Origin of the sequence: Actinomadura rudentiformis, assembly GCF_008923185.1 — a bacterium.
Classification (GTDB): domain Bacteria; phylum Actinomycetota; class Actinomycetes; order Streptosporangiales; family Streptosporangiaceae; genus Spirillospora; species Spirillospora rudentiformis.
The window spans coordinates 1-54,628 of record NZ_WBMT01000004.1 but is presented as its reverse complement, the minus strand read 5'-3'; the positions used below and the strand labels follow the sequence as shown (position 1 = coordinate 54,628).

The 54,628-nt window shown below is 68.9% G+C and carries 60 protein-coding genes (1 of these 60 cut by a window edge); 29 read left to right on the top strand and 31 right to left on the bottom strand.

What is annotated here, in order from left to right:
• Positions 1-123, top strand: partial view of an SDR family NAD(P)-dependent oxidoreductase gene (locus tag F8566_RS09370; RefSeq protein WP_151559590.1) — the final stretch only. It extends 687 nt beyond the left edge of the window; only the last 123 of its 810 coding nucleotides appear in the window; its start codon lies off the left edge, out of view; it ends in the stop codon at positions 121-123.
• 101 nt (positions 124-224) lie between these two features.
• Here F8566_RS09370 and F8566_RS09365 read toward each other — a convergent pair whose 3' ends face one another.
• From F8566_RS09365 to F8566_RS09350, 4 genes are all read right to left on the bottom strand, one after another.
• A complete protein-coding gene (locus F8566_RS09365; RefSeq protein WP_151559589.1) occupies positions 225-1,193 on the bottom strand; it encodes a bacteriocin fulvocin C-related protein in 969 nt (322 codons plus the stop codon).
• A gap of 429 nt (positions 1,194-1,622) precedes the next feature.
• A complete protein-coding gene (locus F8566_RS09360) occupies positions 1,623-2,192 on the bottom strand; it encodes an MmyB family transcriptional regulator (RefSeq protein WP_225993054.1) in 570 nt (189 codons plus the stop codon).
• 24 nt (positions 2,193-2,216) lie between these two features.
• Entirely contained in the window at positions 2,217-3,335 is a 1,119-nt protein-coding gene (locus F8566_RS09355; RefSeq protein WP_151559587.1) for a sensor histidine kinase, read from the bottom strand.
• Positions 3,332-3,994 (bottom strand): response regulator transcription factor, encoded by a 663-nt coding sequence (locus F8566_RS09350; protein ID WP_151560130.1) that lies wholly within the window; start codon positions 3,992-3,994, stop codon positions 3,332-3,334. Before F8566_RS09350 ends, F8566_RS09355 begins: the two co-directional genes overlap by 4 nt.
• Positions 3,995-4,177: 183 nt before the next feature.
• On the opposite strand from F8566_RS09350, the gene F8566_RS09345 reads away from it, so the two are divergent.
• The 4 genes from F8566_RS09345 (at position 4,178) to F8566_RS09330 (ending at position 8,053) form a co-directional block, all read left to right on the top strand.
• Complete coding sequence (locus F8566_RS09345) at positions 4,178-5,113, top strand: ATP-binding cassette domain-containing protein (protein WP_151559586.1); 936 nt, start codon at positions 4,178-4,180, stop codon at positions 5,111-5,113.
• A complete protein-coding gene (locus F8566_RS09340; protein WP_151559585.1) occupies positions 5,110-6,639 on the top strand; it encodes an ABC transporter permease subunit in 1,530 nt (509 codons plus the stop codon). Before F8566_RS09345 ends, F8566_RS09340 begins: the two co-directional genes overlap by 4 nt.
• Complete coding sequence (locus F8566_RS09335) at positions 6,636-7,394, top strand: ABC transporter permease (protein ID WP_151559584.1); 759 nt, start codon at positions 6,636-6,638, stop codon at positions 7,392-7,394. The genes F8566_RS09340 and F8566_RS09335 overlap by 4 nt, the downstream gene beginning before the upstream one ends.
• A 251-nt stretch (positions 7,395-7,645) precedes the next feature.
• The gene (locus F8566_RS09330; protein WP_151559583.1) at positions 7,646-8,053 is read left to right on the top strand and encodes a hypothetical protein; all 408 of its coding nucleotides are present in this window, start codon (positions 7,646-7,648) and stop codon (positions 8,051-8,053) included.
• Between the two features lie 149 nt (positions 8,054-8,202).
• Here the strand turns inward: F8566_RS09330 and F8566_RS09325 are convergent, their stop codons facing one another.
• Positions 8,203-8,958 (bottom strand): TioE family transcriptional regulator, encoded by a 756-nt coding sequence (locus F8566_RS09325; RefSeq protein ID WP_151559582.1) that lies wholly within the window; start codon positions 8,956-8,958, stop codon positions 8,203-8,205.
• A gap of 58 nt (positions 8,959-9,016) precedes the next feature.
• On the opposite strand from F8566_RS09325, the gene F8566_RS09320 reads away from it, so the two are divergent.
• A complete protein-coding gene (locus F8566_RS09320; RefSeq protein ID WP_151559581.1) occupies positions 9,017-10,240 on the top strand; it encodes an erythromycin esterase family protein in 1,224 nt (407 codons plus the stop codon).
• 198 nt (positions 10,241-10,438) lie between these two features.
• Here the strand turns inward: F8566_RS09320 and F8566_RS52860 are convergent, their stop codons facing one another.
• Positions 10,439-10,591: a hypothetical protein gene (locus F8566_RS52860; RefSeq protein WP_404800283.1), complete on the bottom strand. Its 153-nt coding sequence runs from the start codon at positions 10,589-10,591 to the stop codon at positions 10,439-10,441.
• Positions 10,592-10,714: 123 nt separating this feature from the next.
• Here F8566_RS52860 and F8566_RS09310 point away from each other — a divergent pair, with 123 nt between their 5' ends.
• From F8566_RS09310 to F8566_RS09300, 3 genes are read left to right on the top strand one after another with little or no spacing between them, the layout of a single operon-like run.
• Positions 10,715-10,921, top strand: coding sequence for a hypothetical protein (locus F8566_RS09310; protein WP_151559580.1), 207 nt, complete (start codon positions 10,715-10,717; stop codon positions 10,919-10,921).
• Positions 10,918-11,544: a transcriptional regulator gene (locus F8566_RS09305; protein ID WP_151559579.1), complete on the top strand. Its 627-nt coding sequence runs from the start codon at positions 10,918-10,920 to the stop codon at positions 11,542-11,544. The genes F8566_RS09310 and F8566_RS09305 overlap by 4 nt, the downstream gene beginning before the upstream one ends.
• Positions 11,541-13,181: a pyruvate, phosphate dikinase gene (locus tag F8566_RS09300; protein ID WP_151559578.1), complete on the top strand. Its 1,641-nt coding sequence runs from the start codon at positions 11,541-11,543 to the stop codon at positions 13,179-13,181. The genes F8566_RS09305 and F8566_RS09300 overlap by 4 nt, the downstream gene beginning before the upstream one ends.
• Positions 13,182-13,207: 26 nt before the next feature.
• Here the strand turns inward: F8566_RS09300 and F8566_RS09295 are convergent, their stop codons facing one another.
• Positions 13,208-13,795: a histidine phosphatase family protein gene (locus tag F8566_RS09295; protein WP_151559577.1), complete on the bottom strand. Its 588-nt coding sequence runs from the start codon at positions 13,793-13,795 to the stop codon at positions 13,208-13,210.
• Between the two features lie 269 nt (positions 13,796-14,064).
• On the opposite strand from F8566_RS09295, the gene F8566_RS09290 reads away from it, so the two are divergent.
• A complete protein-coding gene (locus F8566_RS09290; RefSeq protein ID WP_151559576.1) occupies positions 14,065-14,604 on the top strand; it encodes a calcium-binding protein in 540 nt (179 codons plus the stop codon).
• A gap of 64 nt (positions 14,605-14,668) precedes the next feature.
• Here the strand turns inward: F8566_RS09290 and F8566_RS09285 are convergent, their stop codons facing one another.
• The 3 genes from F8566_RS09285 to F8566_RS09275 form a co-directional block, all read right to left on the bottom strand.
• Positions 14,669-15,289 (bottom strand): hypothetical protein, encoded by a 621-nt coding sequence (locus tag F8566_RS09285; RefSeq protein WP_151559575.1) that lies wholly within the window; start codon positions 15,287-15,289, stop codon positions 14,669-14,671.
• Between the two features lie 428 nt (positions 15,290-15,717).
• On the bottom strand, positions 15,718-16,467 hold the full coding sequence (locus F8566_RS09280) for a methyltransferase domain-containing protein (protein ID WP_151559574.1): 750 nt from the start codon (positions 16,465-16,467) through the stop codon (positions 15,718-15,720).
• On the bottom strand, positions 16,464-16,820 hold the full coding sequence (locus F8566_RS09275; RefSeq protein ID WP_151559573.1) for an ArsR/SmtB family transcription factor: 357 nt from the start codon (positions 16,818-16,820) through the stop codon (positions 16,464-16,466). Before F8566_RS09275 ends, F8566_RS09280 begins: the two co-directional genes overlap by 4 nt.
• 114 nt (positions 16,821-16,934) lie before the next feature.
• Between F8566_RS09275 and F8566_RS52620 the strand changes: the two genes are divergently transcribed.
• Positions 16,935-17,402, top strand: coding sequence for a DUF4158 domain-containing protein (locus F8566_RS52620; RefSeq protein WP_225993002.1), 468 nt, complete (start codon positions 16,935-16,937; stop codon positions 17,400-17,402).
• Positions 17,403-17,641: 239 nt separating this feature from the next.
• On the opposite strand, the gene F8566_RS50985 is transcribed toward F8566_RS52620, so the two are convergent.
• On the bottom strand, positions 17,642-17,953 hold the full coding sequence (locus tag F8566_RS50985) for a hypothetical protein (protein ID WP_225993001.1): 312 nt from the start codon (positions 17,951-17,953) through the stop codon (positions 17,642-17,644).
• A gap of 305 nt (positions 17,954-18,258) precedes the next feature.
• Here F8566_RS50985 and F8566_RS53255 point away from each other — a divergent pair, with 305 nt between their 5' ends.
• Positions 18,259-19,974, top strand: coding sequence for a transposase (locus F8566_RS53255; RefSeq protein ID WP_264159296.1), 1,716 nt, complete (start codon positions 18,259-18,261; stop codon positions 19,972-19,974).
• Positions 19,975-20,094: 120 nt separating this feature from the next.
• Here the strand turns inward: F8566_RS53255 and F8566_RS09265 are convergent, their stop codons facing one another.
• The 5 genes from F8566_RS09265 to F8566_RS49720 form a co-directional block, all read right to left on the bottom strand.
• Positions 20,095-20,886, bottom strand: coding sequence for a DUF1963 domain-containing protein (locus tag F8566_RS09265; protein WP_151559572.1), 792 nt, complete (start codon positions 20,884-20,886; stop codon positions 20,095-20,097).
• Between the two features lie 169 nt (positions 20,887-21,055).
• Positions 21,056-21,769: a hypothetical protein gene (locus F8566_RS09260; protein ID WP_151559571.1), complete on the bottom strand. Its 714-nt coding sequence runs from the start codon at positions 21,767-21,769 to the stop codon at positions 21,056-21,058.
• Between the two features lie 236 nt (positions 21,770-22,005).
• Positions 22,006-22,623, bottom strand: a complete 618-nt coding sequence (locus F8566_RS09255) for a TetR/AcrR family transcriptional regulator (RefSeq protein ID WP_151559570.1) — start codon at positions 22,621-22,623, stop codon at positions 22,006-22,008.
• A 328-nt stretch (positions 22,624-22,951) separates the two neighbouring features.
• Positions 22,952-23,353, bottom strand: coding sequence for a helix-turn-helix domain-containing protein (locus F8566_RS50975; RefSeq protein ID WP_225993000.1), 402 nt, complete (start codon positions 23,351-23,353; stop codon positions 22,952-22,954).
• A gap of 345 nt (positions 23,354-23,698) precedes the next feature.
• Complete coding sequence (locus F8566_RS49720) at positions 23,699-23,863, bottom strand: hypothetical protein (protein WP_192809600.1); 165 nt, start codon at positions 23,861-23,863, stop codon at positions 23,699-23,701.
• Positions 23,864-24,154: 291 nt separating this feature from the next.
• On the opposite strand from F8566_RS49720, the gene F8566_RS09245 reads away from it, so the two are divergent.
• Positions 24,155-24,649, top strand: coding sequence for a hypothetical protein (locus F8566_RS09245; protein WP_225992999.1), 495 nt, complete (start codon positions 24,155-24,157; stop codon positions 24,647-24,649).
• 132 nt (positions 24,650-24,781) lie between these two features.
• On the opposite strand, the gene F8566_RS09240 is transcribed toward F8566_RS09245, so the two are convergent.
• Positions 24,782-25,609, bottom strand: coding sequence for a tyrosine-type recombinase/integrase (locus F8566_RS09240; RefSeq protein ID WP_192809599.1), 828 nt, complete (start codon positions 25,607-25,609; stop codon positions 24,782-24,784).
• Between the two features lie 358 nt (positions 25,610-25,967).
• Here F8566_RS09240 and F8566_RS09235 point away from each other — a divergent pair, with 358 nt between their 5' ends.
• The 4 genes from F8566_RS09235 (at position 25,968) to F8566_RS09220 (ending at position 30,127) form a co-directional block, all read left to right on the top strand.
• A complete protein-coding gene (locus F8566_RS09235; protein ID WP_225992998.1) occupies positions 25,968-26,663 on the top strand; it encodes an arsenate reductase/protein-tyrosine-phosphatase family protein in 696 nt (231 codons plus the stop codon).
• A gap of 14 nt (positions 26,664-26,677) precedes the next feature.
• Positions 26,678-27,328: an arsenate reductase ArsC gene (locus tag F8566_RS52615; RefSeq protein ID WP_151559567.1), complete on the top strand. Its 651-nt coding sequence runs from the start codon at positions 26,678-26,680 to the stop codon at positions 27,326-27,328.
• Between the two features lie 79 nt (positions 27,329-27,407).
• A complete protein-coding gene (locus tag F8566_RS09225; RefSeq protein WP_151559566.1) occupies positions 27,408-28,169 on the top strand; it encodes an aquaporin in 762 nt (253 codons plus the stop codon).
• A gap of 1,193 nt (positions 28,170-29,362) precedes the next feature.
• Complete coding sequence (locus F8566_RS09220) at positions 29,363-30,127, top strand: hypothetical protein (RefSeq protein ID WP_151559565.1); 765 nt, start codon at positions 29,363-29,365, stop codon at positions 30,125-30,127.
• A 55-nt stretch (positions 30,128-30,182) separates the two neighbouring features.
• On the opposite strand, the gene F8566_RS09215 is transcribed toward F8566_RS09220, so the two are convergent.
• The 8 genes from F8566_RS09215 to F8566_RS52200 all read right to left on the bottom strand — a co-directional run bounded on the left by F8566_RS09215 (position 30,183) and on the right by F8566_RS52200 (position 36,620).
• Positions 30,183-31,121, bottom strand: coding sequence for a tyrosine-type recombinase/integrase (locus F8566_RS09215; RefSeq protein WP_151559564.1), 939 nt, complete (start codon positions 31,119-31,121; stop codon positions 30,183-30,185).
• Complete coding sequence (locus tag F8566_RS49715; RefSeq protein ID WP_192809597.1) at positions 31,121-31,903, bottom strand: DUF6292 family protein; 783 nt, start codon at positions 31,901-31,903, stop codon at positions 31,121-31,123. The genes F8566_RS09215 and F8566_RS49715 overlap by 1 nt, the downstream gene beginning before the upstream one ends.
• The gene (locus tag F8566_RS09205) at positions 31,900-32,373 is read right to left on the bottom strand and encodes a hypothetical protein (RefSeq protein ID WP_151559562.1); all 474 of its coding nucleotides are present in this window, start codon (positions 32,371-32,373) and stop codon (positions 31,900-31,902) included. Before F8566_RS09205 ends, F8566_RS49715 begins: the two co-directional genes overlap by 4 nt.
• Positions 32,374-32,446: 73 nt before the next feature.
• Entirely contained in the window at positions 32,447-32,557 is a 111-nt protein-coding gene (locus F8566_RS09200; RefSeq protein ID WP_151559561.1) for a helix-turn-helix domain-containing protein, read from the bottom strand.
• 42 nt (positions 32,558-32,599) lie between these two features.
• Positions 32,600-33,802 (bottom strand): DUF4158 domain-containing protein, encoded by a 1,203-nt coding sequence (locus tag F8566_RS50965; protein ID WP_225993052.1) that lies wholly within the window; start codon positions 33,800-33,802, stop codon positions 32,600-32,602.
• Between the two features lie 180 nt (positions 33,803-33,982).
• Positions 33,983-35,953: a transposase gene (locus F8566_RS09185; protein WP_225992997.1), complete on the bottom strand. Its 1,971-nt coding sequence runs from the start codon at positions 35,951-35,953 to the stop codon at positions 33,983-33,985.
• A 55-nt stretch (positions 35,954-36,008) separates the two neighbouring features.
• Entirely contained in the window at positions 36,009-36,383 is a 375-nt protein-coding gene (locus F8566_RS09180) for a VOC family protein (RefSeq protein WP_151559560.1), read from the bottom strand.
• Between the two features lie 108 nt (positions 36,384-36,491).
• The gene (locus tag F8566_RS52200) at positions 36,492-36,620 is read right to left on the bottom strand and encodes a hypothetical protein (protein WP_264159295.1); all 129 of its coding nucleotides are present in this window, start codon (positions 36,618-36,620) and stop codon (positions 36,492-36,494) included.
• A gap of 157 nt (positions 36,621-36,777) precedes the next feature.
• Between F8566_RS52200 and F8566_RS09175 the strand changes: the two genes are divergently transcribed.
• Genes F8566_RS09175 through crcB form a run of 3 tightly spaced genes read left to right on the top strand, consistent with a single transcriptional unit; the run spans position 36,778 to position 37,978 of the window.
• Positions 36,778-37,260, top strand: a complete 483-nt coding sequence (locus F8566_RS09175; RefSeq protein ID WP_151559559.1) for a fluoride efflux transporter FluC — start codon at positions 36,778-36,780, stop codon at positions 37,258-37,260.
• The gene (locus tag F8566_RS09170; protein WP_151559558.1) at positions 37,257-37,607 is read left to right on the top strand and encodes a DUF190 domain-containing protein; all 351 of its coding nucleotides are present in this window, start codon (positions 37,257-37,259) and stop codon (positions 37,605-37,607) included. The genes F8566_RS09175 and F8566_RS09170 overlap by 4 nt, the downstream gene beginning before the upstream one ends.
• A complete protein-coding gene (gene crcB, locus F8566_RS09165; RefSeq protein WP_151559557.1) occupies positions 37,604-37,978 on the top strand; it encodes a fluoride efflux transporter CrcB in 375 nt (124 codons plus the stop codon). The genes F8566_RS09170 and crcB overlap by 4 nt, the downstream gene beginning before the upstream one ends.
• Before the next feature lie 267 nt (positions 37,979-38,245).
• Here the strand turns inward: crcB and F8566_RS09160 are convergent, their stop codons facing one another.
• The gene (locus F8566_RS09160) at positions 38,246-38,629 is read right to left on the bottom strand and encodes an ArsR/SmtB family transcription factor (RefSeq protein ID WP_225992996.1); all 384 of its coding nucleotides are present in this window, start codon (positions 38,627-38,629) and stop codon (positions 38,246-38,248) included.
• 91 nt (positions 38,630-38,720) lie between these two features.
• On the opposite strand from F8566_RS09160, the gene F8566_RS09155 reads away from it, so the two are divergent.
• The 4 genes from F8566_RS09155 (at position 38,721) to F8566_RS50960 (ending at position 41,931) form a co-directional block, all read left to right on the top strand.
• Positions 38,721-39,203, top strand: coding sequence for an ArsI/CadI family heavy metal resistance metalloenzyme (locus F8566_RS09155; protein WP_151559556.1), 483 nt, complete (start codon positions 38,721-38,723; stop codon positions 39,201-39,203).
• Between the two features lie 288 nt (positions 39,204-39,491).
• Positions 39,492-39,794, top strand: a complete 303-nt coding sequence (locus tag F8566_RS09150; RefSeq protein ID WP_151559555.1) for an SbtR family transcriptional regulator — start codon at positions 39,492-39,494, stop codon at positions 39,792-39,794.
• A gap of 194 nt (positions 39,795-39,988) precedes the next feature.
• The gene (locus F8566_RS09145) at positions 39,989-41,293 is read left to right on the top strand and encodes an APC family permease (RefSeq protein WP_151559554.1); all 1,305 of its coding nucleotides are present in this window, start codon (positions 39,989-39,991) and stop codon (positions 41,291-41,293) included.
• Between the two features lie 194 nt (positions 41,294-41,487).
• A complete protein-coding gene (locus F8566_RS50960) occupies positions 41,488-41,931 on the top strand; it encodes a hypothetical protein (protein ID WP_225992995.1) in 444 nt (147 codons plus the stop codon).
• 92 nt (positions 41,932-42,023) lie between these two features.
• On the opposite strand, the gene F8566_RS09135 is transcribed toward F8566_RS50960, so the two are convergent.
• Together F8566_RS09135 and F8566_RS09130 are read right to left on the bottom strand one after the other, a co-directional pair.
• Complete coding sequence (locus F8566_RS09135; protein WP_151559553.1) at positions 42,024-43,505, bottom strand: alpha/beta hydrolase; 1,482 nt, start codon at positions 43,503-43,505, stop codon at positions 42,024-42,026.
• The gene (locus tag F8566_RS09130) at positions 43,505-44,644 is read right to left on the bottom strand and encodes a serine hydrolase domain-containing protein (RefSeq protein WP_225992994.1); all 1,140 of its coding nucleotides are present in this window, start codon (positions 44,642-44,644) and stop codon (positions 43,505-43,507) included. The genes F8566_RS09135 and F8566_RS09130 overlap by 1 nt, the downstream gene beginning before the upstream one ends.
• A 148-nt stretch (positions 44,645-44,792) precedes the next feature.
• Between F8566_RS09130 and F8566_RS09125 the strand changes: the two genes are divergently transcribed.
• The 3 genes from F8566_RS09125 (at position 44,793) to F8566_RS09115 (ending at position 47,053) form a co-directional block, all read left to right on the top strand.
• Positions 44,793-45,926 carry a sensor histidine kinase gene (locus tag F8566_RS09125; protein ID WP_192809596.1) on the top strand — a complete coding sequence of 378 codons (1,134 nt, stop codon included), beginning with the start codon at positions 44,793-44,795 and terminating at the stop codon, positions 45,924-45,926.
• Positions 45,923-46,585: a response regulator gene (locus tag F8566_RS09120; protein WP_151559551.1), complete on the top strand. Its 663-nt coding sequence runs from the start codon at positions 45,923-45,925 to the stop codon at positions 46,583-46,585. The genes F8566_RS09125 and F8566_RS09120 overlap by 4 nt, the downstream gene beginning before the upstream one ends.
• 123 nt (positions 46,586-46,708) lie before the next feature.
• Positions 46,709-47,053, top strand: a complete 345-nt coding sequence (locus tag F8566_RS09115; RefSeq protein ID WP_151559550.1) for a VOC family protein — start codon at positions 46,709-46,711, stop codon at positions 47,051-47,053.
• Between the two features lie 67 nt (positions 47,054-47,120).
• On the opposite strand, the gene F8566_RS09110 is transcribed toward F8566_RS09115, so the two are convergent.
• Complete coding sequence (locus F8566_RS09110) at positions 47,121-49,289, bottom strand: MMPL family transporter (protein ID WP_192809595.1); 2,169 nt, start codon at positions 49,287-49,289, stop codon at positions 47,121-47,123.
• A 286-nt stretch (positions 49,290-49,575) separates the two neighbouring features.
• Here F8566_RS09110 and sigJ point away from each other — a divergent pair, with 286 nt between their 5' ends.
• Complete coding sequence (gene sigJ, locus F8566_RS09105; RefSeq protein WP_151559549.1) at positions 49,576-50,466, top strand: RNA polymerase sigma factor SigJ; 891 nt, start codon at positions 49,576-49,578, stop codon at positions 50,464-50,466.
• Positions 50,467-50,596: 130 nt separating this feature from the next.
• Here sigJ and F8566_RS09100 read toward each other — a convergent pair whose 3' ends face one another.
• A complete protein-coding gene (locus F8566_RS09100) occupies positions 50,597-51,565 on the bottom strand; it encodes a LysR family transcriptional regulator (RefSeq protein ID WP_151559548.1) in 969 nt (322 codons plus the stop codon).
• A gap of 183 nt (positions 51,566-51,748) precedes the next feature.
• Here F8566_RS09100 and F8566_RS09095 point away from each other — a divergent pair, with 183 nt between their 5' ends.
• Entirely contained in the window at positions 51,749-52,291 is a 543-nt protein-coding gene (locus F8566_RS09095) for a DapH/DapD/GlmU-related protein (RefSeq protein ID WP_151559547.1), read from the top strand.
• 232 nt (positions 52,292-52,523) lie between these two features.
• Here F8566_RS09095 and rpoB read toward each other — a convergent pair.
• On the bottom strand, positions 52,524-54,628 hold a 2,105-nt coding region (rpoB, locus tag F8566_RS09090), incomplete at its 5' end, for a DNA-directed RNA polymerase subunit beta (RefSeq protein ID WP_151559546.1).

Below are 54,628 nucleotides of genomic sequence, written 5' to 3'. Positions count from 1 at the left end.
CTCCTGAAAAGGCTGCCTACACTCTCTGAGATAGCCGAGACGGCCGCGTTCCTGGCTTCAGATCGCGCTGGAGCCATGACCGGAACAGTAGCCAACCTGTCCGGCGGCGCACTTGTAGACTGAGTTCCAGTTCTTGAGATGTAAGCCCCGTCGCGGGACGAGTCACCGGCGGCTGGACGGGCTGGTGGCCCACGCCACCAGCCCGTCCACCTACCCAGCCGCCATTACCCGCAGTATCCGTTACATGGCTTAAGCCAAAACGAACCGCAGCCTCTTTCTGAGTATGCGCAGCCCGTCCAGTTTTTGCATCGGTACGGAAATTCGCAATAGTCATCTGTCATGTTGCAGTGGCAATCAGCAGCCGAACTCTTTGGGCCGGAGAGTTTGGCGTTCGGTCCCAGGTCGTCCAGCAGGAGTGCCGCCTCAGTCTCATTGAAGGCGTCGGTGACGGTCTTGCGCAGGGCCGAGGTGTCCGGTTCGGGGCCGGTCAGCTCGAAGACGGAGTCGTCGGCGATGAAGCGCTCGACGTGCTTGAGCGCCTTGTCCTGGGCACCCGTCAGTGACCTGTGCGTGTCGCGGTAGTACTTGATGTGTTCGCGCCACAGGCGGGCCCGAGTGGGTGCCGGCAGGGCACGGAAAATCTCGCGCCGGAAATGGATCTGGTACTCCCCGAACGCTTGGTATGTCTGCGGCAGGCGGCCCCTGTTGGCCGTGACCCATGCCTTGGCGGAGGTCTGGCCTTCCTGTGCGAACGCGGGCGTCTTCCCGAGCAGTACACCACCGGCGACCGCTACGCCCAGACCGAGAAACTGCTTACGGTTCATTCCCGGACGTGGCGACTGCGCGCTGGCGGCCTTGGGCTGGCTGGCTTGTGCTCGCAGGCGGCCCAGCGCGGTGAGCACGCGCACGGTCGTCCGCAGACCCAGGTGGCGCATCAGCGGGACGGCCATGCGGTGTGCGGTCCATGCCCGCACGTCGCGCGCCTCGTCGCGGACCCGCAGAAGGGTCGGAGCGTGCGCCGGGTCGTCACCGAGGACGCTCGTGCGCCATTGATGCACGTCCTGGTGTGTCAGGGGGAGGATTTCCAGCCGACCGGCGCAGGCTTCACTCACAGTGTGGGAGATGTCCCGACACGTGCCGCACGACGCGTCGAAAGCGAGCACCCACCGTTCCGTACCGTCCTTTTTCGACATGCTTCACCTTTCCCGATGAATGGAATACAGCTTCCATGGGGACGTGCTGCCGCACCACCGTGCACGGCATAGTTCGGCCATATAGGACGTTAGAACTGCCTCTGTGCCGCGGCTAATCTGGCACCGAACAATGGACTGTGACGTCTGTTAGGCGTTCGGATTCGTTTCGGTTGCGCGCGCGGGCAGACGGGCATGCACACTGGTCACCGTTGATGATCACGAGGTCGACGCTCACCCTGTCTCCTCCGGTCTGCGGTTCGCCCAGTATTGAGGCCAGCGCTTTGAGAGAGCTCCGGCCGCAGCGGCGGGGGGCACAGCCAGGACCATGGCAGTTGGCCATCGCCGCACCGGGCGACCCGAACGGACTGTCCTGATCATCACGGATCCGGCACAGCGATACCATCCGATTGACCGCCACATTTCATCTGATTACTGCCAACGCCGATGCTGAATTCCATGCACCATGAAGGCTGATGATGTAGGCCTCATAGTGTGATTAGTTTGACTAAATGACGGCGACCGGCCGGTCGCGTCCTGCGGGTAGGTCAGCTCGATGCGCAGCTCGTCCAGGGTGACCTCGACGGCCGCGTCGAAGCGGGCGACCATCCCGATCGTGCGCACCACCTGCTCGCCCGCCCGGAACCAGGGGCACACCACCAGCTCGGAAGGTGGTGCCGCCGGGCGGGCAAGACCGGAGACCGCCGATTCGGCGAGGTCGGCGAGCTCGCGCAGTTCTTCATCGAAGGGTGCCTGGGCGAGCTGGTGATGGAGCCGGGCCAGTCCGGCCCAGGCGACCTCTGGCCAGTTCACGATCATCGTCGCGGCGGCCTCGGGGTGGGCGAAGTAGCGGCGGGCCAGGTTGGTGCCGACCAGTTGGCCGAACAGCGCCTCACTCGCTCGGTTCGCGGAGATCACGTTCCAGTGTCCGTCGACCACCAGCGCCGGGTACGGCAGATGGGCGCGGACCCGAACAGGCGCGGAACCCGTACAGGCACGCACCCACGCGAACGCCGCCACCCCGGTCTACCGGTTGCCCTTTTGGGGTTGGAGGTTTGGACGGGATGCGTGCGCGAACTGTACGGCTATGGACAGGCCGCCTTCGGGGGGTGCGTTCGTGGTGAGGGTGGCGTGGTGAGCTTGGGTGACGGCGTTGACGATGGCGAGGCCAAGACCGTAGCCGTCGTGGCGGCCGTGACGATCAGGTGCCAGTTTTTGGAAGGGTTGAAAGAGGCGCTGGATCTGGTGGTCGGGGATGGCCGGCCCGCTGTTGGTGACCGTGAGGGTCGCCTGCGTGCCGGAGGTCTGAGTGGCGATCTTGACGTGCCCGTTTGCGTGGTTGTGGCGGATGGCGTTGTCGATGAGGTTGGCGACGAGGCTTTCGAGCAGTCTCGGGTCCCCGGCCGTCACCGCGGGAGACAGGTGTTCGGCGAGGTTGATGCCTCTTTCCGCTGCTTGGTCGCGGCGGGAGGCGAGCACTCCTTCGACGACTTGAGCGAGGTCGAGGGTGTCCCGGCGAGAGATCCCGCGCTCGCTGGTGGCGAGGACGAGCAGTGCCCTGACGAGCCGTTCCTGGTGTTCGCCCAGGGCGAGGGCCTCCTGGCAGGCCGAGCGCAGGGTGTCGGCGTCGGCGTCGGGGTCGGCAAGGGCGACTTCGAGGAGGGTGCGCAGGCCGGCGAGGGGGGTGCGCAGCTCATGGGAGGCGTTGGCGACGAAGTGGCGTTGGGCGTCGAACGAGGCTTGAAGGCGGGCGAACAGGTCGTCGAGCGTGTGGCCGAGCTCGGTCAGCTCGTCCGTGGGCTCGCCCAGGTCGAGGCGGCGGTGGAGGTCTCCGGCGGAGATGATTTTGGCGGTGGTGGTGATGGCGCGCAGCGGGTGCAGGAACCGGCCGGCGACGAACCAGCCGAGAGCCAGGGCGACGGGGATCAGCACGACCAGGGCGACGGCGGATCCAGTGAGGAGCTGGGTCAGGCTGATACCGGGCCCGGTTCCGCTGCTCACGGTTGAAGGGTGGCCTTTGGGCGTGGCCGCATCGACGCTGAGGAGCGAGACGCCCACGAAGACGAGCACGAAGACCCCGGCGGCGTAGATGCCCGCCGCGTAGGCGAGCGCGAGCCGCGCCTGCAGCGACCTCCTGGCGGTCATGACGATCCGATGCGGTAGCCGCCTTCGCGGATGGTCTCGATCACGGGCGGGTCGCCGAGCTTGGCCCGCAACCGGTGCATGGTGTGCTTGACGGCGCTGCTGAACGGGTCGGCGGCCTCGTCCCAGACGCGTTCGAGCAGCTCCTCAGCGGAAATGACCAGGCCGGGCGCGGCGAGCAGGCATTCGAGCAGGGAGAACTCCTTGGGGCTCAGCTCCAGGCGCCGGCCGGCCCGGAACGCGGTGCGGCGGGCCGGATCGAGGGTGATGTCCCCGCAGGCCAGGGTGGGCGGGACCGGCGGGGTGGCGCGGCGGGCCAGAGCACGGACGCGGGCGACGAGTTCGGCGAACGCGAACGGCTTGGACAGGTAGTCGTCGGCGCCGAGGCTGAGCCCGTCGACGCGGTCCTCGATCGTGTCGGAGGCGGTGAGCATCAGTACACGGGTCTCGCAGCGGCCGTGGGCGAGCTGCCGGCAGATCTCGTCCCCGTGGACGCCGGGCAGGTCGCGGTCGAGGATCACCACCTCGTAGCGGGTGACGGCCAGGCGGTCGAGGGCGGCGATTCCGTCCAGGACGACGTCGACGGCCATGCCCTCGTGGCGCAGCCCCGTTCCGATGGAGCGGGCGAGGACCTCGAAGTCCTCGACGACGAGGACCCTCAACGCCGCCCACCACCGGTTGTCGTACGGGCGAGGCGTGCGGAGCGGCCGCCGGGTTGAGATGCCATGATCCGACGATGCCAGACCCAGGGTCGCAACCGGGTCGCAGCCGCTGCGACCGGGCTGGAACCGGGCGCCGCGTACAACCGTCGGCATGATTCCATTTCGAACCGTGAGCTCGCCGCGATGAGCGCGCCAGGGATCGTCGTCGCCGGACTGCGCAAGCGGTATGGGCCGACCCTCGCCCTCGACGGCATGTCCTTTTCCGTCCGGCCGGGCCTGGTGACCGGCTTTCTGGGGCCGAACGGGGCCGGGAAGTCCACCACGATGCGGGTGATCCTCGGCCTCGACGCGGTGGAGGAGGGCACCGCGCTGATCGATGGCCGGCCGTACCGCAGTCTCCGGCACCCGCTGACCCATGTCGGGTCACTGCTGGACGCGGCGGCGCTGCACCCCGGCCGCAGCGGGCGGAACCACCTGCTGTGGCTGGCGCATTCGCAGGGCTTGGCCGCGCGGCGGGTGGACCAGGTGATCGAGGAGGTCGGCCTGGCCTCGGCGGCCCGGCGCAAGGCGGGCGGCTACTCGCTCGGCATGCGGCAGCGGCTCGGGATCGCCGCGGCCCTGCTGGGCGACCCGCCGATCATCATGCTCGATGAGCCGTTCAACGGCATGGACCCCGACGGCATCATCTGGATGCGCGGCTTCCTGCGGTCGCTGGCGGCTCAGGGCCGCGCCGTGCTGGTCTCCAGCCACCTGATGAGCGAGGTGCAGGACACAGCCGATCATCTCGTCGTGGTGGGGCGTGGCAAGGCCATCGCCGACGCCGGCGTGGCCGAGCTGATCGCCGCCGCGTCCGGGAACCGGGTGGCCCTGCGTACCACGGCCGGGGCGCACGCGATGAAGGTGCTCGCGCGTGCCGGCGCCACCGTGGCGGCCACCGGCCGCGACACCATTGCCGTTTCCGGCCTGCCTGCGGATCGGATCGTGACGGTGCTCAACGAGAGCGCGGTGCCGTTCTCTGAGGTATCAGCGCACCGCGCCACCCTGGAAGACGTCTACTTGGACCTCACCCGCGAGGCGGTCGAGTTCCGCGCCGCGACCCCCACGGAGGTACGACGGTGACCTCTACCGTTACGCGTCACCGACCCAGCCCAAAGGCCGGGCGGTACGGCTTCCTCCAGGTGCTGCACGCGGAATGGACCAAGTTCCGGACGGCCCTCGGCTGGGTGATCGGCATGATGGTGGCGGCGTTGATGGTGGTGCTGTTCGCCGTGCTCGCCGGGGTCAGTAGCAATCAGAAGGGCTCATCCCCCGTGCCGATCGGACCGGGCGGTGGGCCGGTCACCGACAGCTTCTACTTCGTGCACCAGCCGCTCGCCGGAAACGGCAGCATCTCGGTCTCCGTCTCCGCGCTCAAGAGCAGCATCCCCAAGGGCCCCGGGGATCTCCGGCCCGGCATCGTGCCGTGGGCAAAGGCCGGGCTCATCATCAAGCAGAGCACCCGCCAGGGATCGCCCTACGCAGCGATCATGGCCACCGGCAGCCACGGCGTACGGATGCAGGACAACTACGTCAACGACACGGCCGGTCTCCCCGATCCTGTCTCCACCGCGTCTGTCCGCTGGCTGCGGCTGGACCGCTCGGGCGACACGATCACCGGCCATGCCTCCGCCGACGGCACGCACTGGACCAAGGTGGGCACCACGCGCGTGAGCGGGCTCGGACCGACCGCGCAGGTCGGGCTGTTCGTCGCCTCTCCGGCTGCCGTGGGCGGCGGGGGTACGGCCGGCAGCGTGTCCACGGCCACCTTCGGCGATCTTCGTATCCAGGGCGGCTTGGCCGGGAGCACCTGGACAGGCGGTCAGGTAGGGGCCGAATCCCCCAGCTTCGCCGGCTACCCGGAGAGCACGTCGGGCTCGTTCACCGAATCCAACGGCCGGTTCACGGTGACCGGCGCCGGCGATATGGCACCCGCTGTCCGCGACAGCTTGCCAACCGGCGCCCACCTCCGGGAGATCCTCACCGGCACGTTCGCCGCGCTGATCGCAGTGATCGTCGTGGGTGCGCTGTTCATCACTGCGGAGTACCGGAACAAGATGATCCACCTCACCCTGGCTGCGAGTCCGAGGCGGAGCCGGGTGCTGGTGGCCAAGGCGATCGTGTTGTGGGCCGTCACCTTCGTCGCCGGGTCGGTGGGTGCGATCTGCGCGACTCCGCTCGGTGAACGGCTCGCCCGGCGCAACGGCGTCTACATCTTCCCGGTGTCGTCCTTGACCGAACTGCGGGTGGCGCTCGGGACCGCGGCACTGCTCGCGACCGCCTCGGTCCTGGCCCTGTCCGTCGGCGCCATCTTCCGGCACAGTGCGGGCGCCGTCACCACCGTCATCGTGGCCATCGTGCTGCCCTACATCCTGATCGCCATCCCGTTCATACCCGCGGGCGTGTCGAAGGGACTGGCCACGGTGACACCGGTCGCAGCCTTCGCCGTCCAGCAGACGCTCGTGCCGTATGACCACGTCGCGAGCAACTACACGCCGTACTACGGCTACTATCCGCTGGCGCCATGGGCCGGGTTCGCCGTGCTGGCCGGCTATGCGCTGGTAAGCCTGGCCGTGGCCACCGTCCTTCTCAACAGGAGGGACGCATGAGGGTGGCATTGCACGCGGAATGGACGAAGATACGGACCGTCCCCAGCCCTCTGTGGCTCCTGGTCGGTACCGTCGCGGCGACAGTGGCCCTGAGCGCCGGGGCGACCTCGGTGGTGAACTGCACGGCCAGTGGCTGCGGCGGTGACACGACCAAGCTCAGCCTCATGGGCGTCTACATCGGCCAGGCGCTGGTCGCCATCCTCGCAGTGCTGATCGTCAGCGGCGAGTACGGCTCGGGCATGATCCGCACCACCCTGGCGGCGGTGCCGCGGCGAGCCATCGCCTTCGCGGCCAAGGCCATCACTCTCACCGGCGTCGTGGCCGTCGGTGGAACGGTCGCCGTCCTCGGGTCGGTGCTCGCCGGGCGACTCGTCCTGCCCGACCTCGGTGACCAGGCCCTGTCTCTGACCAACGGGCCGGCAATGCGCGCGGTCGTCGGAACGGTCCTCTACCTGATCCTGATCGCCCTTCTCAGCCTCGGTATCGCGACCGCCATGCGGGACTCCGCCACCAGCATCGGGATCGTCCTCGGCCTGCTCTACATCGTCCCCATCCTCGTCCAGACCATCAGCGACCCGTACTGGCAGCGCCTGCTCCAGAAGATCGCGCCGATGAGCGCCGGGCTCGCCGTCCAAGCCACCACCGATCTCCACAGCCTGCCCATCAGCCCCTGGGCAGGTCTCGGCGTGACCGCCGCGTGGGCCATCGCGGCCCTGTCAGTCGGCGGCCTGCTGCTGCGCATGCGCGACGCCTAGGGATGCCGGCGAAACCAAGCTGACCCGCGTCCCATCCACTTCTCAACTTGATTCCAACCGCTCTCCGCAACTCTTGTGACTACCCGATCGGGGAGGCGGGCGGGCGCGGCGACCGCGACGGTGCCGGATGCCTGGTCAAGGCCACCACGCGCTGTCAATCAGGGGCCAGAGCACATGCGGTCGGCACTGGTCCGAGGCGTTGACACGCAACCGGTCGCGGTCACCGACCGAACACATCAGAAGGGGACACCATGCGCATCAAGAGGTTGGTCAACCGGTCACTTCTCGTCGGCGCGATCGCTGCCGGCAGCGCGGTGGCATTGCCGGCTGCCGCCGAGGCCTACACCTGCAAGTGGACGTATGTGAAGACCATCGGCGCGGGTACGGGTGCCGCCGCCAACATCTATGCCAAGGACTGCAAGGACGGCCACTACGTGAAGGGCAAGATCTACGACAACAAGGCGGACGGGCGCAACGCCGTGGTCACCATCGGCTACAACGACTGGGGTACGTGGGACGGCAAGGGCGACACTGCCAACTACTCCTACAAGGCCAAGACCTCCAAGAAGTCGCTCAAGGTCAAGGTCAAGGCGTGCAAGTGGGATGCCGCTTATGGGCCGCTCTGCAAGACCACGGGGACCAGGACCGTTAAGTTCTAGCAGCGAGTGCCGTGCAGACGTGATGGAGGAGCGGGCCCCGCTCCTCCATCGCCCTTTTCACAAGCAGGAGACTTTCACAAGCAGGAGACGAGTGCCGCCGATGAGCGACCTCGATGAGATGGATCGCAAGATCGCGCGGTTGCGGGAGCTCACAGAGGACACGACCCGCCCTTCCGTTCACGAGAAGTGGGCGGTTCCTGTCGGCAGTCGAGGTAGGCGTCCAGTGCGGCGGCGCCGGTGAGCATGGCGCGGCTGAGGGCCGAGAGGCGGGCATGCCAGTCGCGCAGCGTCGACTCAAGGGGCGCGATGCCTCCGGCGGAGCGGACTTGGGCGATGAGCGGGGAGATCTGCTCCAGCAGGTAGCCGCCTCGTCTGAGCTGGTGGATGAGCAGGACGTCGCGCACGTCGGCCGCGCTGTAGACCCGGTAGCCCGTTTGCGGGTCGCGGCGCGGGTGGACCAGGCCGGCGCGTTCCCATTTGCGCAGGGTGGCCGGGCGGATACCGAGCCTCTTCGCCAAAGGGCCGACGAACGTGTCGCCACGTTCTTGCGGTACGGGACTGAGGTCGTGAAGCGCGGCTTCGACGGCCTGCAAGGTGCGGCGGTCGTCGAGAAGCTGGGCGTGACTTTCGTCGATGAGCCGGAGTGCGTCCTCGGTCGCGTCGCGGTTGACCGCCTGCATGATCGACGCGGCCGTCTGGTGGCCGTGCCCGGGCACGAGGGCGAGGAATGCGCGCAGGGCTTGCGCGTGCAGCGGCGTGTAGGTGCGGTAGCCATGCGGAGTGCGGTCGGCGGCCGGAAGGATCCCGTCCGCCTCGTAGTTCCTGATCGCTTGCGTGGACAACCCGTGCCGACGCGCCAGGTCAACCGGCCTTAGGTGTTCACCGTTTTGAAGGTTTCGCCGCACTGTCCTGCCAATATCGCGAATAAGTTTCAATCGTTGGTTCAACGATAGCGTTGAGGGCATGACTGCTGCGATCAAAGACGCCGCCCATGTCGTCGACGTTGCCTCGGTTATGGGGCTGCTCCCGGCTCGGCCGCGGTTGCTTGCATTGGGTGAGCCCACTCACGGCGAGGACGTTCTGCTTGAGCTGCGGAACGAGCTCTTCCGGCAGCTCGTCGAGCGAGAGGGCTACCGGACGATCGCGATCGAGAGCGATTGCATGATGGGCCTGGTCGTGGACGACTACGTCACATCGGGCACGGGCACCCTCGACGAGGCCATGGAACGCGGCTTCAGCCACGGGTTCGGCGCGTCCGCGGCCAACCGCGAGCTTGTGCGGTGGATGCGCGCGTACAACAACGGCCGGCCCGCATCAGAGCGGCTTCGCTTCGCCGGTTTCGACGGCCCGCTGGAGATCACCGCCGCCGCCAGCCCTCGGCAGGCTCTCACTGCACTCCATGCCTACCTCACCGCCAGGGTTGACGCGGACCTGCTTCCCTGCACCGCGGAAACGCTCGACCGCCTGCTCGGCGCCGACGACCGGTGGGCCAATCCCGCCGCGATGATGGACCCGTCCGAATCTGTGGGACAGACCCCCGAGGCCGAACAGCTGAGGCTGCTCGCCGACGATCTGGTAGCCCTGCTTGACACGCAAACGCCACACCTGATCGCGGCGTCCTCACGCGACGGTTGGGACCGGGCACGCCTGTACGGTCGTACCGCCATAGGGCTGCTGCGTTACCACTTCTGGATGGCTGACACGTCACCGAGCCGCATGGCAGGGCTGCTGGGGGCGCGGGCTTCGATGATGGCCGCCAACCTGCTGGCCATCGCCGAGCGGGGTCCGGCGCTGGTGCACGCGAACAACGGGCATCTCCAGCGGGACAAGAGCTCGATGCGGATGGGCGACCTTCCGCTGGAATGGTGGAGCGCCGGGGCGATCGTCAGCGCCCAACTGGGCGAGGAGTACGCCTTCATGGCCACGGCCCTCGGCACGATCCGCCACCGCGGCGTGGAGACTCCACCCCCGGACACCATCGAAGGACTCCTCTACGCGCTCCCGGAAGACCGATACGTGGTCGACGCCCGGCAGCTAAGCGAAATCCTCCGCGACGTGACTCCCCCTCCCCGCGAGTCCCCCTGGTACGGCTACTCCCCGCTGGATCCGGCTCACCTGGCGAGCAGTGACGCGATCGTGTTCGTCAAGGACGTACCCGAGGGGCAGATGTGGTGGCCAGTGGCGTAATCGTCGTCCAGGTGGCGACCGGGCCTCGTCGAGGCGGTCCAGGTCCCTGGGGCGAGCGGCGGCGTCGCCGAGCCCGAATCGGTCGAGCAGTTCTTCCGCGCGCCGGACGGCCGCACGCTTGCAGGTCGAGCAACCGGCCGATCAGCACGAGGTTGCCCAGGCCGGTCAGCTCTTCGTCGAGCGTGGCGTATTGCCCGGTCAGCCCGATGAGCAGCCGCACCGCTGCGGCGTCCCGGACGACGTCGACCCCAGCACCGTTCCGGGACGAGCGTGCAGATCGACCCCGGCCAGCGCCGTGGTGGTGCCGAACCTTTTGACCAGCCCCTCGGTCTGGAACGCGTAGTCCTCCATGCGCCTGTCCTCCTCTCCCGATCCCGTCCTCCGGTCTCTGGAGCGACGATCACTTTCAGATGATGACATCATTCAGATGGTGAGAGTATCTTAAAGGATGTTGCCGATGGGGATGGAGTGGTGATGTCCAGGCTGACGCAGGCCCAGCGGCAGGCACGCACACGCGCATCGGTGCTGGCGTCGGCCATCGGTCTGACCGGCACCAACGACCGGACCGAGGCCGCAGCGCGGATCCAGGACGGGGTGATCGTCGCCCGAGCCCACGGGCGAGGCGCCGCCCACGCCGTCGCCACCGCGCACGCCACACGGTCACAGAGAGCAGGAACATGACCACGCCTGGATCCTTTTCGACCGACGACGACCTGCTGGTGCTGCACGCCTTGCGCTGCTGTGGCCACACGGGCGCCGCACGCCTGGCAGCCGTCACCGGCATGGACGAGTCCGCGGTCGAGTCCGAGCTGATCGATCTCGCGGTCGCCGGGCTCGTCACCTATGAGCCCGGCGAGTTCGGTGCATGGGGGCTGACGGACGCCGGCCGCGTCGCAGACGCCCAGCGCATCACTCAGCAGCTCGAAGCAGCTGGCGCCCGCGCGGCCGTGACCGCGGCGTACGAGCGGTTCATGGTGCTCAACCCGGAACTGCTCGATCTCTGCACGGCCTGGCAACTGAGGCCCGTCGACGGTGTCATGACCGCCAACGATCACAGCGACTCCTCTTACGACGCCCGCGTTCTCGGCCGGTTCACCGACCTGGACCGGCGAGCCGCAGCGGTGTGCGCCGAACTGGCGGCGGCGGTGCCCCGCTTCGGCCTCTACCGGGACCGCCTCAGCCACGCCCTCACCCGTGCCGCCTCAGGACAACTGGAGTACGTGGCCGACCACATCGCCTCGTACCACACCGTGTGGGCCGAGCTGCACGAAGACCTGCTCGCCACCCTCGGGATACCCCGATGAGATGGATCCGTCCGATCTCGGCGCAGGTCGAGGAATCCGCCGAGATCCTGGGCGCCAAGGCACACGGCCTCGTGGCACTGCACCGGCTGGAACTACCGGTGCCCGCCGCGTTCGTCATCACCACCGAGGCCTGCCGGGCCTTCCTGCGCGAAGGGAGCCTTCCCGCCGGGCTCGGCGCGGAACTCGTGACCGCGATGAGGGGCCTGGAGGCGGCGACGGGACGGCGGTTCGGTGCGACGCGGACCCCGCTGGTCGTGTCGGTCCGCTCAGGGGCGAGCGTGTCGATGCCCGGCATGATGAACACCATCCTCAACCTGGGCCTCACGTCCGAGGCGACGGCGGGCCTGGCGGCTGAGACCGGGGACGCGCGGTTCGCGCTCGACTCACGGCTGCGGATGCTGTCCGGCTTCGCCTCCGCGCTCACCGACATCTCGGACGGCGGCGTGTCCGCCGCTCTCGACCGGGCCGCCGCGCGATCGTCCGATGACGAGGAAGGTCGCCTCGCCGACGAGATCCAGGCGGCCCAGCAGCTCATCCGGCAGCGATGCGGCCAACCGCTCCCCGATGACGCGCCCCGGCAGCTGGAGCTGGCAGTCGGGGCCGTGTTCTCCTCATGGGACGCGCCACGCGCACGCACCTACCGCGAGCTCCACGACATCCCGCACGACCTCGGCACCGCCGTGATCGTCCAAGCCATGGTGTTCGGGAACCGCGACGACCGCAGCGGCACCGGAGTCGCCTTCAGCCGCGACCCCAACACCGGCGAGAACGTCCCGTTCGGCGACGTCCTGTTCGGGCACCAGGGCGAGGCCGTCGTCTCGGGCCGATCACCGACCCGCCCCCTGGACGAACTCCACGCGCGAGAACCCGCCGTGTGGGCCGCCCTGACCGACGCCCTCACCCGGGTCGAGAAGCACTACCGCGATGCCTGCTACGTCGAGTTCACCTTCCAGGCCGGCCGGCTGTGGCTGTTGCAGACCCGGCCCGGCCGGTACACCGGCGCAGCCGCGGTACGCGTCGCGACCGACCTGGCCGACGAGTGTGTGATCACGCGCCACGAAGCGCTGCGCAGGGTCTCGCCTCGGCACCTCCAGCACGCCCGGACCCCGCGCATCGCAACCTCTGCGCGGGCCGACGTCCTGGCCCGAGGAGCGGGGGCGTGCCCCGGCGTCGCGGTCGGCAGGGTCGCGACCACGACCGATGCGGCGGTGCGGATGGCCGCCGACGGCCCGGTCATCCTGGTACGTCCGGAGACCTCCCCGCACGACATGCGCGGCCTGGCCGCCGTGGCGGGAATCGTCACCGCGCGCGGAGGGCCGGCCAGCCACGCCGCAGTCGTCGCGCGGGCGATGGGAAAACCCGCCGTCGTCGGCATCACCGGCCTGTCGATCGACGCCGCCGGCGCCTCGGTGACGGCCGGCGGGCGCACCCTCGGCGAGGGCACTGTCGTCACCGTCGACGGAACCACCGGAACGCTCGCCCTCGGCAGCCCTCCGATCACCACGGATGCCGCCGACATGCATCTGCACCGGCTGCTGGCATGGGCGGACGAGGCGTCGGGCAACCGCACCGAACGCGATGAGGTCCAGCGCCTCAACGCGGCCCGCGCCGCGCTCGGTCACGCACCTCCGGAGTGATTTATCTCGCCCCTGCCGCCCCGCCCTCACGGCCGTACGCCGGGTCCGAACCCCGTCCAACGCAGGCCGGGCGGCAGGTGGCCCATGTCGTTGTACACCAGCACCGCCGGCGCCGCACCGTCGTGGTAACGGATCGCCGTGACCGCCGCGTTCCCGCAGTCCAACCCGAGCCACCGCACCGGCGGCGCGTCCAGAGCGTGCCGCACCAGCCAGGCCACCGGATAGGCATGCGTCACCAGGACCTCGTGCGTCTCGCTCTCGGCAGGACGGGCGAACCGTTCGACCAGTGAGTCCGCGAGGCGTGCGCCTGCCGCCGCCTCCGCGGCGTCGTAACCGTCGAAGAACCCGGCCCATGCCGGGGGGACCCGCTCCGGTACATGAGGCACATGATCGACCAGCTCGGCCGCCTCCCGTACGGGAACGCGCGGCAGGCGCTCGCCGATGATGCGCGCCGAGCGCACCGCGCGCGGCAGGGGCGAGTGCCACACCACGTCGATCGGCAGGCAGGCGAGCCGGTCGGCCACCAACTCCGACTGCCGCCGCCCGACCTCGGTCAACTCCCCGAATGGGTCGGCCGCGCCATGCCTCACCACGTACAGATGCCGTGTCGCCACCAGCACTTACCTCCACGAACTCAGATGATAAAAACATCCAGATGTTCATGTCATCTAACCAAAGGGTGGGGGCTGGGCAATTTCGGGGACCGCCGTCCACCTACCGCCGAGTTGGCCCTCCATGCCCTCGCGGTAGCGCCGGCGCAGCTGCCCCCGGTTGGCGAACGGTCGGCGGGCGCAGCCCGCTCCATATTGACTTGACAGCATGTCCGGTCAACCCTCATGCTCAATTTAACCGTACATAGTGTCCTATGAAAGGGTGCACCGACATGACTGGCCTGCCAGTAGTCCAACGTCTCCTCACCGCACTGGCGATCATCGTCGCCGGGCTCGCGACCGCAATCCCGGCGAACGCCGCATCGACCACGTCCGTCCATGTCAGCGGCAACACGCTGTTCATCGTCGGGACGTCCGCCGGGGAGACCGTCAACATCGGGTTCCAGTTCGGGGGGCGGCTCACGGTCGACTCCGACTCGGGGATCTCCCCGGGAGCCGGATGCTCCTCCCTTGGGGCGAACGTGGTCTCGTGCTCGACGAACGTGCAGTTCATCGACGCGGGCATGATCGGGGGCAATGACACGTTCACCAACAACACCTCGTTGCAGGCGTCCGTTCTAGGCGGCAGCGGCATCGACACCCTGAACGGCGGATCCCGCCGGGACGGGCTCAACGGCAACGGTGGGGATGACATCCTGAACGGCAACGGCGGGGATGACATCTTGAACGGCAGCAGCGGGGTGGACATCGCCAACGGGGCGAGCGGGTTCGACACCTGCACCGCCGAGACCGAAAGCGGCTGCGAAGCCTGAGAAGGTGCCGACCCGCTGCCCGTTCAGTCTCGTAGCGGTCTGCTGCCCCCGGTTCGATTCGACGTCAGGCGCCCCGGCTACGTGCAGCTGGGGCGTCCGGCGTCCGGCACACGGTTCGCTCGGCCATGTCCACCAGGATGTCGACCGCCTCATCGACAGTGAGCCCCTCACGCAGCTCACCCTCCCGCTCCAGGCGTTCTTGGTTGTCGTAGGCGATCACCAAGGGGACAGCGCCGCCGCTGCCGCGAATTCGGCGGACGATGGCGCTGAGCACGTCGGCCAGTTCTGGGGAGATGACCAGGAGCCGTTCGGTGTCGGTCTTGGACGGGGCGATGTGCAGCAGCGGGATGAGTTCCCTGGTGGTCAGGGTGTATTGGACGCAGCTGTGGTGGCTGAGTTCGGTCAGTTCTTCGATCCGGATGCCGGTGTGGCGCAGGATCTCGACTGCGGTCCAGGTCCAGAAGCCTCGGTGTTCTTCCTGCGTGAGATAGCGCCGCTCTCCTGTGGAGGGATCATCAGACCAGACCCGCGCGCCGCTGCCGCTGGTCAGGACCCGATCGGCTGAGCTGCTGGCCGGCTCCAGTGAATTCCTCGCCCGGGGCGCTGGCCTGGGCGGCCTGGAGCAGTTCGGTGTTGCCTCGCCGGGCCTGGTCGGCGCGGCCACCAGGACGGGCAGGACCGGCATCCGTTCTCGGGTCCGTTGATCGGTTCGGGCCTTGCGGTGCTGGAGGTCCTTGGTGTGGGACGCCTCCTCAATCCTGATGGGGCAGGGAGCCACCCAGGGCCCCCAGCGGGCGGGGTCGGCTGTGGCCCAGTGGGCGATGTCGAGATAGAAGTGCCCGACTCATCCCGCGCCCCCCGGACCGAAAGCGTCCGGGGCTCCGGCTCCGCCTACCCGCCGTGACCCGCGCCGACCAGGCCAGATTGGGGCGGGGCATTACCGGCGCGGGCGCGGTTCCACGGCCTGGGCACGTTCGGGAGCAGGAGGCCCAGTCAGGACGCTGATAGACCTGTCACTGGCGCCCGAACACCGGCGCAGGCACGGCGCGATAGGTGACGCACTGAACAGCGGACACATTGACGTCGCGCGGTTTCGGTGGCCGCTGCGACGGGCTATCGCGGTTTGTCGGCCTGCACGATCGCCGAGTGGAGGCCGTCGCCGGCGTCGCTGGTGGCGGTGATGGTGATGTGGGTGAAGCCGGTCGCGGTGAGCAGGTGGCGGTATTGGCCGGCGGTGAGAGTACCGCGGGCGCAGCCGACGCGCTGCTCGGCGGCCGCGCGCAGTGCGGGTTCCAGGTCGTCGTCGGCGATGACGTCGCTGATGCCGAGGCGGCCGCCAGGGCGCAGCACGCGGAAGGTCTCGGCGAACACGCGGGACTTGTCGGCCGACAGATTGATGACGCAGTTGGAGATGACGACGTCGACGCTGGCGTCGGTCAGCGGGATGTCCTCGATGCGGCCGTGCAGGAAGTGCGCGTTCTCCAGGCCGGACTGGGCGGCGTTGGCGCGGGCGAGTTCCAGCATGTCCTCACTGGCGTCCAGGCCGTAGGCGGTGCCGCCGGGGGCGACACGGCGGGCCGACAGGAGTACGTCCAGGCCACCGCCCGAGCCAAGGTCCAGCACGGTCTCGCCCGGCTTGAGCTCGGCGACGGCGAGGGGGTTGCCGCAGCCGAGGCTGGCGCGCAACGCCGCCTCAGGGACCGGATCGGTCTCGGTGTAGGCGGCGGCACCGAAGCACCCTTGTTCGAACGAGTCGGCGTCGCAGTCCAAGGGTGTGCCGCCGGCCTGGGCGAGGCGCGCCAGGCCGGAGTAGCGCTGCACCACCGGGTCGGGGACGCGATCTTGGGTGGGCCGGTCTGTCATGAGGGGTCTCCGTTCGCCGGAGGGCAGGTGGGAGTGGCGGGTGCGGGGCGGCCCATGACCAGGTCCGCGGCCGTGGGGAAACAATCCACGCAGGCGTCGTTGATCCGGTAGTAGCGGGCGGTGCCGCGGGCATCGGCGAGCACGAAGCGGACCTCGGCCAGGATCTTCAGATGGGCCGAGACGGTGGACTGGCCGACCTGGACGGCCTCGACGATCTCGCCGACGTTCATGGGGCGGGCCTGGCGGGCCAGCAGCGACACGATCTGGACCCTGGTCGGGTCGGCCAGCGCCTTGAACCAGGAGGCGTATTCGGTGGCGGTGGGCCTGTCCAGCGGCCCTTTGTGCGTATCCATCGTTCATCGACGATAAACGATAGAGCACTGGAAGGGAAGTGGCCGCCGTAGTACTCGGGAAGGATCGGGCGGATATGGCGGCGTAGGCTCCCGAACCGGGGTCTTTGGACTCCGGTGGGAGGTTGCTGGTGGTCGCTCCGGTGTTCACTGACGAGGAGTTGGAGGGGCTGCGGCGGTTCCCTGAGATCGGCAGGGAGGAGCTGTTCCGGTTTTTCACCTTGGCCCCGGCGGACGTGGCGTTCGTGGATCCGGGCCGGGGGGCGGGGCCCTGCGGATCGGCTCGGGCTGGCAGTGGCGTTGTGCACGTTGCCGTGGCTGGGGTTCGTGCCGGACGATGTGGCGTCCGCGCCGCTGGCGGCCGTTGCGCGGCTGGCCACGCAGCTTCAGGTCGATCCGAAGGTGATTGGGGCGTATGGGCGGCGGGCCAAGACTCGCACGGATCATCTGCGGCTGGCGGCGCAGTACCTGGGGTGGCGGGCGGCGACGGCGCTGGAGTTGGAGGAGCTGGATGAGTTCCTGCTGGCGCGGGCGATGGAGCATGACTCCCGACGCTGCTGTTCCCGCTTGCGTGCGAGTACCTGATCTCGGCGAAGGTGATCCGGCCGGGTCCGGTTTCGGTGGTGAAGCGGGTTGGGCAAGGGCCCGGTGGAGGCCTCGCCGGCGGCGGTGAAAGCCGAGATTGCCAAGCTGGAGTTCCTGCGCGCGATGGACGCGCACCGGCTGGATCTGTCGGTGTTGCCGGCGGAGCGGCGCCGGTTCCTGGCCACGGTGGGGCGCCGGTTGACGGCGCAAGCGCTGCAGCGGCGCGATCCCGAGCGCCGTTATCCGATCTTGTTGACGCTGCTGGCGCAGTCGGCGACCGAGGTGCTGGACGAGGTCGTGCAGTTGTTGGACCAGGCGGTTTCGGCGCGGGAGAGCAAGGCCGAGCGCAGGATGCCGGCGCGCTGGCCGAGCGAGCCAAGACCGGGGAGGATCGGCAGGCGCTGTTGGACGCGATCTTGGCGGTCGTCGCTGATCCGGCGGTGCCCGATGAGGAGGTCGGCGGCCTGCTGCGCGGTGAGCTGGTCGGGTGGAAGCGGCTGCGCGCGGCGCAGTCGGCGGCGTTGCCGCCGCTGCCCCGCGACCACGGGCATCTGGCCGCTCTGGACGCCTCGTATGGGTATCTGCGGCAGTTCACTCCGCAGGTACTGGAGGCGGTTCCGCTTGCGGGCGGCACCGCAGCCGCCGACCTGTTGGCGACGGTGGAGATCCTGCGGGACCTCAACGCCAGCGGCGCCCGCAAGGTTCCTGCGGGCGCGCCTGCGGGATTCGTGCCGGCGCGCTGGCGCGGCTATTTGCAGGACGCGGCCGAGGCCGACGACACCAGCGCCTTCCGGCACTACTGGGAGCTGTGCGTGCTGCTGGCGCTGCGCGATGGGCTGCGGTCGGGGATGTGTGGGTGCCCGGCTCGCGCCGCTACAGCGACCCGGCCGCCTACCTGCTCACCTCCGCCAAGTGGGCGGGTCAGCGAGTGGAGTTCTGCCGGTTGGTGGGCAAGCCCTACGATGCCGCGGCGGGCCTGGCCCGGGTCGAGAAGGAGTTGCACACGGCGCTGGGCGAGCTGGAGCAGACCCTAGCTGCGGGCGACGGCCTGGTCCGCCTGGATGAGGGGGGCGATCTGGTGATCTCCCCGTTGTCGGCCGAAGACGTCCCGGCCGAGGCGGTCGCGCTCAAGGCCGAGCTGACCGAGATGCTGCCGTTCGCGCCGATCGTGTCACTGCTGATCGAGATGGACAAGCGCACCGGGTTCTTGGGCTGCTTCACCCACGCCGGCGGCAAGCAGGCCCGCAGCCCGGAGCTGAAGCGGAACCTGATCGCGGTGCTGATCGCCCAGTCCACCAACCTCGGGCTGACCCGGATGGCGGACGCGTGCGGCATCTCCCACGACATCCTGGCCTGGACCGCCGAATGGTACGTGCGTGAAGAGACGCTGCGGGCGGCGAACCTGGCGCTCATCGGCTACCACGGAAAGCTGCCGCTGACGGCGGTGTTCGGGTCGGGCACGTTGTCGTCCTCGGACGGCCAGCGGTTCCCCACCCGCGGTAAGTCCGTCACCGCCCGCGCGCTCAGCAGGTATTTCGCCCATGAGGGGTTGTCGACGTACACGCATGTGACCGACCGGCACACCACCTACGGCACCAAGGTGATCGTGGCGACCCGGCGGGAGGCGCACTACATGCTGGATGAGATCCTCGGCAACGCCACTGACATCCCGATCACCGAGCACGCCACCGATACCCACGGGGTGACCCTGGCGAATTTCGCGCTGTTCGACCTGCTCGGCCTCCAATTGTCGCCGCGGATCCGGGACCTGGGCAAGATCACCCTGTACCGGACCGGCCCGAAGGCGCAGGTGTCGGCGGCGTTCCCGCTGGCGGGGCCGCTGCTGGCCCGGCGAGCCAACACCGCGTTGATCGCGGCGCACTGGGACGACTTGCTGCGGCTGGCCGGGTCGCTGAAGTTCGGGCACGCCACCGCCTCGCTGCTGGTCGGCAAGCTGTCGGCGTCGGGCCGGCAGAACGCGCTGGCCGCGGCGCTGAAGGAGTACGGGGCGCTGCGCCGCACGATCTACGCCGCCCGGTACCTGTCGGATGCGGCGTACCGGCGCAAGATCTCCCGGCAGCTCAACAAGGGCGAATCGCTGCACGCGCTGAAGCGGGACCTGCTGTACACCCACGAGGGCGCGGTGCGCGCCCGCCACCTGGAGCAGCAGACCGAACAGGCCTGGTGCCTGACGCTGGTCACCAACCCCGGATACGACCTGGACGACCGAGTACTACGGGCTGGCGGTGGCCTCGATGCGCGCGGCCGGCCGCCGCATCGACGACCAGGTCCTGGCCCACATCTCACCCGCGCACAGCGAGAACATCAACTTCTTCGGCTCAATCGACGTCGACATCGAAGGCGAACTCGCCCAGCTCGGCCCCACCGGTTACCGGCCTCTGCGCGTCCGCGACACCCTGTTTTGACCCTGGGCCAGCTGATAGGGCCGGGCCGGGCGAGGTCAGCCGCCGCCGTGGCTTCGTTGGTGAGAACGGGAGCCGGATGTCGGTCAGTGGCTTCCGAGATCGTCAGTCGGTGTGGACGGTGTTGGCGAGTGGGGGAGCCACCCTGAACGACTCAGATCTGGTTCTACGCGCCACTTCTGGCCCCACTTACCAGCGAGAAGTGGCCCCACCCCGGTGAGGCGGATTCATGTTCGGGCGGGACTTGGCCCCACGCAGAACTGGCTTCTCTACCCGTCGTCCAGAGCGACGACCGCCTCTGAGAAGTGCCCGTCGCGAAGCGCCTGCCTGGGGATGAGGAAGTGCAGTGACCCTCCCTCGGCGAACTCCCAGTCGCCGAGGTTGCTGGAGAGCCGGAGGAGGTGGGTGTACTCGCCTCTGAGGTCCGGGAGCGGATCACCCGGCTGTACCGAGGGCGGCCAGCCGAAGGCTTGGTCCATGTTCCCCGACGTCGGGTAGTGCTCGCCCGGGAAGTCTCCGGCGAACAATTCGGTCACCTGCTCACTCGGGTCGCAGATGTTCGGGAGGTCAGGGCCCGGGTCGAGGCCGAAGCCTTCGATGTAATCCTCCAGCGTTGCGCCCCACCACGGGTCGGGCAGCGTCAGGGACGGTTCGGCGCGCAGCGCAACGATCGCGAAGGAGTCATCGTCGGGTGGCCTGACCTCGACGGCTCTCGCGGGGTCCGCGGGGACGATCTGGCAGACCTGGAGATGGTCGATACCGAAGAAGTTGAGCAGACCTGGCCGGATGGGCAGTTCGTCCCCGAGCCACGGCGCGAGTTCGTCGGTGTCGAGTACCGCGAACAGGTCGAGTGGGAGGTCGTCGTCGCGCGGCCAAGGCGTGCCCGGGTTCAGGAGGGCCGGGCCGCCCAGTCGACTGCGTCCCGCCGCCGGACGGGGGCCGCCGGCCGGGCTGAGCCCGAACCCCGGTCTGGCCAGCGCGGCCAGCTGAGAACCCAGGTGTTCACCGAGGAACTCCACGCACACCCTGCGGATGAAGGTCATCTCTGACTGATGATCCATTCACGGTATCCCAGCACATTCCGCCGACAGTGTTGGACCGCTGATACCCGCCGCCGCTCGGAGAGTGGCAGGTGGGGCCAGAACACGCGCGAACGTGGGGCCACTTCTCACTCTTGAGACCACAGATCGCAGTGCTGGCGGGCCAGGCCGCACAGCCACGGTGTGGCGGCTATGGGTGGAGCGTCCAGGGACCCTTGTGACGGCGAAACACCGGCGACTGGGAACAGCGAGCTTCGTATCGTTCCTGCAGACGGCTGTAGTCGTGGCCGGGGAAGAGCACGGGGAGGGCCTCCAGCGTCCTGTCCAGCTGACTGACCGTGGACCGGAACTCCCCGTCACAGAGGTCGACCTGGGTGAACAGATACTGCCAGCCCGGGGCTCCCTTCATCAGGAGCAGGTTGTCCAGGTAGGACTGGTAGTCGAGCTCCAGCAGCTCCAGCCGCTGGTGGTTCATGTCGTAGAACCACAGCTCCCGGCTCTGGGCGCCGGCAGGCATCCGCACCGCGGTGAGGCGGCCCGATCCCGGTGCCTCCTCCAGCGTCTTCAGCTCCCACTCCATGATCTGTCGTTTGTCTGGCGGCAGCCGCTCATCGGTATCGGACAGACCCCAGCCGGACAGGCAGTTGCGGAGATCTTTGAGAGCGAACTCCCCGTAGAGGTAGTGGTCATCGGTGTGCCATGCGACGTGGATGCGTTCGGTGCTGAGCAGGTAGTCCCGGACGCCCTCGACGGCGTCGTCGCCCCAGGCGGCGCCGATCAGCACGGCGTCGTCGGCTGCGAGCTGCCGGGGCGTGCCGGATCCGATCTCACACGTGGGCATGACGACATCCGGTGTGGAACGCAGTTCCCTAACGTGTGCGCGGACGCGGTCTTGGTAGCTCATGGCGTAGATCCTTACCTGGACCACCGACAGCCAACGCGCAGCCCCCACACGCCCCACATCCCACGGCCGGCTCTAACTCGTCGATGTGCATCGGGGGGTGCGTCATAGCCGCCCAGCATCGACCAGCCAAATCACAACAAGATCAACGCCGTTTGGGGCTCATGACACGGTTCTTACCGGCACCCCATCTCTTGCCACTGCGGCTCGCGATCTGGCAGAGCGGCTGAAGCCCCTTATTACGGGGCTGTGTCGGCGTGCCGGAGGCTGCTGAACACTGCGGGGGTCGTCCAGCCGCGCAGTGTCGCTTGGATCGTCGACCGGAACGTGGTCTCGGCCGTGGCGGCGTCGAGGGCGCCAGCCAGTTCGAGAGTCACAAGCCCGTGCAGGGTCACCCAGATGGAAAGCGCGATGAACGTCACGTCGCCGGCGAGGACGGACTCCGCCAAGGCGTGATCGATCGCCGCGAGGAGCGGTCGGATGGGGTCACTGGTGCCGACTGGGCCCGACGGGTCGAAGGACTGCACACCCCCGAACAACACCGTGTAGAGGTGGCGATGTTCGCATCCCCATCGACGGTATGCGGCGGCCAGGGCGTAAAGGTCGGCGAGAGGGTCATCGGAGGTCGGCACTGCCGACACGTTCTGGAACAGGCCCGCGACGGCTCTGTTGCGCACCTCTCCGATCAGGCCGTCCTTGCCGCCGAACAAGGAGTACACCGCCGTCGTCGACGTTCCGGCGGCGGTGGCCAGGGCCCGGACCGTGAGCGATTCCCGCGGACGGATGGCGAGCATCTCGGTCGCGCACGCCACGAGCCGCTCCCTGACGGTGTCGTCGTTCGTTCTCGGCCTGCCCACGACGAGCAGCTTACCCGCTCTGATAACGTTGTTTTGAAACAGCGTTTTAAAACTCAGAGGGACCCTATGTCAACGCTCGTCCGCCTGGCCGGTCGCCTTCTGCCGGCCCTGGTCGGGGTCCCGGTAGCAATCGCCGGAAATCCAAGGGATATGGGCCTGGCCTGCGCCGATGGCCGTCCTGGTGAGCGCGACGGCGCCCACGCGGATGGCTGCCGCGCGCCGCGCCGGTCTTATCCCGCCGCGTCCGGACCGGAAACCGGCGCGCGGCCGGGCGGCGTGTACCGCTCGTGACCTCGGCGGGCCGTCCAGTTGGCGGCGTGGGCCACCTTTAGCGCAGGTCGTGGCAGGCGGTGGTGAAGGTGTCGCGGATGACCAGATAGCAGGGGCAGGCGTTGGTCTGCAGCAGGTGGTGGTCGGTGATGGTGATGCGGCCGCGGCTGTAGCGGATGCAGCCGTCGTCGGCCAGGGCGCTGGCGACTTGGCTGACCGAGGTGCGGCGTACCGCCAGCATCTGGGCCAGGAATCGCGATGTAGGTGATCGGTGACTCCAGGGTTGAAGGACGCACCGGGTCCTTCCCGAGTTTGTGGGGGCTGTCCACGCACAAGGGGTGAACGCCGGGGAGTCGGCGCTCCCTGGCGTCCGCTGCTCCCTGTGTCTAGCGAATCCAGAGCAGGTACCGGGGGTAGACGGCGGGACCCCCGTCCGTGCACTTCGCTTCCCATCCCTCACGCTGATACGTCTGCTTAGCGTCGGTGCACTTTGACATGGTGGGGTACCTGGCGACGTTCGTCCAAGCGGCGGCCTGTGCCGGGGCGCTCAGGCCGGCGACCGCCGTCACGGCGATCCCGACGGTGGCGACTGCGGTACGGATGCGCATCTGGCGTCCTTCCGATGGGGGAACTCGGACTCACGCAACGACCGTTCCGGCATCGACCGGCACGCTCGCGCGACCCGCCGGGGACACGCCGCAAGGCGCCCCAAAGGGCTGTTGAACAGCACCGATCCGCTAAACGATCATGACGTGACCAAGATCATGATGCCCCGGCCCCCTGACTCGCGCAAGGGCCCCTGGCACTATTTCGGCCCCGACGCCACCAGCCCGAGGGCGGCGGGGCGGGCTTTGCTGGTCGGGTAGCCGTGTTCGCGGAGCTGATCGCAGCGTCCGGCGGCGTTGAGTGGCTGGCCGGCGCGTTGGCCGGGGAAGAGCCATCGCGTGGCCGGGTTGGTGGCGGTGTTCATGTTCCGGCGGTTGGCGGCTTGCTGCAGGAGCAGGTTGGCGAAGGGTTCGGGGACCGGGTGGGTGGATCGCCGAGCTGGAGGAACACCTGACCGTCGCGGTTATGGACGTCGTTGAAGGTCAGCCGCGTGAGACGGCTGACGGGTTGGGCGTAGAGAAGCATGAGGAGGGCGGCGACCCTCACCTCCAGAGGTGCGTCGGTGGAGGTGGCCGCCCCCACACCACCAGATAGATCACCTCTGCCGAATCCACAGCCCATTTGTCCGCCCGGCCACCACCGGCCGCCAGCCCTCATGCGATTCGGGCTCCTCAGCCCCGGCACCGGGCTGATCGGACAGGCCGAGGGCAGCAACGCGTTCACCGCCGCCGACCTCGGCAGCGACACCGCGTCCGCCTACTGTGCGCGCGACGCGCACCGCATCCCGGTTGAGGACACGGCACAGAACTTCTCCTTCAGCCCCGCCGCCAGCCTCCGCGTCCAGGAGACGATCAAGGACTCACCCTCCATCGCCCCGCAGCTGAGGCGCTCCCGGACCCCCGCGATGCTGATGATCGCCGAGTGCTCCTCCCAGGTCCGCCAGTGGGCGACCGCCATCCTTGCCAATGACCCCGCCATCCAGCGCACGCAGTTCATGCGCGGAGTCGGACACCACATGTGGAACGGCCTCGACGACAACGACGAACGAGCCGTCGCCACCATCACCGCATTCCTTCAGGACAAGCCCGCACCCCTGCCGAACCACCCGACCCGCAGCGAGATCCCCGCCTTCCTTGGCGAGCACAAGTGACGACGGCCTGCGGCTAGTGCCCGTCGGGCTGGCCGGGGAAGAAGGCCCAGAACTCCTGAAGCTACGGCGAGCCGCAAAGTAGGTATTGATGTGGCGGTCTACCTGGGGGCTCAGGGTGGCGGGGACTGATGGTCAGCGGGTGCGGCGGCGGGCGGCGGGGTCGGTGTCGGCGGTGACGGCCGCGGAGGTGTGTTCGCCGAGGCGGACATAGGCGCCGAGGCTGGCCAGGTGGGCGTGGCGGGATTTGGCCTGGAGTTCGGCGGCGGTGCGGCCGGCGGCTGCCAGGTGCTGCAGCGCGGAGTGGCGCAGCTGGTGCAGGGTCCAGCCGCGGCCGTGCGGGTCGGGGGCAGCGGTGGCGGTCTTGAACAGGTATTCGGCGCGGGGGTAGGACAGGCGGCCGCTGCCGGTGGCCCAGTGCACGTACTCGATCGCGCCGCCCTTGGAGGTCACACGTGCGCGCCGGAACTCGGGGTCTAGGTCCTCGATGTCCAAACTCAGGATCTCTTCGGCACGCGCGGCAGTCTCGTACAGCATTCGCCACAGCACCCGCTCGCGCAGCCCGTGGGCGTCGTCGGTCAGCAGCTTGTCCAGGCGGGCACGGGGGATGGCGCGGTCGCCGAGGCGGGCGGGTCTGCGGCGCTGGAGCCGGCGGGCCGGGTTGGTTTCCAAGACCGCTTGGCGCTGTGCCCAGGTGGTGAAGGAGGTGAGCGCCGACAGGTGCCGGTTCCAGGTGGCGGCCGCCGCGGTGTTCCAGAGGTCCATCACCGCGGCGAAGTCCTCAGGCGTCAAGTCGGCGACGGGGCTGGCGCCGCCGGCGAGGTCGATCAGGCGGGCGAGGGTGTCGTCGTAGCTGGCGCGGGTGGTGGCGGTGGGGAGGGAGTCCAGGTAGCGGTCGACGGCGGCCGCGAGGGTGCGGGCGCTGGAGAGGCCGGGCCGGCCGGGGAAGGCGACGCCGGACACCGAGGACCTCCGCAGGGACGATGTGACACATAACGTTGCCGAGTCGCCTGCGCCGCAGCGGATGGCGAGCTGGGCGGACGCGGGCCGATTCGGGTCAGTGTGACAGGTAATGCAGATTCTGTGTCACAGCCACAGCGGGCCCGAACCGCACCCATCAGGACGGCCGAGCCGACTGACCGCAGGCCGACAAGTACCCGGCCCTGACTGATACCGGGTGCCGTCTTCGCGGTCAGCCATATCCGCCCGATCTTTCCCGAGTACTACGGCGACCCCGGGAAGTGGCCGCGCGGGATGGACAACCTCCACGACTTGACGGGGTCGTTTTACCTCAATCATTATTGAGTCAATTATGGTTGAGATGAGCGGTGTGGAGCGGCGGGCGGCGGTGCACGCCGCGCTGGGTGAGCCGGCGCGGCTGGCGATTGTGGACGCGTTGCTGCTGGGTGATGCCTCGCCTGGCGAGCTGAGTGCCGAGCTGGAGGTGCCGTCGAATCTGCTGGCGCACCATCTGCGGGTGCTGGCCGAGGCCGGGCTGGTACGCCGGGTGCGGTCGGAGGCCGACCGGCGCCGTTGGTATGTACGGCTCGTCCCGCAGGTGCTGGCCACGCTGTCACCGGCGGCATGGACGCCGGTGGTGGCGGCGCCGCGGGTGGTCTTCGTGTGCACTCGCAATTCAGCCCGCTCGCAGCTGGCGGCGGCGTTGTGGACGCGGCGCAGCCGCGTTCCGGCGGCCTCGGCGGGGACCCGTCCCGGCCCGGGTGTGCACCGGCGGGCGATCGCGGTGGCGCGCCGCCACGGCCTGACACTCGACCCTCAGCTGACCCGCCATGTCGGTGACGTGGTCGACGTCGATGACCTGGTCGTGGCCGTCTGCGACAACGCCTACGAAGAACTCGGCCATCAGCACCATGAGAGGCAGAGGCGGGTTCCGATGCTGCACTGGTCGGTGCCCGACCCGGTCGGTGCCGACACCGACGCCGCGTTCGAGGACGCCTTCACCGAGCTCGCCGACCGTGTCGAACGGCTCGGCGCGGCCGTCGCCTCAGACCGCTGACGTTGGGAGCATCGATGACCGAGATCTACCGCCGCGACGATGTGAGCGTCGACCAGCAGCACGCCTTGGCCAGCGCCGCCCGCAGCCTGGCTGAGGAGTTCTCCGGCACCTTCGACGCCGAGACCATCGATCGGTTCCTGCACTCCAGTTTTGAGCAGTTCGCCGGCCGCGCCAGCGTTCCTCACTCTCTGCCGCTGCTGGCCGAACGGTTCGCCCGCCAGCGCCTGCACGCCCTCGCCCGCGTGGAGGGCACCACCGGCACTCCGATCGTGCTGTTCTTGTGCGTGCACAACGCCGGGCGGTCGCAGATGGCGCTGGGCTTCTTCAACCACCTGGCCGGGGACGGCGCGATCGGCTGGTCGGGCGGGTCTGCGCCCCGCGACCAGATCAACCCAGCTGCGGTGGAGGCGATGCGCGAGCGCGGCATCGACATCACCGGCGAGTACCCCAAACCGTGGACGACCGAGATCGTCCAGGCCGCCGACGTCATCGTCACCATGGGCTGCGGCGACGCCTGCCCGGTCTTCCCCGGCAGACGCTACCTGGACTGGAGCCTGGACGACCCGGCCGACCAGGGCGTGGCCGCGGTCAGGCGCATCCGCGACGAGATCGAACAGCGCGTCCGCGGGTTGCTCGCCGATCTGGAGGTCCCCGTCCGCGCCTGACCCCTCTGCAAGCGCCGCACCAACGCGCCTGCGCATCAGCCGTTCCACCGGTACTCCTCACCAGCAAAGGCCGCAGCCCGTGACTGCTCCATCCAACCCCGCCACCTCACCGGTCGGCCCCACCCCAACCGCCACGCATGCCGCACAGCCGGCCGTGGAGGCCGGTTCGGCGTCGTTGCCGCGCCGGGCGCTGGCCGAGGCGCTGGGCACCGCGTTGCTGGTCACGGTGGTCGTCGGGTCGGGGATCATGGCGGAACGGTTGTCCCCGCATGACGTCGGGGTCCAGTTGCTGGAGAACTCCATCGCCACCGCGTTCGGGTTGGCCGCGTTGATCCTGGTGTTCGGACCGGTATCGGGAGCGCATTTCAACCCGGTCGTCACCGCTGTCGACTGCATGCTGCAGGGCCGTCCGTTGCGGGACGCGGCCGCTTACATCCCAGCACAGGTGCTCGGCGCGATCGGCGGAGCAGTGCTCGCCAATCTGATGTTCGACCTGCCGGCCGTCACCACCGCCCAGCATGACCGCGCCCAGTCGCACCTGTGGCTGGGTGAGGCGGTCGCCACCCTCGGACTGGTCATGCTGATCTTCTCGCTGGTACGCAGCGAGCGAACCGCACTGGCCGCCCCGGCGGTCGGCGCCTACATCGGCGCCGCCTACTGGTTCACCTCCTCCACCTCGTTCGCCAACCCGGCCGTCACCACCGGCCGCGCGTTCAGCGACACCTTCGCCGGGATCGCCCCCGCCTCGGTGCCCGGCTTCATCACCGCCCAACTGGTCGGCGGCGCCATCGGCGCGGCCCTGGTGCTGGCCCTGTATCCGGCCAGGCCCGTCCGCCGCTAACGGCCCACCGACCCTCATGGTCGCCCGCAGAGGGAGCAATGCCGAGCCAGCGCCCTGACCGCAGAGGCAGACGCCACCCGCTGCCCCCGCGGCCGGGTCGGCTGCCGACGCGGCCCCGGGGTCAACGACGATAAACGCGCCGCGATCCTGGCTCGCCAGCGGCGTGGAGAATCCATCCGCACCATCGCCGCCAGAGACAAACTCTCCATCGGCGTCGTCCATAAGCCTCTGGCAGAAGCCCAGCCAGAAGCTGGTCCGAAACAGTAACCGGCCCCAGCGGCCCGGTTTCACGCGTGAAAGCTGGCCCCATCTTCCGGTCGCGCATCTTCCAGTGATCGCGCTGGCTGCTGGCGGGGCCGGTGGACTGGCACTGCACGTACGCCGCGTTCCAAGTGATCGTCCCGACTGCGACTTCATAGACCAGGTGCTCAGGCGACAACCGGGCACGCCCGTCCGGGGCCTGGGGCGTTCGTCATCTCCGTCAGGGGCGCAACGATAGGCGCTCCACCGCGCCGCACGCGGTGCCTTTCGTCCACACGCCGCCAACTGCGCTCGGCCGCCAGTTCCGCGACCTCCTCTAGCTGAGGGGTGCGCCCCAACACCAGCCGTCGTGAACGAAATGGAGTCGAGTTCATGTGAGGGCAGGGTAGCCAACGCCCCGGCCGCATCAGTCTGAAATGATCACACCGACCTCGATCCCGACCACGCTCTGTACACACCCTTACGTGACTCTGCGTGGTGCCAAACTCATCGACATTCAGGGCCCGTCGATCGCCAGTCGGTGCCCGAACTCATCGACAAACGGTGCCGCTACTCAACGACAGAGCCAGCGCATGGTCTGGCCCGGCCATAGGTGCGGCTGACGGCCAGCTTCGCGTGTGTCGTCTGCTCGCCGCATTCGCCGCAGACTCGGCGCCGCAGACTCCAGGGCGGAGGGGACGTACCGCGCCCGCGTCGCACCTGTGCGTCACCTAACGACGAAACAGTCCACGCCAGGCAATCGCAAACGGGCACTTCAACGGGTTGCGTGAGGCGGGCTGGACTGAGGGTGTCTCACGCAGAACCGGCGAGCTGGCACCCATCATCGCCCGGTGTTGAAAGAGCGTCGTGAAACTCGTGAGGTCATGACGTCGCTCGCGCAGGAGCGAAAGGCCAGGCCATGCGGTTGATCGCGCGGATGGTCGGGGCATTGTGTGATCTGTGGGGAGTACGACCGGTTCCGCGCCGGGGCGGTACGGGTGCAACAGGCGCACCCGCACGTCGAGCTGTTCCTGGTGTGGACCGGCCCGGCCGCCTCGATCACTCTGGACGTGATCCGTACCCGGCCGGTGTACCGCGGCCGCGGCCTGGCCGAGGCCGCCCTGCCGACGTCATCGCCATGGCCGAGGAACTCGGGGTTCTGGAACCTGGTTCCAGGATCGGGCGTCGAAGGCGGCGAGGGTCGGCGGTGTGTGAGGGAGGGGTGGTTGGTGGACCCGCAAGGCTGGTGGGGTGTTCTGCTCCAAGGCACCATCTCGGCGGTGGTCGGCGGTCTGGTGGCGGCGTTGACCGCCTGGGCGGTGGTCTCGGCGACACGGCGGCATGAGCGCCACACCGCGCTGCGTGCTGAGGCCCGCGCGTCGGCGGTGCGCATGTATCACCTGGCGGGCGAGATGTACGGGGCGCTGTGCCGCCTCGCCGACGGAGAGGCGGTGCCGGTTCCGACCACCGAGGGTCGGGAGTGGCTGGTCAACGCCACCGGTCTGGAGATCGCGATGTTCGCCCTCGACGGTGACCTCGGCGCGCGCATGTCGCAGGACCTGGGAGAGGCCCGTCGCGCGCTGGAGCGCCTCAATGTCGCCCCTGAATCGCGAGACGAGAGCGCGCAGGTCGCCGCAGCCAGCATGTTGCGGCTCTGTGACAGCTTGGCGGACTGGCTCATGGACGGCCGCCACCGTGCAGCGACGCGGACGAGCTGAAAGGGGTGCAGCCGGAATACACCAGAAAGGGGCCGCGGCGGGACGTTTGCCGAGGTCAGCGGTGACGGCGGCCAGGGTCCTGCTTGGCGAGGGCTGCGCCGACGGCTTCGGTGCTGACGTTGGTGTAGATGGCCAGGCTGCGGATGTTCTCGTGGCCGGACAGCGCCATCAGCATCGGGGCTGACCAGCCGTCTTCGGCCAGGTGGGTGAGCCGGGAGTGGCGGAGCTGGTGGAGGGTGAAGCCGCGTCGGCGGGGGTCGTGCTGTTTGGTGTCCTGTTTGAACAGGTACTCGGCGCGCTCGTAGGAGAGCCGGCCGCGGCCGGTGTGCGGGCACAGGTCGGCGGCCGCAGGCGTGCGCGCGGGCGCGGGTCGGCGATCGGCCAGGAACAGCGGCCCTGATGTGCGGCCGCTGATGAGGCGGGGCAGCAGGCGGGCGGTGCCGGACTGCCAGTGGATCCACCGGACGGTGCCGCCTTTGCCGGTGATCCGGCCGCGTTTGTTGTCCAGGTCCAGCTCTTCGATGTTGAGCGCCAGGACTTCGTCGGCGCGGGCGGCGCTCTCGTACAGCAGCCGTCGCAGGGTCTTCTCCCTCAGCGCGACGTCCCGGCGGTCCAGGAGCGCGGTGACGATGTGCCGGTCGACGGCGCGGGTCCGGTCGCGCTGCTCGGGTCGCCGCTCGATGAGCCCGGCGAGGTCGGTGGTGACCCAGCCGCGGCCGGGTCCGGCCGCCCACGCGGTGAAGGAGCGCAGCGCCGATCGGTGCCGGTTCCAGGTCCGGGCCGCCGCGCCGTCCCACGCCGCGGCGAAGACCCCGGCGGCCTGCTCGGCGGTGACCTGGGCGAGCGGGACGGTGTCGCCGAGCTCGCGGCACAACCGCCGCAGGGTCTGGTCATAGGAACGGATGGTGTCGGCGTCCAGGTCGCGGCGGGCCAGGAACGCCTCGGCGGCTTCGCCCAGGGTGGTGCTGGCCAGCGGGACGACGTCGGCGATCATCAGGCAGGTGGCGTCGGGAGAGCGAGTCTTTCGGTCTCCGCGCGGAGGCGCTTGAGGGTGTACGGGCGGGGCTTGACATCGATCAGCTTGTTGACCTGCTTGCGTGTGATGTTGACCGCCAGGACGGTGATCGGGCCGTCTCCGGTCAACGGTCGGAGCACCAGGTTGCCGACTGTGTCGGGGTGCGCTCTCAAGCCATCGGGCGCGAAGTCGAGCCTGTGCTCGGTGCCGTCGGGGTCATCGATGGTGTTGTGAAAGATCTGGTGGATCGCGTCAGCGTGGCGGGGGAGCTGGCGGCGTGGGGCCTGCTCGTTGTAGGCGGCCACGCTGTCGTAGCTGGCCTGGAGGGGATGGTAGGAGAGAAGCTTGTTCTCGAACCCGTCGTTCTCATCGGTGAACGACCGGTTCTCTCGGTCCCGTTCGCTGGCCAGGGCAGCCAGGGCCTCGGCGTCGCCTTGGACGAGCAGCGCGATCCGCGTCGCGGCCTCGTCGGGCGCGGGCAAGATCCCCCCGCCTAGATCCTCGGTGTAGGACAGCTGGCCCGATGCGTCGTCGCCGACCTCGCCGTAGAACCAGCCGCGTTCCTCGGTCCAGCCGAGCCATAGTCCGCCCGGTTCCACCTGTGGGCCGGGGCCGACCGGTGCGGCCGGTTCCAGGTAGCCGTTGCGCGGCTCGTTGGTCTCGGCGCCCCAGTCGGCCAGCTCAACACCGGCCGCCTGCACCGCCGCGGCCACCGCCTCGATGTAGGGCTCATGCACCCGGTGGTAGGACAGTCCGCTCACGACGACGATCCCGTGGCATAGGGGTCGACGCCGAACCGGGCGGCGAACTCCTGGTGGACCAGCATGCTGAGACTGCCGCCCTTGGTGCGCTTGGCGAACCATTCCAGCGCCTCGGCCCACGCGGCTGCGGCCGGGTCAGCGCTGTCGGTCAGCGCTGCGGCGTACTCCTCGGCCCAGCCGCGGATCTGCGCCCGGGCGTCGGCACCGGGACCGTCGTCGAGGGTGTCGACGAGCAGCCGGGACGCGGCGGCGTCCAGGGTCTCACCGGGTTGCTGGTTCTTCGTCAGCTTGCCGAGGTGGTAGTCGTCGAGTTCGAGCTGTGTCTGGATGAGCCCCGTGAAGCACCTCTGATGTGACAGGGAATGTGTTGGCTTCGACCGTACGGGCCGCCTACGACGTCCGAGGTGAGAACGCCTGAGCCGGTTGCGACCGGATGTGGTCGTGACAGGGAATGGGCCATTCCCTGTCACATGATGGGGTGGGTCGCCGTAGTACTCGGGAAAGATCGGGCGGATATGGACGATCGCTGCTGGTGAGCGACTGTCACTGCGTCGCCGTTGGTTGGCCGCGTTGGAGGGTTCGGTACACGGTGGCGCGGGAGACGGTGAACACGTCGGCGAGATCGGCGATCGTGTACTCACCGGTGCCGTACATGCACACGAGCTCGCTCGACCACTCGGCCAGCTGACCGCCGGTTCAGCTCGTCATCACCGCACCGACATCGAACTCCGTGCCGAACGGGTCCGTGATGTGAGCGACCCGCCCGTAGATCATGTCGTAGGGCTCGGCCGAGGTCCCACCCGCGTCGACCGCTCGCCGCGCCGCCGCATCGGCGTCGTCCACCTGGAACAAGGTCCCCCAACGGGACTTCGTGGCCTTTGGGTCACCGGCGATGCCGCCGATCTCGTGGCCATCCGGTCTGCGCAGGAACGTGAAGTCGAGCTCAGGCATGTCCGGGTTGGCATCCAACGTGTAGCCGAAGACCGCGACGTAGAAGTCGCGCGCGGGCCCGGATTCCGCGGTGACCAGGTCGTTGCGGAGCAGGGCGTTCGGCTCGTTGACGATCTCGCAGCCGATGTGGGCACCGGCCTGCCACAGTCCACACTGCGCACCGGTGGTGTCCTTGATGATCGCCGTCCGGCCCTGGTCCAGCACGTCCATCGGACCGGTGATGATCGAGCCGCCCGCGTCCCGCGCTCGGGCGGCCGCGGCGTCACAGTCATCCGTCGCGAAGTAGACGTTCCACCAGAAGTCCGTGGCGTCGGGATCGGGGTTCGGCCTGATGGCCGCGACGGGTCTGCCCCGTAGCAAGCACTGGGTGTAGTGGCCGAACTCCGCCGGTCCCACATCGAACTCCCAACCGAACAACGCGCCGTAGAAGGTCATCGCGCGGTCGAGATCCGGGATGCCCAGGTCGATCCAGGTCGGTGTGCCAGCCGGCTGCGTGGTGGTCAGCTCGCTCATCGTCTCTCCTTGTCGTGTCCCCATCTTGTCCCACATGACCCCGGAACCTAAAGCACCGGTGCAAACCCAGCTCACACCGACGAGCGTCGGCGAGTCATGCTCCATCGCACGGGCCAGCAGGAACTCGTCCAGCTCCTTCAACTCCAGCTCGCCCGCCGGCCGCCACCGCAGATACTGCGCCGCCGACCGCACATGATCCGTCCGCGTCTTCGCGCGCCGACCGTACGAGCGGATCGCATCCGAATCGACCTGAAGTTGCTCAGCCAGCCGCGTAATCGCCGCCCGCGGCGCGGACGCCACGTCATCGGGCACAAACCCGAGCCACGGCAGAGTACACAGGGCCACCGCGAGCCCAAGCCGATCGGCCGGACCGCGGCCCCGGCCAGGATCAATGAACGCCACATCAGACGGAGTGAGGGTGAAGAACCGAGCCAGCTCGTCCCGACCGATCTACGGGAACCGCCGCAAGGCCGCCAGTTCCTCGTCCGTGAACACCGGAGCAACCATCAGGTACCTCCCGCCAAAGACCGAAGATCCCCAGCCGAGGAGCCTACCCAGCCATATCCGCCCGATCTTTCCCGGCCACTACGGCGACCCCATGATGGCGAGGGCGCCTCAGGTCTTCGGCGCGAACAGCACGCGCGGTTCGAGATCGAGTCGGGTGGCCGGGGCCTGGTCGGGCGGGGCGAGGTTGAGCGTCCAGTTCCCGAACCGGCGGACGGTGTGGGTGATGTAGGGCGAGACGGTGGCCAGGTCGTCCAGGTCGACGCTCTGCCCTTCGGCGGCGACGTCGTTGGCGGCGTCGGTGATGTCGCAGGCGGTGGAGTAGATGACGCAGTTGGCGATCAGCTCGTTGAACTTCACCACCTTCTCCTGGTGGTCGGGGTCGTTGTGGCCGATGAGCCTGCCGCCGAACATCAGCCAGTCGGCGAAGCCGTGGAATGCCTCGTTGCGGTTGGTGACCTGGGTGATCTGCTCACGCAGCTCCGGCTCGGACAGGTAGCGCAGCAGCGTGATGGTGCGGATCGCGCGGCCGAGTTCGCGGAAGGCGCGATACAGGCGGTTCTTGCGGGAGTGGTTGCCCAGCCGGCGCAGCAGCGTCACCGACGACAGCCGGTTCTCCCGGATCGAGATCGCGGTGCGCAGCAGATCGGGCCAGTGGTTCTCGATCAGTTCCCAGTCGACCACCTCGTCGCCGAACAGCGAGTCGATGTGGGCGTAGCGGGCCGCCTCGCTCGGCCGGTAGAAGATCAGGTCGTGCCAGTTGCGGATACGCGGCAGCAGGTCGAAGCCCAGCAGCGCGCCGAGACCGAAGACCGGCAGCGCCTGCCCTTGCGTGTCGGCATGGATGGTGTCGGGCTGGATGTCGGACTTGTTGGCCAGCAGCCCGTCGATGATGTACACCGCCTCCCATACCCCGCACGGGATGAACCTGCTGAACAGCGCGATGTAGGTGTTGGAGACGTGCCGGTAGGCGATCCCGCCGTACCCGCCGTACCGGATGGAAGTCTCGGCCAGCAGGTTGTTCTCCCAGGTGTCGATCTGCGAGCCGTCGGCCGCGACCGTCTTCCCGTCGCCCCACACGCTCGCGACGTCGAGCTTGTTGAAGGCGTTGATGACGTCCACCGACGCCTTGTCGATTTTGGTGGCGGTGGTGTGCTTGTTGCCCGCCAGTGACAGCTCGTGCACGCTGACCTGCCCGCGCATGTGTGCGGCGACCTGGGTCGGGCCCAGCAGGGTGCCGTGCGCGAACGCGGTCAGCACGTACCGGGCCATGGCGTTGCGGATCTTGGGGTCGGAGCCGGAGGCGGGGCCGAAGTGGCGGTGCCAGCCCAGCAGGTAGGCGGTGCGGGTGAGGATGTCCAGCAGCGCCCGCTGCGGCAGCCGGTCGTGGATGGCGGCCTCCAGCGCCAGCGCCGCGGGCCGCCGTTCGGCGCCCTTGCGGCGGCGCAGCACCGGCCGCCCGCCCTCCAGCAGCAGATCGGTGTTGCCCGGATAGCCCGCGTCGACCGCCGCGGCGGTGGTGGCGAGCTTGTCGCGGTAGTGCGCGGTCAGCGCGTCCGGCTCGGCCGGGATGCCCGCCTGGGCGCAGAACGCCGGCACCAGCGGACGGCACTCCTCCCACGACATCAGCTGGTCGTGCAGGTTGGCATAGGAGTCCGACCCAGCCACCGCAATGTCGCCCGAGCGCAGCTCGGCCGCCAGGTAGGAGAACACGCACACCTCCAGGTGGCGGCGCACCAGCATCCCGGGCCGGGTCTTGTCCCGCAGGATCTTGCGCCACTGCCCGGAGGCGAAGGCTTCCACGTTGATCCGCAGCCGCACCTTCACCGGATCGCCGGCAGGGCCGGGCCGTTCCACGGTGATCTCCTCGGGCACGAACGCGGCCTTGGCGCCGCGCAGCGCGCGCAAGAACTCCACCGCCTCCAGCACGCTGCGCTCGGCCGTGGTGGCCTCCAGCTCGATCGCGCCGGCCAGGGTGAACAGCGCGGAGCGGTGCGAGCGGTAGTGCTGGTCCAGCAGCGGAAAGTAGTTGTTGCCGTGGTGCGCCGAGACCGCCTCGTGCGCGCCGGCCAGCGCGTCCACCCCACCGGCCTGCTCCAGGGTCTTCAGCAGCGCGCGTTTGCCGGGGCGGGAGTGCTCAGCTGAGGCGGGATTGCAGGAGGCAGAATTCGTTGCCTTCGGGGTCGGCCAGGACGTGCCAGCTCTCCTCGCCGCTCTGGCCGACGTCGGCCGGGCGCGCCCCGAGTTGCAGGAGGCGTTCGAGTTCGGCGTCCTGATCGCGGTCGGTGGCGTTGACGTCGAAGTGCATCCGCAGCTTGCCCGTCTTGGGCTCTGTGTTGGGGCTGAAGATCAGAGTCGGCTGCAACCCGCCGAACCCTTCCTGCGGCCCGATCTCCACTCCCCCGTCATCCTCAGTGCCAAGCACGATGAAGCCCAGGACCTCGCACCAGAAGTCCGCCAGCCGTTGCGGATCCCGGCATTCAATTATCAGTTCGGAAATGCGACAAGCCATGATCGGCACCCTACGAGGCGTCAACCGCACGCAGCCAATCCGTACGGCCACCTGGTCGCCTTCCAGGCGCTGCGGGCGCCGGTGTACGTCGGTCGCCTGTGGGGCCGCTCACCACGCGGTGAAAAGAGGCTGACCGGCCGGTGGGTAGAGGCGGTAGTTCTCATGCTTCTTGAGCAGCGCCTCAAGCTGTTGCAGCAGCTCGCCGACGAGATGAGGTTTCTGGAAGATCAACGGCATCGGTTATTCTGGCGAGTGGCGGCAGCCGGAACGGGCGGCCGCGCGGCGGTGGGGCTCGCCGCACCCGAACCGCGGCATTGACGCCGCCAACAGTCCCTACTTGTGATCACACACGCCCGCATGGCCGGGCGGCTGCACGAGTAGGAGACGCGTATCCATGACTGCCCCCGGCGATCAGATCATCGAACCCATCGACCCCGACGTCGATCTGTCGGTCCCTGCTCAGCGGCGTGAGCTCGCCCGCGGGCAGGCGCCGGTGATCGCTGTGGTCGCGGTCGGCGGTGCCCTGGGGGCGGTGGCCCGTTATGGCGCCTCGCTGCTGTGGCCCGCCTCGGCAGGAGGTTTTCCCTGGACCACGCTGTTGGTCAACGCGGTCGGCTGCGCGTTGATCGGCGTGTTCATGGTGGTCATCACCGAGATATGGGCTGCGCACCGGCTGGTACGGCCGTTCGTCGGCACCGGCGTCCTCGGCGGCTTCACCACGTTCTCCACCTACGCCGTCGACATCCAGCAGCTGGTGGCGGGCGGCCATGCCCGAACCGGCCTGGTCTACCTGGCGGTCACGGTGCTGACCGCCCTGGCCTCGGTGTGGGTGGCGGCGGCCGCCACCCGCCGTTCGATCTCCTGGAGGCGCACGTGACCCGGCTCCACGGCACCGCCCTGCGGGTGACAATCTTCATCGGCGAGCATGACACCGTCCGCCATCGGCCCCTGTACAGCGAGATCGTCCGTCGCGCGCACCAGGCCGGTCTGGCAGGCGCCACCGTGTTCCGCGGCATCGAGGGGTTCGGCGCCTCTTCCCTGATCCACACCACCCGGCTGCTGTCGCTCAGTGAGGACCTGCCCGTGGCGATCATCATCGTCGACAGCCAGGAACGCGTCCGGGCGTTCCTGTCGCAACTCGACGAGCTGGTCACCGAGGGCCTGGTGATCCTCGACGAGGTCGAGGTCATCCGCTACGCCGGCCGGCAGGAGAGTAAGAAGTGAACTGGCTGCTGGTCATCGCCGGGGGCATGGTCGGGGCGCCGCTGCGGTATCTGACCGACCGCGCGATCCAGGACCGCCACGACACCGTGTTCCCCTGGGGCACGTTCACCGTCAACCTCGCCGGCTGTCTGGTGCTCGGCGTGCTCACCGGCGCGGTCAGCTACGGTGCCGCCTCCGGCTCGGTGCAGCTGCTGATCGGCACCGGGTTCTGCGGAGCGCTGACCACGTACTCCACCTTCTCCTACGAGACATTGCGGCTGGCCGAGACCGGTGCCGGATTCTTCGCCGCCGCCAACGTGATCGCAAGCGTGGTCGCGGGCCTGGGGGCCGCGTTCACCGGTGCCGCGCTCGCCCAGTCCATCTGGGCCTGACCCGCGTTCCACAGCAGGTTCGTCGCCGGGGGTCTGCAGCGCGCCGGCCAAGAGCCCGGCAGGGATGCAGGAGCTGCACGGACGTGAAGTGCGCGCTGCTCGCGGTCCGACATCGCGGTGGCCAGACTGTGGGCCAGCAAGTGTTTCCGGCGTCGACCGACAGGTGGGTGGTACGACGACGGCCGCCATCAGCAGCAGGCCGGTGGCGAGGATTTCGGCCAGCGTGCGCTGCGCTCGTCAACGCGCGGTGCGGGCCTGGCTGGCTGGTTATGGGACGCCGGCCGGTGCCGACTGGGCGGCGAGCAAGGTGGCCAGGCGGTCCAGGCTTGCGGGAAGCAGCCAGTAGTACACCCAGGTGCCGCGCCGCTGCGAGGCGATGAGCCCGGCCTCGCGCAGGATCTTCAGATGGTGGGAGATCGTCGGGGCGGTGACCTCGAACGCGCCGGTCAGCTCGCACACGCACACGCCCACACCGCTCTCGCGGCCGCCCGGATGGGCACCGATCAACGTCAGCAGCCGCAGCCGCACGGGGTCCGACAGCGCCTTGAACACCCGCGCCAGCTCGACCGCCTCGCCTTCGGGAAGCGGCTCGGCCACCAGCGGAGAGCAGCACCCGGCGGCGGAGATCACCAACGCCTCTTGATTCGACACGCCTCTAATTTGACAGATACCTAATCAGGGCGCAAACTCGGAGCTGTTTAGACATCCATCGAATCAGGGTGTCCTGATGAGGAGGTTCCTCATGTCCCGTGTGCAACTGGCCTTGCGAGTCCCCGACCTGCAGGCCTCGATCGAGTTCTACGGCAAGCTGTTCGGCGCAGAACCGGCCAAGGTCCGCGACGGCTACGCCAACTTCGCCATCGCCGAACCGCCGCTCAAGCTCGTCCTGATCGAGGGTCAGGACGAGGAGGCCACCCGGCTGGACCACCTGGGCGTGGAGGTCGAGGACTCCGGCCAGGTCACCGACACCGCCCAGCGACTCGAGGACTCGGGGCTGGTCACCCTGGAGGAGAACGACACCGCCTGCTGCTACGCCGTCCAGGACAAGGTGTGGGTCACCGGCCCCGGCAACGAACCCTGGGAGGTGTATGTGGTCAAGGCCGACGCCGACACCCTCGAAAAGGCCACAGACTCGGTCTGCTGCGCCGCGCCCGGCGCGGATGACCAGACCGCGGGGACCGACACGGCGGCCGTCCCGGCGGCGGTGGGCTCTGGCTGTTGCTGATCGATGCAGGATCCCGCGCACGAGCCCGGCCCCGCTGGCCGGGCTCGTGCGCGCAGGCAGCCTCGCGACTACCGGCCCACGGCTTTGAAGCAGAACGGTGGCGGGGTCGTGGATGGGCCGGTGCCGGACTCAGCACGAGTAAGGCATGGTGGCCCGCGCACGACCACGGCAATCTGGATGTCTCCTCTTGCGGTGCTGACCTCCGCAAAGCCGTTGAGCGGCCGACCTGGACACCACCGTCGATCGCGGTGAGGTGGACGCTCGCGGCCTCGTTGAGTTGATCTGGCCGTGGGCGCCATCCTCGCAGCACTGCTCGCCGAAGGCCTGGACGACGACGCGTCAGAGCTGCACGCCTCATGCCTGCGCCTAGCCGACGTGGGCGAACGGTTCGTCACGCGGGCACGCGAGTCCGGTGCGCTGCGTCCCGACGCGACCGGCGCGGACATCACCGTCCTCACGACCGCCGCCGCCTCTTTGCACGAGCACCTGTCCCCTACCGCCGCCGACCGCCTCATCACTCTCAGCCTGGCCGGCCTCGCACCGCGCCATCCCAGCGACGACGTGCAGGCACATCACGGTGGCCGACGTTAGCGCGCCGCTCAGTGTCGAGTTACCGCGAAAGGGCCTGGCCAGCTCATTGTGGGTGGTCGGTGCCGCTCAGCAGCCGCCAGCGCAGGAAGTGACCGGCCAGGCGCACGGACGGCGGCGCGGCTTGACTCGGCGACCCCGTGCTCGGGAGGATACATCAAACCGATTTGATGGAATATCGGCCCGGAAGGTGGGCGATGCCGCCGTCTGAATCACGCCCTGGAGGAGTCGCCGGAAAGGCGCCACTGACGTCCGGTGGCGGTCTCGTACGTCGCCTGGGCACCGGGGACGCGGTGGTGATCGGCCTGGGGTCGATGATCGGCGCCGGGATCTTCGCCGCCCTGGCCCCCGCCGCGCGCGCGGCAGGATCGGGGCTCTTGCTCGGCTTGGCACTGGCCGCGGTGGTCGCGTACTGCAACGCGACCTCGTCGGCGCGGCTGGCGGCCAAATACCCGGAGTCGGGCGGCACCTATGTGTACGGACGTGAGCGGCTCGGTGAGTTCTGGGGTTATCTGGCCGGGTGGGCGTTCGTGGTCGGCAAGACCGCCTCGTGCGCGGCGATGGCGTTGACCGTCGGGCTGTACGCCTGGCCGTCGCAGGCGCATGCGGTCGCGGTGGCCGCCGTTGTGGCGTTGACGGCGGTCAACTACGCCGGCGTGCACAAGTCGGCCGTGCTCACCCGCGCGATCGTCGCCGTCGTGCTCGCGGTGCTGGCCACCGTGGTCGTCATCGCTCTTTCCTCCGGCTCGGCGGAGGCCGCGCGGCTGGACATCGGCTCGGACGCCTCGCTCGGCGGGGTCATGCAGGCGGCGGGGCTGCTGTTCTTCGCGTTCGCCGGGTACGCCCGCATCGCCACGCTGGGCGAGGAGGTCCGTGACCCGGCCCGCACCATCCCACGCGCGATCCCGCTGGCGCTGGGGATCACGCTGCTGGTGTACGTGGCGGTCGCGGTGGCGGCGCTGATGGTGCTGGGCAGCGACGGTCTGGCCGGGGCGGTCGCGCCGCTGGCCGAGGTGGTCCGTGAGGCCGGCCTGCCCGGGCTGGCGCCCGTCGTCCAGATCGGTGCCGCGATCGCCGCGTTGGGGTCGCTGCTGGCACTCATCCTGGGCGTGTCGCGTACCACGTTGGCGATGGCCCGCGACCGTCACCTGCCGCACGTGCTGGCCGCAGTGCACCCGCGTTTCGGCGTCCCGCACCGGGCAGAGCTCGCGGTCGGCGCCGTGGTGGCGGTGCTGGCTGCGACGGCTGACCTGCGCGGTGTCATCGGGTTCTCGTCCTTCGGCGTCTTGGCGTACTACGCCGTCGCCAACGCCTCGGCCTGGACGCTGGCGCCGGACGAAGGCCGCCCGATCCGCCTCATCCCCGCGGTCGGCCTGGTGGGGTGCCTGGCCCTGGCGTTCGCCCTTCCCCTCTCGGCCGTGCTGACCGGCGCAGCGGTTTTGGCCGCCGGCGCCGCCTGGTACACGGCCCGCACACTGTTCAAGCGAGCGCGTCAGCGGTGACCGCAGGCGCCTGCAAGCGTCGGCCACAGCCCCCAAAGATGACCCCTCACGAGGATTAACGACAGCGCTTATTGACCCACTGACGGTCTCCGCCTAGATTTACGACATCGTTTATCCGCGCATGTGAGGCGGTAGTCGGCATGGCCAGGCAAATGGTCTACCGGTACGGGGAGAACGGCCTGTCTGAGGCGGAGGTGGAGGGCTGGTTCAACCCTGAGGAAGCCGAGGTGTTCGAAGAAGGCAAGGCCGTGACCGCGCAGGAGCGATGGGAACGCGAGATGAGAGGGTTTCGCGAAACCTTGTTCCATACCGAGTCTGGGCGCTGGGTTCTTCAGCGGTCTCCCCTCGGGCTCCGCGACGGCGTCGACCAGGACTCATCGAGATGGGAGTTCCTGAGCGGCGACGAACAGGCCGTCGAATGGTTGGTCGGCAACGGACACGAACAAGCGGTCGCGCGGCTGCTTCCCCATCTGCCCACCGAAAAGGGACCGGGTCGACCTGAGATCGGCGGCCGGGTCCAGGTACGGCTGGGAGAACTCCTGCCGCAAGTCGACCAGTATGCCGACCGGCATGGCCTCTCCCGCGCCGAGGCCGTGCGCATGTTGATCAGCGCTGGACTGGCAAGAGACGACGGATGACCAGGGCGCCAGGCGGGCCAGGACGTGTCCATCGCCGGCGCCAACGCGTCTGGCGCCTGGCACCTGTCGCCGACTTCTCCAGGCTCGGTGTTCTACGCGGTGGGCTCTCTCTGGCAGGTAACGTTGGTCTTGGGCAGGGTGCCTGAGGCCAGGTAGGCGTTGACGGCTTCGGTTACGCAGCGGTTGGGGTACACGCCGTAGAGGGCGTGGCGGCGAACGTTCCGGAGCGTGACCATGCGGGATGCGGGCAGCGTGCGGTGCAGGGCGACGGCGCCCTCGTACACGGTCCGGGTGTCACCCGTGGACTGGACGATCAGCGCCGGATGGTTGTTGCCGACTTTGGTGGGTGCCTCGACTGGGGCCGTCGGCCAGAACGCACAGGGGAACACCGTGTTGGCCAGCGGCCCGTACACCGGCTGGGTGGCGCGGCTGCGCTGGATGTTGCGCCAGTACCATTCGGGGTCGCGCGGCGCGGGCGCGTCACCGCAGAAGATGGCCACGTTCATCGACAGGGCGTTGTCGAGACCGGAGTCGGGCGGGCTCAGGTACTCCTTCAACGTGTCGGACGGTTCGAACTGTTCGCCCTTCGCGGCTCGGTGCAGCTCCCGCACGACCCCGGCCTGGTCGGCGAAGTAACGGTCGTCGGACATGATCCCGGCCAGCAGAGAAGGGATGATGTGCTCGTCGGCCCGGTACTGGCCGATCTCCAGGGGTCGGCGAGCCGCCTGGGCGATGATCCCTTCGACCGTGGCGCGCACCTTCCGCCGGGTGGCACCGAGCCTGTATTCGGCGTTCCGTCCGGCTGTCCAGGAGGCCCAGGCGTCGAGGTATCGCTCGTTGGCCGCGCCGATGTCGGGGAACGTCCGTACCGGATAGCGGGCCGGGTCAAGCGCACTGTCGAGCACGAGGCGATCGACCCTGGACGGGAACATCTCGGTGTAGACCGCTCCCAGGTACGTACCGTACGAGGTGCCGATGTACGACATCTTCGGCGCCTTCAGGAGGGCCCTGATCAGGTCCATGTCGCGGGCCGTGTTCCGGGTGGTGATGTGCGGGAGCAGGTCGGCGTGCCGTTCCTGGCAGCGCGCCACCTGTTCCTTCTCATAGGCGATGGTGCGGCGGAAGCCCGCTCGGTCGCGTCCGGCCGATCGGAGCCACTCCCCCGTCAGTCCGCAGTTGATCCGAGTGCTGCGGCCCACTCCGCGCGGGTCCATGCCGATCAGGTCGTACCGTGCGGCGAGCCCGGGACCCATGGCGGCGGACGTGAGCGCCGGGCCGTTCAGTCCGCGTCCGCCTGGACCGCCGCCCATACCGTGCATCAGGACTCCGATCCGGCCCTTGCCGGTGGCGGCGAGCCGCGAGATCGCCACGGTGATCGTTCGGCCGGTCGGGTTGTGGTAGTCGAGCGGGACGGTGACGTCCGCACAGCGCGCGCCCGCCTTGGCCAGTTCCTCGTCCTGGCAGGTCTTCCATTCGATGGCCTGGCGGGTGAACGGGACCACCGGGTCGGTGGCGGCGGCTGCCACGCCGGTCAGGCCCAGCGTGAGAACGGCGGCGATCGCGGTGATTCGCATCAGCAACTCCTCAGAATGGTGGTCGCCGCGTCGACGACGTGCTGCGACCCGTTCGGGTCGGTGGCTATCTCGTTGACGGTGACGTTGACCGCCAGACCTTGGCCGGTGACGCCGCCCCGGGTGCGCGTGCCCTCGATCGTTCCGCCGTGGCCCCAGAACGCACCGCCTCCTGGGAGGGGGAAGCGGATCAGCCCGAGCCCGTACGCCGCGCCCTCGGCCACACCGGCGGGCACCGTACGGCGCATCTCGGCCAGGACGGCGCGCGGCAGCAGGCGCCCGGCGAGTAGCGCGATGAAGAAACGGTTCAGATCGTGGCCGGTGGAGACCAGCGCCCCGGCCGTCCCCACGACGGAGGTGTTGATCCACCTCACCTCGGTGTGTCGGGGCGGCATGTACGCGCGGGCGTGCGGGCCCCGCAGGGTCTGCTCGGGGTAGCGCGGCCAGTAGGTGTGACGCAGCCCGAGCGGCCGGATGATCCGGCGGGTGATCTCCTCCTCGGCCGGTCGCCCGGTCACTTTCTCGATGAGGAGCCCGGCGATCAGGTAATTGGTGTTGCTGTACGACCAGCGCGTTCCCGGCTCGAACTCCGGCGGGTGGCGCAGCGCTGCCGCGACCAGGTCAGCGGCGCGGTAGCGGCTCCGCGAGTGCTCGGTGACATCGTTTGCGAAGTCGTAGAACCCGCTCTGCTGCCGCAACACCTGCCGTACGGTGGCGCCGCTCGCGATCTCCGGCAGGTAGCGGGAGATCGGCTGGTCCAGGACGACGCGCCCCTCGGCGACGAGCTGGAGAACGGTGGTCGCGGTGAACGCCTTGGTGTTGCTGGCGATCCGTACCCGCGCCAGGTGTGGGAAGGGCCGTCCGGTGCGAAGGTCCCCGGCTCCGCTGACGATCTCCTTGCTCCGTCCTCCTGGGTAGGTGATGACAGCCTGCGCCCCGGGCAGACCGTCCCGTTCCACCAGTTCGTCGAGCGCGCGTCGGGCGGCGCTCGTTGTGGGTGTCGCCAAGCCGGCGGACGAGGACGGCGATCCAGGTATCGCCAGGTCGGCGGGCGAGGACGGTGGTCTGGGCATCGCCAGGCCGACGGGCAGCGCCGCCGTGCCCGCGAGAAACCTCCGGCGGCCGATGTCGGGTGTTCGCAAAATGCGCCTCCAGCTGATTCGGGTCGTCCCCGCTGATTCAGGTCGTCCCGACGCTAGGGACGCACAGCGCGCAGATCGTCACCGTGCCGGACCAACCGCCGCGCAACTTTGGTCGCTTCGCCCCGACGGCACCCTGAAGAATCATGGGATGGCCAAGCATCCGTTCCGGTCCGACACCGCGCTGGCCGCCGGCTGCTCGATGTGGCACGTCGGGGGCTGGCTGGCGACCGGTCCCGTCCCGGCGGCCGGGCAGGCCGCCCTCGTCGGCGCGGTGATGTGCCTGCCGACGCTGCCGCTGGCGTGGCGGCGCGCCCATCCGTGGGTCTCGTTCGGCGGTGTCGTGGCCGGTTACTGCGTGTGGCTGCCGACCGTGGGGCATCGCATGACGAACCAGATCGCGATGCTCTTCGTGATGATCGCGCTCTATTCGGTCGCACGATGGACGGCCCCGCCCCGCAGCCTGGCCGCCCCCGCGGTCGTCGGCGCCGTGCTGATCGTTCCCGAGTTGGAGCGCACAGCGGCATCCGGCGCTCCCGTGTACGGGCTCGTCCTGGAGGGCACGGCCCTGACGGCGTTCCTCCTGGGCATCCCCGCATGCGTGTGGCTCGCCGGAGACGGGCGGCGCCGCGCCCACGAGGACGCCGCGCGGCTGCGCGAGCTGGCCGGGCGGCTGCGCACCGAGCGGGAGCTCAAGGCCCGCCACGCGGTGCTCACCGAACGTGCCCGGCTCGCCGGTGACCTGCACGACGTCATCGCGAGCCAGGTGAGCGCGATCGCGATCACCGCCCGTACCGCCGAAGGCGAGCAGGCCCGGCTGATCGCGGCCACCGCCGACCAGGCGCTGGAGGAGATGCGGCGGATCATCGGCCTTCTGGCCGACGGCGGCGAGGCGATCGAGCCCCGGGCTTCCCTGGCCGATCTGGATCGGCTGCTCAAGGTCGTGGAGGCGGCCGGCTGCCGCGTCACCGGGCCGGTGAGCCTGCCTGAACACCTCAGCCCGTCCGTGGAGACCTCGGTGTGCCGGATCATCCAGGAGGCGCTCACCAACGTGGTCAAGCACGCGGGGCCGACCGATGTCGAGGTCTCCCTGACCGAAATGCCGCTGACCGTCACCGTCACCAACGGCCCCCAAGCCCCCGGCCACCAGGCTGAGGGCGGCTCCGGGCTGGGCCTCATCGGGCTCAGAGAACGCGCGGCGCTCTATGGCGGGACCCTTGAAGCGGGCCCGCACCGAGGCGGCTGGCGAGTCAGCGCCGTCCTGCCCGCGGCGGAGCGGACATGATCGGGGTGCTGATCGCCGACGACCAGGAGATGGTCCGCAGCGGACTGCGGATGGTCGTCGACCGCCATGACGATCTGCGCGTCGTGGCGTTGGCCGCCGATGGCGAACAGGCCGTGGCCGCCGCGTTCGCGCACCGCCCGGACGTCATCGTCATGGACGTGCGGATGCCGCGCGCGACCGGGGTGGAGGCCACCGAACGCATCCTGCGGGACTGGCCACACCCCGAGCCGCGGCCCCGCGTGATCGTGCTGACCACGTTCGACCTGGACGAGTACGTGCATTCGGCGCTCAGGGCGGGCGCGAGCGGATTCCTCCTCAAGAACACCTCCCCGGACTACCTCGCCGACGCCATCCGCACGGTCGTACGAGGTGAGGCCATGCTCGCCCCCTCCGTGACGCAGCGCCTCATCCGCACGTTCGTCGCCGCCCCGCCGCCCACCGTCGACAGCCCCTTGGACGTGCTCACCCAGCGCGAGACGGACGTGTTGCTGCTGGTCGCGCAGGGCATGTCGAACGCCGAGATCGGCGCGGAACTCGGCCTGTCCGCCCCGACCGTCAAGAGCCGCATCAACCGCATCTTCACCCGCCTCGGTGTCAGCAACCGCGTGCAAGCCGCCCTCCTCGCCCACAACGCAGGTCTGCTCGACCAGCTCCCCTAGACCCGTCTCGAAGCCGGCCACGAACGTCGGCGGGCCTCACCTTGCGGAGAGCTGGGCCGCCTCCGATGAGTTTCGATCACGGTCAAGGTCCAACCTCCGAAACGACTGAGAGGAGAGGTCCTAGTGGACTTGTACAGCGTCATGTCGGTGAGTGACCGGACCAAGGCACTGGAGTGGTACGGGGTGTTCTTCGGGCGGCCGGCGGACGAGGTCATCGGCGAGGAGCACCTCTGGCAGGTCGGCGAGAACGCCTGGATCGTCGTCGACGACCGGGACGTGCGCAGCGAGCGGGTGGGCGGCGCCATGATCACATTCGGGGTGACCGACCTCGACGACATCCTGGCCCGCCTCGCCGCGCACGGCATCGGGCACGGACCGCTGGAGACCTACAGCAACGGCGTACGCCACGTCGAGGTGCTGGACCCGGACGGCAACAGCCTGTCACTCGCCGAGGCGCCCGCCCAGTAGGTCATACGTCATCATCGAGCACCACGAGATCGGCGAACACCGGCCGGATCCGTCCGGAGCGGCGTGTTCAGTGCCGTTCCAGCTCCACCTTGGGGAGCAGGCGGGCCAGTGGTGCCGGTAGCCACCAGGCACGGCTGCCCATCAGCTCCATCGCCGCTGGAACGATCAGGCAGCGGATGATGACCGCGTCCACGAAAATCGCCACCGCCATGCCGAAGCCGGTCTGCTGGAGCAGGCGTTGCGGGCTGAGCATGAACGCGCCGAAGATCACAATCATGATCGCGCCCGCTGCCGTGATCACCGAGCCGGTGTGGGCCAGCCCCTCCCGTACGGCGTGGGAGGGGTCGTCCTTGGAACGCGTCCACTCCTCGTGGATCCGCGAGATCAGGAAGATCTCGTAGTCCATGGAAAGGCCGAAGACGATGGCGAAGACCATCACCGGCAGATACGCCTCGATCGGGCCGGGTTCCACTCCGAACAAGCCGTCCTGGAACACCAGCTTCATCGCGCCGAGCGCGGCGCCGATGCTGAGCAGGTTCAGCAGCGCGGCCTTCAGCGGGATGAGCACCGAGCGGAAGACCGCCATCAGCAGGAGCACGGAGAGGCCGACGACGATGGCCATGAACAGCGGCAACCGGTCGGAGACCTTGCCGGAGTAGTCCTCGGAGGCGGCCGTGGCCCCGCCGACCAGATACTGCGCGCCGTTCTGCGCGGACAGCTTCGGCAGGACGTCGTCGCGCAGGGTGCCGACGAGGTCGGACGTCTCCTTGTCCTGCGGCGCGGAGGCCGGGAAGACCAGGACGGTCGCGGCCTTGCCGTCCGGCGTGGGCATCGGGTCTGCGGCTGCCCGGATGCCCGGGGTTCCGTTCAGCGCCCGGGTCGCTGCGGCGGCGGCCTGCGGGGCTCCGTCGGTCACCACCAGCAGCGGGCCGTTGAATCCGGGGCCGAAGCCTTCGGAGAGCAGGTCGTAGGCCTGCCGGCTGGTGGTGTCGGGCGCGTCGCTGCCCGCGTCGGAGAAGCCGAGCCGCATTCCGAATGCCGGGAGGACCAGGGCGCCGAGGAGCACCGCAGCGGTCAGCAGGGCGGCCAGCGGTCGCCGCTGCACCACGGCCGCGAGCCGGCGCCAGACGGTGCCCTCGGCGGCCTTGCCCTTGGCGTGCCGCCGCTCGGCGCGCCGGGTGAACTGGCGGGCGAAGCGGCGGCCGAAGATGCCGAGCAACGCGGGCAGCAGGGTCAGGGCGGCGAGCATGGTCACCAGCACCGTCAGCGCGACCGACAGCGCCATGCCCTGCAGCGAACCGAGGCCGAGGGCGACGAGGCCGAGCAGTGCCAGGATGACGGTGCAGCCTGCGAAGAACACCGAACGGCCCGCGGCGTCCATCGCGTTCACGGTGGCCTGTTCCGGCTCCGTGCCGCACATGAGCTCGGCGCGGTAGCGAGCGAAGATCAGCAGCGCGTAGTCGATCCCGACGCCGAGGCCGACGAGGGTCATCACCGGCGGGGTCCAGTCGGCGATCGTGAACACGTGTGACGCCACGACGATGATGCCGATGGTCGACCCGACGGCGAACAGGGCGATGATGATGGGCAGTCCGGCGGCGATGACCGTCCCGAACATCAGGACCAGGATGACCAGCGCGGCCAGCAGGCCCACGCCCTCCGCGGCGCCGGTCCCGCCCTCTCCGAGCAACCGGGCCGCGTCGCCACCCAGCTCGGCCTGGAGCCCGTCACCCTCGGCCTGCTGGGCGGCGTCGAAGATGCGCTGGGTGTCGGCTTTCGGCATATCGTCCGATGGAACGTCGAGCACCACGGTGGCGTAGCCGATCGTGCCGTCCTTGGAGATGGCGCCCTCGCCGTCGTACGGGCTGTGGACCTGACCGACCTTGGGCAGTCGGGCGACGTCGTCGAGCATGGTCTTGACACGCTGCTGGACGCCGGGCTTGCGCAGGCCGCCGTCGTCGCGCAGGACGATCTCGACCGTGTCCCCGGCGCGGGCAGCGCCATGCTTTGCCAGCAGGTCGGCCGCCTGTTGCGACTCGGTGCCGGGAAGCGTGAAGTTGTTGCGGTAGTCGTCACCCGCGACCGACGCGACGGTCCAGGCGCCGCCCATGACCGCCACCCAGAGGATCAGGGCGAGCCATCTGCGGCGGTGGGCGAAACCCGCGATGCGGGCGAACACCCCTTTCTGTACGGGTGGACGGGTGCTGTCTTCTCGGTTCAGCTCGGTAAGCGTCATGATCTCTTTCCGGAGGTTCGTCAAGCGTCCGCAGGCCGGCCTAGGCGTCGCGCAACGTGCCGGCCTAGGCGTCGCGCAACGTGCCGGCCTAGGCGTCGCGCAACGTGCCGGCCTAGGCGTCGGCCGCCTGTTGACGACGGGTCGGCCTGGGCGTCGGCCGCCTGTCGAGGACGGGTCGGCCTGGGTGTCGGCAGCCTGTTGACGACGTAGCCGTCCGAGGTGTGACACGGACATCCGCCGGCAGGGAGCCGTGTCACACCTGGACCGGCTGTGTCGTCAACAGGGCATGGGAAGATCAGAACGAGACGCCGAGGAGATGCTGGCGCGGTCCTTCGAGGCCCACCGGTCGCGGCTGCTGCGAGTGGCGTACACGACGACGGGCTCGCTGGTCGAGGCCGAGGACTGCGTACAGGAGGCGTGGCTGCGGCTCCGGGGCCTCGACGATCCGGGTGCGGTCCGTGACCTCGCCGCCTGGCTGACGACCACCGTCAGCAGGCTGGCGCTCGACGCCCTGGGCAGCGCGCGTGCGCGCCGGGAGCGCTATGTCGGAACGTGGCTGCCGGAGCCGCTGGTCGAGGCCCGTTCCCATGACCCGGCCGACCGGGTGACGCTGGACGAGTCGGTGAGCATGGCGCTGCTCGTCGTCCTGGAGCAGCTCTCCCCCGCCGAACGCACCGCGTTCGTGCTGCACGACGTCTTCGGCGTCCCCTTTCCCGAGATCGCCGAGGCCGTCGGCCGTTCAACGGCGGCGGTACGCCAGCTGGCCTCGCGGGCGCGCCGGCAGGTCGAGGGCGGACGGCCGCGAACGCCCGCCACGGCAGCCGAACAGCGGGAGCTGGTCAACGCGTTCACGGCCGCCTGCGAGGACGGCGATCTGCCGGGGCTCATCGCGCTGCTCGACCCGGACATCGTGCTGCGCGCTGACGGGGGCGGCAAGGTCGCCACGCTGCCGCGCCTCGTACGGGGCGCCGCACGAGTGGCCGCCGCGCTGCTCAGCTACGGCAAGGGCCCGATGAACGCGCGCATCGTCGATGTCAACGGCGCTCCAGGCCTGGTGGTCCGGGACGACGACGGCGTCTTGACGGTCGCCGCGTTCACGATGGACGCCGGGCGGATCACCGCAATCGACGTGGTCCGCAACCCGGACAAGCTCGCGAAGGTCCCGGACCTGCACTGAGGCCTCACGCTGCCAGTCGCGCTGCGCGCCGTCCGGGAGGCGGTGAGCTGCGGTCGGCCCGCTGGATATAGAAGCGATGTGAGGCATCTGCAGGTATCCGCTGCGAGGTGCGCTCGTAGGGAAGGGACCATTAGCGTCTGGCGGATTCGATGTCTCCGTCGCTGCGGCGCGGTTTCGTTGCCCAGGAAGGGAGCCAGGCTGGCTCGGGGAGCGGTGTAAGGCTTCCGAAGTGGTTGATGATCGCCCGGAGTCCTGGATGTGGATTCGTTCTGGGGAAGATGAGCGAGAGCGGATATGCGAGCGTCGGATTCACGATCGGGATGCGGCGTAGGTCGTAATTCGTCGGCCAGATGTACCGGTCGCGCGCGCCTACGAGGGTGGCCACGTCTGCGGAGTCCGCGAGGGTGTCTTGAAGAACCTCGTTGCCGAAGTTCGGGCCCGCGGCGTCGATGCGCAGGTCGAAGTCGGTGACGAGCTGATCGTAGAACTCTGCCCATTCGCTTCGGGGCGCGATACCCGGCACCCATATCCGGTGCTTGCGCAGCCGGGATGGTGTCAGTGTTCGTGCGGAGGCGAGCGGATGCCTCGGGCCGACGAGGAGCTCCAGCGGTGAGTCGAACGCGTGGATCATTTGCACGTCGCGCGGCAGCGCGGCCGGGTCGGTGATGGTGCGGAACGAGGCGTCGATCTCGCCTGCCTGGACGGCGGCGACCGCCTCGCGCGGGTCGTTGACCCTGAGGGTCACCACGTCGAGGTCGGTTTCGGGATGCGAACGCCAATAGTCGTGCAGGACGACGGCCTGTGCGGATCGTAGGCCGAGAACGTCGATCCGAAGGGCCCGCGAGCCCGGTCTGATCGCGGTGATGGCGCGATCGACACCTGTGATGATGTTCCGGGCGTGCGGGAGGAAGGCTTGGCCGTCGAGGGTCAGCTCGACCCCTCGGGCGGTGCGGGTGAACAACCGGACGTCGAGTTTGCGCTCGAGCGTTGCGATCCGCTTCGACACGGCCTGTTGCGTCACGCCGAGCTCGTCGGCCGCGTGTTGCAGCTGTCCGAGCTCGGCCGCACGGACGAACGATCGCACCGCCTCGGTATCCACTGATCCAGCTTATGCGTGCCCAACTGTTCGTTGTGGCTGGCCAGGAACCGGTTGTTTGATCCCGTGGTGGTGCGGCTGGTGCGATTCAGTGACCCGCACATCGGTTGTCGCGAGAGAGCCGCATGCGCGTGCAGCTGGGGCGCAAGTCTTCCCAGTCACCCGTACGCCAGAAAGGGCCGTTGCATGTCCAGCGACCGTCTCATGCGCATCCACAGCGCCGAATTCCAGGCCATGGCCGAGAGGGTCCTGCGGGCCACCGAGCTCACCTCCCGCCTGAACGTCCTGCCCTTCGAGGACGAAGCGGCCAAGACGGAACTGTTCGAACAGATCCTCGGCAGGCCGCTGCCGACGAGAGTCACGATCTATCCGCCCTTCTACACCGACCACGGCTTTCACCTGGAACTCGCCGAGCGAGTGTTCATCAACCAGAACTGCACGTTCCTGGACTACGCCGGCATCCGGCTCGGCGAGGGCGTGATGGTCGGACCAAAGGCCACGTTCATCACCGTCGGTCACCCGGTCGATCCTGAGGAGCGACGGAGGTGGCTTAGCGGCGCGCCCATCGACGTGGCGGAGAACGTGTGGATCGGCGCCGGTGCCACGATCCTGCCCGGCGTCAGCATTGGCCGTGATGCCGTGGTCGCCGCCGGCGCGGTCGTGGCCGAGGACGTCCCGCCGGCAAGCCTGGTGACCGGCAGCAAGGCAACCGTGCACCGCCGGTGGTGACGACCTCCCGGACCGCAGGTCAACCCAGTCGGTTGGAGACTTCCCCGGTGCTACTGGCACCGCTTCCGCTGCTCACCCGCGATCGAGGCGACGCGTCGGCCAGGAGTTGATCGCTTCCTATCAGGCTCCCGGCAGGTTCCCGGTCAGGTTTCTGTCAGGCTGTGGATGACGCCGGCCCGAGAGCCTGCCGCTTGTCTCAGCGGACGGCTCCCGGGCCGGGTCAGTTCGTTCCTCAGATGTCGTCGATGTTCATTGCCCCTTCGTTGGGACGACGGGACAGGTCGATGCCGAGCTCCTCCGCTGCGCGGAAGACGTCCTCGTCGGTGTCTCGCATCTCGATGGACATGCCGTCGCTGGAGAGCACCTCGACGTTGAGGCAGAGCGACTGCATTTCCTTGATGAGGACCTTGAAGGACTCGGGAATGCCGGGCTCGGGGATGTTCTCGCCCTTGACGATGGCCTCGTAGACCTTCACGCGGCCGAGCACGTCGTCGGACTTGATCGTCAGCAGCTCCTGGAGGGCGTAGGCGGCGCCGTAGGCCTCCAGGGCCCACACTTCCATCTCACCGAAGCGCTGGCCGCCGAACTGGGCCTTACCGCCGAGCGGCTGCTGGGTGATCATGGAGTACGGGCCGGTCGAACGAGCGTGGATCTTGTCGTCGACCAGGTGGTGGAGTTTGAGGATGTAGATGTAGCCGACCGAGATCGGGTGGGGGAAGGGCTCGCCGGTACGGCCGTCGAACAGCCGCGCCTTGCCGCTGGGCATCACCATCCGGTCGCCTTCGCGGTTGACGAGGGTGCTCTCCAGCAGGCCGGTGATCTCCTCTTCGCTGGCACCGTCGAAGACCGGGGTGGCCATGTTGGTGCGCGGCTCGACGCGGTCGAAGCCGTTCGCGCGCAGTTGTTCGGCCCACTCCTCCTCCACCCCGCTGATGTCCCAGCCTTGGGCGGCGATCCAGCCGAGGTGGGTTTCGAGTACCTGGCCGACGTTCATACGGCCGGGCACGCCGAGGGGGTTGAGGACGATGTCGACGGGGGTGCCGTCTTCGAGGAAGGGCATGTCCTCTACCGGCAGCACCTTGGAGATGACGCCCTTGTTGCCGTGCCGGCCCGCGAGCTTGTCCCCGTCGGTGATCTTGCGCTTCTGCGCCACGTACACCCGGACCAGCTCGTTGACACCGGGCGGGAGTTCGTCGCCTTCGTCGCGGGAGAACACCCGTACGCCGATGATCTTGCCCTGCTGGCCGTGCGGCACCTTCAGTGAGGTGTCACGCACCTCACGCGCCTTCTCCCCGAAGATCGCGCGCAGCAGCCGCTCTTCCGGGGTCAGCTCGGTCTCCCCCTTGGGGGTGACCTTGCCGACCAGGATGTCACCGGGCGCCACGTCGGCGCCGATGCGGATGATGCCGCGCTCGTCGAGATCGGCCAGCACCTCTTCGGAGACGTTCGGGATGTCCCGGGTGATCTCCTCAGGCCCCAGCTTGGTGTCGCGGGCGTCGACCTCGTGCTCCTCGATGTGAATCGAGGACAGCACGTCGTCCTGCACCAGCCGCTGGCTAAGGATGATCGCGTCTTCGTAGTTGTGGCCCTCCCACGGCATGAACGCCACCAGCAGGTTCTTGCCGAGCGCCATCTCGCCCTGGTCGGTGCACGGGCCGTCGGCGATGACCTGGTTGGCCTCGACTCGGTCGCCTTCAGCGACGATGGGCTTCTGGTTGTACGAGGTGCCCTGGTTGGACCGCTTGAACTTCGTCACGCGATACGTCATCCGCGTGCCGTCGTCGTTCATGACCGAGATGTAGTCGGCGGAGACCTCCTCCACCACGCCGGCTTTCTCAGTGGTGATCACGTCACCGGCGTCGACGGCGGCGCGGTATTCCATGCCGGTGCCCACCAGCGGCGCCTCACTGCGCAGCAACGGCACCGCCTGGCGCTGCATGTTGGAACCCATCAGCGCCCGGTTGGCGTCGTCATGCTCCAGGAACGGGATCATCGCCGTCGCGACCGAGGTCATCTGCCGCGCGGAGACGTCCATGTAGTGGACCTCCGTTGGAGGAACGAGGTCGACCTCGCCGCCCTTCTTGCGGACCAGGACCTTCTGCTCGACGAACGCTCCCTCCTCATTCATGAGGGAGTTGGCCTGGGCGACGACGAAACGGTCCTCTTCATCGGCGGTGAGGTAGTCGATCTGGTCGGTGACCACACCGTTGTCGACCTTGCGGTACGGGGTCTCGACGAACCCGAACGGGTTGACCCGCCCGAACGCCGCCAACGACCCGATCAGGCCGATGTTCGGCCCCTCAGGCGTCTCGATCGGACACATCCGCCCGTAGTGCG

What these genes read in the sequence shown, in the direction of transcription:
- F8566_RS09365 (WP_151559589.1), bottom strand. Translation starts at nt 1,193, where the DNA reads ATGTCGAAAAAGGACGGTACGGAACGGTGGGTGCTCGCTTTCGACGCG.
- F8566_RS09355 (WP_151559587.1), bottom strand. Translation starts at nt 3,335, where the DNA reads ATGACCGCCAGGAGGTCGCTGCAGGCGCGGCTCGCGCTCGCCTACGCG.
- F8566_RS09345 (WP_151559586.1), top strand. Translation starts at nt 4,178, where the DNA reads ATGAGCGCGCCAGGGATCGTCGTCGCCGGACTGCGCAAGCGGTATGGG.
- F8566_RS09335 (WP_151559584.1), top strand. Translation starts at nt 6,636, where the DNA reads ATGAGGGTGGCATTGCACGCGGAATGGACGAAGATACGGACCGTCCCC.
- F8566_RS09330 (WP_151559583.1), top strand. Translation starts at nt 7,646, where the DNA reads ATGCGCATCAAGAGGTTGGTCAACCGGTCACTTCTCGTCGGCGCGATC.
- F8566_RS09320 (WP_151559581.1), top strand. Translation starts at nt 9,017, where the DNA reads ATGACTGCTGCGATCAAAGACGCCGCCCATGTCGTCGACGTTGCCTCG.
- F8566_RS52860 (WP_404800283.1), bottom strand. Translation starts at nt 10,591, where the DNA reads ATGGAGGACTACGCGTTCCAGACCGAGGGGCTGGTCAAAAGGTTCGGC.
- F8566_RS09310 (WP_151559580.1), top strand. Translation starts at nt 10,715, where the DNA reads ATGTCCAGGCTGACGCAGGCCCAGCGGCAGGCACGCACACGCGCATCG.
- F8566_RS09305 (WP_151559579.1), top strand. Translation starts at nt 10,918, where the DNA reads ATGACCACGCCTGGATCCTTTTCGACCGACGACGACCTGCTGGTGCTG.
- F8566_RS09300 (WP_151559578.1), top strand. Translation starts at nt 11,541, where the DNA reads ATGAGATGGATCCGTCCGATCTCGGCGCAGGTCGAGGAATCCGCCGAG.
- F8566_RS09290 (WP_151559576.1), top strand. Translation starts at nt 14,065, where the DNA reads ATGACTGGCCTGCCAGTAGTCCAACGTCTCCTCACCGCACTGGCGATC.
- F8566_RS09285 (WP_151559575.1), bottom strand. Translation starts at nt 15,289, where the DNA reads ATGCCGGTCCTGCCCGTCCTGGTGGCCGCGCCGACCAGGCCCGGCGAG.
- F8566_RS09280 (WP_151559574.1), bottom strand. Translation starts at nt 16,467, where the DNA reads ATGACAGACCGGCCCACCCAAGATCGCGTCCCCGACCCGGTGGTGCAG.
- F8566_RS09275 (WP_151559573.1), bottom strand. Translation starts at nt 16,820, where the DNA reads ATGGATACGCACAAAGGGCCGCTGGACAGGCCCACCGCCACCGAATAC.
- F8566_RS50985 (WP_225993001.1), bottom strand. Translation starts at nt 17,953, where the DNA reads ATGCCCGTGGTCGCGGGGCAGCGGCGGCAACGCCGCCGACTGCGCCGC.
- F8566_RS09265 (WP_151559572.1), bottom strand. Translation starts at nt 20,886, where the DNA reads ATGGATCATCAGTCAGAGATGACCTTCATCCGCAGGGTGTGCGTGGAG.
- F8566_RS09260 (WP_151559571.1), bottom strand. Translation starts at nt 21,769, where the DNA reads ATGAGCTACCAAGACCGCGTCCGCGCACACGTTAGGGAACTGCGTTCC.
- F8566_RS49720 (WP_192809600.1), bottom strand. Translation starts at nt 23,863, where the DNA reads ATGAACACCGCCACCAACCCGGCCACGCGATGGCTCTTCCCCGGCCAA.
- F8566_RS09245 (WP_225992999.1), top strand. Translation starts at nt 24,155, where the DNA reads ATGCGATTCGGGCTCCTCAGCCCCGGCACCGGGCTGATCGGACAGGCC.
- F8566_RS09235 (WP_225992998.1), top strand. Translation starts at nt 25,968, where the DNA reads ATGAGCGGTGTGGAGCGGCGGGCGGCGGTGCACGCCGCGCTGGGTGAG.
- F8566_RS52615 (WP_151559567.1), top strand. Translation starts at nt 26,678, where the DNA reads ATGACCGAGATCTACCGCCGCGACGATGTGAGCGTCGACCAGCAGCAC.
- F8566_RS09215 (WP_151559564.1), bottom strand. Translation starts at nt 31,121, where the DNA reads ATGATCGCCGACGTCGTCCCGCTGGCCAGCACCACCCTGGGCGAAGCC.
- F8566_RS09200 (WP_151559561.1), bottom strand. Translation starts at nt 32,557, where the DNA reads ATGTACGGCACCGGTGAGTACACGATCGCCGATCTCGCCGACGTGTTC.
- F8566_RS09180 (WP_151559560.1), bottom strand. Translation starts at nt 36,383, where the DNA reads ATGGCTTGTCGCATTTCCGAACTGATAATTGAATGCCGGGATCCGCAA.
- F8566_RS52200 (WP_264159295.1), bottom strand. Translation starts at nt 36,620, where the DNA reads ATGCCGTTGATCTTCCAGAAACCTCATCTCGTCGGCGAGCTGCTGCAA.
- F8566_RS09175 (WP_151559559.1), top strand. Translation starts at nt 36,778, where the DNA reads ATGACTGCCCCCGGCGATCAGATCATCGAACCCATCGACCCCGACGTC.
- F8566_RS09155 (WP_151559556.1), top strand. Translation starts at nt 38,721, where the DNA reads ATGTCCCGTGTGCAACTGGCCTTGCGAGTCCCCGACCTGCAGGCCTCG.
- F8566_RS09145 (WP_151559554.1), top strand. Translation starts at nt 39,989, where the DNA reads ATGCCGCCGTCTGAATCACGCCCTGGAGGAGTCGCCGGAAAGGCGCCA.
- F8566_RS09135 (WP_151559553.1), bottom strand. Translation starts at nt 43,505, where the DNA reads ATGCGAATCACCGCGATCGCCGCCGTTCTCACGCTGGGCCTGACCGGC.
- F8566_RS09125 (WP_192809596.1), top strand. Translation starts at nt 44,793, where the DNA reads ATGGCCAAGCATCCGTTCCGGTCCGACACCGCGCTGGCCGCCGGCTGC.
- F8566_RS09120 (WP_151559551.1), top strand. Translation starts at nt 45,923, where the DNA reads ATGATCGGGGTGCTGATCGCCGACGACCAGGAGATGGTCCGCAGCGGA.
- F8566_RS09110 (WP_192809595.1), bottom strand. Translation starts at nt 49,289, where the DNA reads ATGACGCTTACCGAGCTGAACCGAGAAGACAGCACCCGTCCACCCGTA.
- sigJ (WP_151559549.1), top strand. Translation starts at nt 49,576, where the DNA reads ATGGGAAGATCAGAACGAGACGCCGAGGAGATGCTGGCGCGGTCCTTC.
- F8566_RS09095 (WP_151559547.1), top strand. Translation starts at nt 51,749, where the DNA reads ATGTCCAGCGACCGTCTCATGCGCATCCACAGCGCCGAATTCCAGGCC.